Origin of the sequence: Psychrobacter sp. UBA3962 (assembly GCF_002385225.1) — a bacterium.
In the GTDB taxonomy this organism is placed as follows: domain Bacteria; phylum Pseudomonadota; class Gammaproteobacteria; order Pseudomonadales; family Moraxellaceae; genus Psychrobacter.
Genome location: NZ_DGDC01000022.1, coordinates 1 through 57,671, shown reverse-complemented (window position 1 = coordinate 57,671; position 57,671 = coordinate 1). Strand labels below are relative to the sequence as shown.

Sequence of the window (57,671 nt, the reverse complement as noted above, 5' to 3'; positions counted from 1 at the left end):
GCACCGAGTCATAAAAAAGAAATATGGCTTTAAAAATGTATTAGAGCTGTCTACCAAATCAGGCAATAAATTAAGCTTTCCACTAAGTCCATATAGCTTACAAATTACCAATGATAATGGACAAAAGAGCAGTGTTGAGAACGCATTTCAAGCCAGCAAGGTGTTTGAACAAGGCGGACCTTATTTGGATTTACTGACTGAGAAACCTAGGCAGGCGAGAAAAGATGAGCGTTTAATCTCATCTGGTGAGTTAACTGGTTATGATTATTTTGGTATGGAGTGGGGTGTTGAACCATTAACCACTTTTTATGACTGGCTTTATATCAACGCTCTAAAACAACATCCAGAATTACATGAAGAAGTGGTTCAATATCAGGCTTTTACTGATATCTCATTTAACCCAAAGAAGTCTGTTCATTGCGCAGCTTATTCACTAGCTATGTTTGTGGCTCTACATAAGCGAGATTTGCTTAAAGGCATTGAAGATCCTGGCACCTTTTATGATTTGGTTACTAGCTTTGAGCTCAGTAATACTGAGGATCTTTTGGAAGAGGGTTGGTTTTAATTACCGACCAGTTACTTGGCCCGTATTTGATTGTAGTTAGCCTGACAAACCGCATATAAACATATAGTATTAAAAAAGCTTAGTGGTACTCAGCTCTTTTTTTATAAACTCAATGAATGAGCTGACCCGCTGTGATAGCTTTCTATTCCTATAGTAGACTAGGTTAATGGGCTGCTGCATTTTTATTGTGCTATCAGCAAATAATTCAATCAGTCGCCCTTCTTTGAGGTCTTGTTGAGTCATAAAATCAGATAAGCAGACAATGCCAGTACCGCATAAGGCTAATTGTCTTAAAGTTTCCCCGCTATCGGCTTTTATATTGGTCTGAGCATGAAATAAATTATTAAAAGTATCATATATTGGCCAATCATTTAGCTTGGGTAGAGAATTAAAACCCAATAACTGATGGTGAGCCAAATCTTCTACACTTTGCGGTGTACCATGTTTTTGTAGATATTCTGGGCTGGCTAGAATTCGAATCTGACTTAAGCCTAGTGGTGTCGCACTTAAGGTAGAGTCCTTTAGCTCTCCAATGCGCACTGCCACATCGGTTCGCTCCTCTAATAAATCTACCAAATTTTCATTGCTTACCAGTTCAATATCGATTTGTGGATAGGCTTGGCTATATTTTGTCATCAGTGGAGTAATGACATGTAGCATAAAAGGGGTAGCCGCGTCGATTCTCAGCTTGCCTGAGGGCACCTCTTTGTTTTTTATCAACATATTCTCAGCAGCTTCTAGATCATTTAATACACCCCGTATCCGTGCTAAATACATCTCACCCTCTTGGGTCAGCTCCAGACGTCTTGTTGTGCGTCTAAATAATGCCGTATCTAACTTTTTCTCCAACCTCGCTAAAGATCTACTTACTGCTGATACCGTAACATCTAGGTATTCAGCCGCCTGACTTATACTGCCAGTGTCAACAATACTTATAAAAGTATCAAGCTCATTAAGGGTGACTTTCATTGTTGACTCTTATGCAAAAGAATTTTGATTTACTGTGCCTTCTTATCAATTAACTGTCTATATATACTGTCTCTCAACAAGTAATATTGCTTATAACCTTAACGTTTACCATAAAAGACAGGTGAATTATATGACACTTCCAGAATTCGGTTTAGGTACATTTAGACTGCAAGGAGAGACCGTTATCAACTCTGTAGAAAATGCACTAGATTTAGGCTATAGAGCCATAGATACCGCACAAATATATGGCAACGAGGCAGACATTGGTACCGCGATAAAAAATAGCGGTATTGCTACCGAGTCTATATATCTTACCACCAAAATCTGGGTAGATAATTTATCCAAAGACACTCTTGTCCCCAGTCTCAAAGAAAGCTTAAATAACCTGGGCGTTGATAGCGTAGACTTAACCCTGATCCATTGGCCAGCACCTTCAGGTCCTGTGCCACTTGAAGAATACATGATCGCCTTACTTGAGGCAAAAAACTTAGGTTTAACCAAGAAGATCGGAGTGTCTAATTTCAATATTGAATTACTACAACAAGCCATCGATGTGGTAGGGGCTGAAAATATCGAAACCAATCAAATAGAGCTTAGTCCTTATCTACAAAATCGTAAATTGGTTAGTTTTATGCATCAACAACGCATAAAGGTCACTTCATATATGACTTTGGCCTATGGTAGAGCACTAAAAGATGCGGTAATCCAAAAAATAGCTGAGCAAAATGGACAAACTCCTGCCCAAGTTATTTTAGCGTGGGCACTGGCCAAAGACTATGCGGTTATTCCTTCATCCACGAAGCGTGAGAATCTTGCCAGCAATCTACAAGCCCAAAACATAACTTTAAGTGATGAGCAAATGGCACAAATTGATCAGTTAGAAGCCAACAGCCGCGAAGTGAATCCTGAAGGTCTGGCACCAATTTGGGATTAATATTAAAAACATTGGATAGATACAGAGCAGTTAACATGAAAAACATATTGATATTAAATGGCGGTAAAAACTTTGCCCATTCGCACGGCAAACTTAATGACACCATGACACAGACTGCCGAAGCACACTTGCTAAACTTGGGTCATCAGGTAAAAGTGACTCATATTGATGCCGGCTATGATATAGAGGAGGAGATACAAAAGTGGCTTTGGGCAGATGTGGTCATTCAACAGGCCCCAGCTTGGTGGATGGGTGTGCCTTGGATCGTTAAAAAGTATATCGATGAGGTGTTTACCCTAGGTCACGGCCGCTTATATCAAAGCGATGGACGCACGCGTCAAGATCCTGCGAAGAAATATGGCTCTGGCGGTTTGTTACAAGGCAAGCAATACATGCTTTCAGTCACTTGGAATGCGCCCGCTATTGCCTTTACCGATCCTAAGCAGTTCTTTGAAGCGGCTGGCGTGGACGGGGTCTATATTGCTACTCATAAAGCCTATCAGTTTTTAGGTATGACTCCATTGCCCACCTTTATGAGTAATGATGTCATCAAAAATCCGACTATTGATAGTGATATACAAAATTATCAAGCGCATTTGACCGCCGTTTTTGCTTATTAGTGGCTAGGAATTAGCTTTTATCAGATTATTATTAATCCACTTACTCATTTACGAGACAATTAAAGAAGGCCCAAAAAACATGTTTTTTGGGCCTTCTTTAATTCAACTGTGTATGCCACACGATATTTATAGCTTGTTTTGTAAGGTCTGCTGGCGTGCTTGATAACGACTATAGTAAAAAATCATTAAACCCGGTATATAGAGCAATAATGACAGTAATAAGTTATCGATACCTGCCGCATAAATCAGCCAGATACCATACACACTTGCACCAAGCCCCACTGCCTTGATAGACCATCGCTCTGATTGTGCAAAAGATATCTTGACCAAATAGGCACCGACCAAGAAGTAGGGTATCAGAATCATGGAGGTTGAGATAACCACTAACAGGTTATAGCCTTCGCCTGTCAAAAATATCATTAATAGACACAGTTGCACGGTTAAGCTAGTCAGTGTTAGGGAAGCTGTTGGTGTGCCTTGTTCATTTTGTTTGGTAAAAAGACGCGGGAAAGCATGGTACTTAGCTGCGGTATAGGGCACTTCAGCAGAGTACAAAATCCAACTTAAATAAGAGGCCAACACAGAAATAATAAGACCAATACTAATCACCCATTTACCGACACTCCCTGTCATGTGTGCCATGATGCCAGCCATAGAGGGGTTACTCAATGCTGCAACATCGACCCGGCTCATCACTCCCAATGAAAGAAGTGTGATGGCAATATATAACACCAAAGCCAGAATTACGCCAATATAGGTAGCATGTCCGATATCAGAGCGACGCTTGGCCCGCTGCGAGAGGACAGTGGCCCCTTCAATACCGGTAAACACCCATAAAGTAATGAGCATTGTGTTTTTAACTTGATCCATAAAAGGTACGTTTAAAGTCGTGCCAGCGCGATCGGTATTAAAAGTCTCAATATCAAACGCATAAAATGCAAATACAATAAAAGCGATAAGGGGTAAGCTTTTTGCCAAAGTTGCTAGCAAGTTGATAAAGGCTGCCTGTTTGACACCCCGCAGCACCAGATAGTGTACCAGCCACAAGATGAAAGACTCACCCAATAGGGCCCACAAGGTATTGCCCTCGCCAAAGATAGTCTGACTTGGTGTGTCGACAAAACTGCCCAAGGCAGCAAACGCTACCACCAAGTAGCCCACCACACCAATGGTGGCACACAACCAGTATCCCCAAGCCGAAAAGAAGCCTGCTAAATCGCCAAAGCCCTCTTTGGCATAAGTATAAATACCACCGTCCAGCTCAGGCTTAAGACGTGATAAATGCAAAAAACAGCCGGCGAGAAATAAGATACCCACACCGGTGATGAGCCAAGCGGTAATAATGGCATTTGCACCTGCAACTTCGGCCATGTTTTGCGGTAAGCTAAAGATGCCCGCCCCAACCATTGAGCTAAACACGATGGCGGTGAGCATAGCTAACCCGATTTTTTGTCCGTTTTGCATGGTGCTATCTCAGTGTTGTTGCTGCCTCTGTGAAGTACTGGCTCAGCTCATTAATATGTTCAGGGCCAATACCACAGCAGCCGCCAATCAATGAAGCACCTTGTGTCTGCCATTTTTTTGCCCATACTAGATAGGCAGGCGGGGTGAGGTCATCACGTACTTCATCTAGCCCATCATTGGCTGTGGCATCTTTTGGTTGAGGCGGAAAAGCATTGGCATAGGCACCGAGCTTAATTTGTTTGGTGTCTTTTTGTTCTAGGACACTTCGTGCAACTTCCAATGCCTGCTCAATGACTTCAGGTTGGCAACAGTTGAACAATATGGACTCGATATTAAGCTCTGCTAGCGTGGCTACCGCTTCTTCTACCGTCTCTCCAGAGCGCAGGCGAGGCACATCAAGATGTTCACTGTCTTCTAAAGTAAAGGATACCCATACCGGTTTGTTGTCTGTGTCTAGTTTAGTAAGTAACTCACGAACAGCCACCGATTCTGCGATTAGGCTTTGAGTTTCTACTAGCCAATGGTCCACATACGGACGTAGACCTGTGATTAAGGGACTGGCAATATCCTCTACATGCTCAGCCTCAAATAAATCTGCACGGTACGAGCCAAACAATGGTGGAATAGAACCCGCTACTTTAGTGGTTGTGCCTTCCAATGCGACTGCATCGCGTGCCATTTCTCCAGCTGATGCGGCCAAGTCCTGAGCTTGTTCAGCAAATCGTTCTGCACCAATATGAAAGGGCACAAGCGCATAGCTGTTAGTTGTAATAACCGCAGCACCGCTTCGGATAAAGTCACGATGCACATCACGAACGATTTCTGGAGCTTCTATCATTGCCAATGCTGACCATTCAGGCTGACGAAATGGTGCGCCACGCTTGGCAAGTTCTCGCCCCATTCCACCATCAATAATTGTAATTGCGTCATATGACATAATAAGCTCCTTTTTATTATAAATACCTGCCCCTGATTGGGTTCGGCCGTTAATTTGAGAGAAAAGAAATAGACCCAATAGGGTCTTTTTAAATAAAGTCGATTAAGTTTAAAAAATAAAATAGTAGTTGGGCGGAAACAATAAACGCAATAGCATACAGAGGTAAACAAAAGTTTGCTAAATTCTTAAACTGAATATTTACTTTCTTCATTTGCTGTTTTGGCGTTTAATAGAGCATAAATAGACCAGACAAGTCACTTTAATGGCTGTTTTTAATTAAATTACTTTGGTATTACATAGGGTTAATACCCAGCGGGAAATACATTATGAACGAAGCACGTATCGCCATAATAGGTGCAGGATTGAGTGGCCTTTATGCCGCTTATTTACTGGAAAAGCAGGGCATAGACTATGTGCTTTTAGAAGCCCGAGATAGAATTGGCGGTCGTATTCATTCGGTTGCAGCTGATGGTCAGAGTGTAATGGATATGAAAGCTACCTCTGAGCGTTTTGACCTTGGGCCTTCTTGGTTTTGGCCTGGTTATCAGCCCCAATTAGGGCAATTAGTAGAAGAGTTGGGTCTTGAATGCTTTGCTCAATTCGAAGATGGTGACATGGTGATAGAAAGATCGCCCAATACAGCACCGATACGTATGCAAGGCTACGTAAGTTCGCCAACGTCCATGCGATTAATCGGTGGTATGGCTGCGTTAACTGAGGCGCTTTATCAACGTTTGGATAGCGATCGAGTCTTAACGGGGCATAAGGTTTACCAATTACGAAAAACAGCGACGTCTATCGAGGTGGAGGTTGAATTAAACACTACGGCAGATGATCAAAGCCATAATGAAAAAATAACATGGCAAGTATCACAAGTATTATTGGCGCTACCACCACGTTTGGTGCAACAAAACATAGAGTTTACGCCGGCACTACCTGATGATTTGGCAGAACAATGGCATTCGACTGCAACCTGGATGGCGCCTCATGCTAAATACTTTGCTATATACGATACACCATTTTGGCGTGAGCAAGGTCTTTCTGGATCAGCCAATAGTGCTGTAGGCCCCTTAACTGAAATCCATGATGCTTCTGCAGTTAATGGTCATGCTGCATTATTTGGCTTCTTTGGGGTTGCTCCTGAAGTGCGTCAAAGTGTTTCTGCAGAAGAGTTAAAACTTCATTGCCGAGCACAGTTGGCTCGATTATTTGGCACTCAAGCACAGATGCCTGTGACTGATTTTTTCAAAGATTGGTCACAAGATGAATTCACGGCGACAAGTGTTGACGTTCAAAGTGGCGGTCAACATCCGCATCCACCAGCATCTAAAGCCACGACAGGAGTATGGCAAGATAGTCTAATAGGTATTGGCAGTGAATGGTCTCGTCAGTTTCCAGGCTATGTGGCTGGCGCGGTTGAAGCAGCAAGTCTTGGAGTTCAAGGCTTGTTGCAATAGATAAGTTAACGCTTGGGTAAATAATGGTAGTAAATCAGGGTGGGTCTACAACAGTTAGGTAAGGTTGGTATTAAGAGAAATATAGCGATAAAAGTTAGAACAACGGCCCAGTATCACACTAACCATCCAAATTTATAACCCAATGCACCAACAGATACTGCCACCGTACCGGTAATGATACCGCCCCAAGCAAAGTCTACTAAAGCTGCAGAGGTGCTATAGTTTTTAAACAAGGCTAGGGCAGTGAAGTCAAAGGTACCGTAAGCCATAAGACCAATTAAGGCTCCCATGGCAAAAAACTGCCAAAGAGGAGCATGTGCTTTAAGCTGAGGATAAATAACCAATACGCATAGAGCAAAAAGATAAAATAGATAGAACACAGCTGCGGCTAACATATTAGGCGTATCAGAAAGCAAATGACCAATACGTGGCTGATAAAAGACCTGCGTCATAGACTTTAGCCATACGCTATCGACCAATACGAAGACAATGACCGAGCTAAGATAGATCCAAACATAAGCTAAATTCATGATCCTTTTTTCCTTAAAAAATTAAACTTCCTTTATTAAAGCCTTTAACGATTATCAGGCTTGACGGCTTTAACTTGAACTACGCCAATAGTGCGCTCTAAAAACCCTGCTTCACAATAGCAAAAATAAAACTGCCAAAGTCTGATAAACGCCTCATCATAGCCCATAGCTCGGATATCCTCTAAATGAGCCATAAAGGCATGACGCCAATCTCTTAAGGTTTGGGCATAATCATAGCCATAATCGATAAGTGATTTCACTACCATATCGGTTTGCTGAGTAAATTGCTGAGTAATCTCTTGGTTAGACAGTAGACAGCCGCCAGGGAAGATATGCGACTGAATAAAATCAGCAGAGTTTAGGTACTTCTCATACCCTTGGTCATTAAAAGTAATGGCTTGGAGGGCCATAATGCCATTAGGCTTTAATAGCGAATTACATTTTGCAAAGAAGGTAGGTAGGTATTCATGACCCACAGCCTCTACCATCTCAATGCTGATGAGCTTGTCATATTGACCCTCTAGATTGCGGTAATCCTGCTTTAATAGGGTAATTTTACCGCTCAGTCCTGCCTGCTCAACGCGGCGTTTTGCCTCTTCATACTGAGCATCAGATATGGTCGTGGTTGTGACCTGGCAGCCATAGTGCGTAGCTGCATAAATGGCAAATCCACCCCAGCCTGTGCCGATTTCAATCACATGATCATCAGACTTTAACTCTAATAATTCGCATAATATTTTTAATTTATTTTGCTGAGCTTCATAAAGCGTCGCATCAGGTGTCGGATAAATAGCAGAGGAATACATCATAGTATCGTCCAAAAACGACTGATACATGTCATTACCAAGGTCATAATGCGCTAGGATATTCGATTTTGAATTGCTAACTGTATTTGATCGAGATTTATGCTTTTTAAACTCAAAGGTTTTGGTGAGCTTACAAAGCTTACCGTCAAGTTTATGACTTACCCCTTTATTGCGGGCGCCAAGGCGAATCAAAGCGGTTAGGTCATCAACCTCCCATTCACCGTTAATATAGCTGTCTGCAAGGGCTATATCGCCGCCAGTAATCAGCTTACGATAGAAGTCTTTGTTATGCACCTCTAGCGTTGCATGAAGCGCATGATTGCCTGCCAACTCGCCACTAAAATTAGGATTTAGTTTTTGAGGCTTGCTGCCAAAAGTAAAAGTTTTTTGGTTTTTACTGGTTTTATTAGAGCCTTGGTTTTCAATAACCGTAATGCTGCCAAATTGTAAGTAAGATAAGGCTTTAAATAAGACACGGCGAGATACCACATCAATACTAAGTTTAACAGGGGTCAGAGCAGGGCTGCCTGCTACGCGATTGACCAGTGATTGAGTTTTTCTATCCGTAGGGTGGTTTGACTGAGTTGGCATTTTAGGCTCTTTAATTTGATCATTGTTTTGCAGGCTAGCAAAGCTGCTACTACCATGTTTACTGTTGCCTTGCTTACTGTCCTTTAATAGCTGGTTATAACCAACATAAGGTACTTTTTTTAGGGCGTATATTAAAAATGCATGCCAGTAAATACGGCCCATTGAGCTGTAATTCATAACAGGATTGTTGGTAAGGGTTTTGGTAATATTTGCAGCGGTCATGGCTTGGGGCTTCATGTTTATGCCGGCCTCAAACACTTTGCCTCTGCTGTCTGACACTTGAATGCTTAAGGTTATATGCTTTAATCCCTTCGGATTATCTACTACCTTAACCTTCCAAGTGTATTTTTGGTCCAGTGGATTAAACGGTGAGACATGAAAGCCTTTATTATGGCTGAATTCGCTGGTATTACCGCCTAGTTTGAATCCATAAAAATGACGTTTGTCCCATGGCGTATTACTAATCTCAGCCAACAAATGACTAACATCACCCTTATCATCAAAACCAATATAAAAATTAACAGGACTAAAATAAAACCCTAAGTTTTTGCTCACTACCAGGGCCAATACGTCTCCAGTAGGTTCGCTATCGGTCAATCGCTTAAACTGTTGTAAAACTTTATGTTGCCATAGCTGTGCTTGTAGCTGCTTGTCAGTTGCAACGTTTTGGGATAAGCGTTGATTAGAAGCTGACTTTAACTGCGCTTTAATCCCGTTTTTTAAGGATTGTGCATTCTCACAATGGGTCTCATCTAACTTTCCCAATTGAAAATAGTCAGCAAAATCAAAACGATGTAGATTATGCCAAGCTTTACCAAGCTTATCGGGAAAATCACCTGCTACCAATCTGTTTAAACTTAGCCCCCAATATCGGTAGGGATAGCTAAACTTATGTTTAGAGGGCAGGTGACGTATATGCCATGTTGTTCCAGTTAAGATCTGATGGGGCAGGGCTTGATACAGTAAGTTCTGATAACTGTCTTTATCACCTACCTTTTGCAGATTTATATCTCTATTTATAGCCGTGTCTAAAGTATCATGTCTTATCGTGGTAGGCATGGTTATAACCCTCCGTGGTATTATTTTTTATATCTATTACCTATAGCCGCTATATTTTGTTTATTGTTCATTATTTATTGCTTACTTAAACACCTTGTTTAATACAGTATTGGTGGAGGCTGATACCAGCTGACGCTGATCTAATCTGGCGTGGTTTTTATCGGCCTTAATCGGCAATTTGTTGTAATCAAATATGGGATTAGGCTCAATCACATTATCCAAATGAACGGGGTTGACTGTATCAAGGCTTTCAATATTAACTCCTAAATGTTGGCATACCCTTAAGCCACTTCTCACGCCGTCTTCATGAAAGCCGCTAAACCAGTAAGCGCCGCAAAAGTGGGTGTGATTCTCTTGGCTGGCAAGACTGTGCCACTGCTTTTGCGCAAGGGTCATCTTAATATCATAAACAGGGTGACGGTAATTGATACGTTTTATCACCTGGGCATTATCTATCTGCTCGTTTAGGGTCACAAGATAATTGTGATTCTTAACCAAGCGTTGAAGGATATTCATGTTGTAAGTTAGGACCGGCTTTAGCTCATTGCCTAATGATTGATTGGCTTGTGGTTGAGAGCGGCGCTGTAGTTGCTGATTCGTATTTGGTAATAAATAATTCCAGCTTGCCCACGCCAATGGCTTTTTGGGCAGTACGCTTGTGTCCGTATGCAAAACAGCCTCATTATCGGTAAAACCAAATGCCCCCAATATTTGAGATTCTTGCTCATTAATATCGGCCAATTGACGCTTTGCCACATCCGCATGGCAGGCGAGAATCACCTCATCAAAGTTCGCTGACTTACTTGAGCCATTAGCATCTTTATAGTGGATGGTGACACTGTTTTTATGGCTATCCTTTTTATTACCATTCGTTTGACGGGTAATGGACTGCACAGGGCTATTAACCAGCGCGTTACCGCCCATTTTGGCATAGCGTTCAATCAACTTATTCACATATTGCTTTGAGCCGCCTTTTATAGTGAACCACTGTGGGCGGTTGATAATATCGAGCAAACCATGATTATCAAAAAATTGAGCAAAGAATATCAACGGAAATGATTTAGAACGTTCAATCTGCATGGACCAAATGGCAGATACCATAGGCAATAGATAGTTCTCTTGAAATAACTGGCTGTATTTTTGTCCCTCTAAGTAATCACTCAAGGTCTCTTGACTGATCTTTTCAAGCATCTCGATTTTATTGGCCAATTGATATTGAATCTTTTGAGCTTTGCGCTTGGTCAGTTTATTTTGTGACTTAAACCCCTCAGCAGCCAAGCTCAATGTCTTAATAGCTTGATTGAGATCTTTATACTGTTGATGTCGCTGTTTTATGTGTTTATTAAAAGTAATAATGTCTTTTGCAAAACGCCAAAAATTCGGGCTAACTATATTCTTACGCTGCGATACCAAACTATTTAAGGTATGGCCATTGTACTCAAAGTTAATTGCAGGGTTTTTCACCGAAAAGCTCATGTCTGTCTTTTGAAATGGTACTTCTAACTCAGCTAACAGCCTAAAAAAATTAGGATAAGTACGCTCATTAAACACGATAAAGCCTGTATCAATCGCAGCGGTTTCAAACTCATCTTTTTTTAGCTTGCGTGGCGTTTTTAGAGTGACGTCAATAGTGTTCACATGCCCGCCAAGATACTCATTGGCTTCAAAAATAGTTACCTCATGGCTTGCTACCAAATAATGAGCACAGGTTAAGCCTGATACGCCAGAGCCAATAATGGCAACGGTTTTAGGAGTGGAATTGGCAGTTTTTAAAGCGGTCATAAAGTATCTCTTGTTATATTTAAGCTTTAGATCTTTGTCTAAATTTATTTTTGATATTTTTTCTAACACTTATCACTTGGCATATAGCTTGCTAGACACAAATTGCCAAACACTATTAGGCAGTACACCTAAAGTTTTTAGTGGTACAGTTAGCTGTTTTGGGAAAGCAATAATTTCTTGATCATTTGCAATCCCTTTACGTATGGCAAGGCTGGCCTGCTTAGGAGTTTGCAAAAAAGGCATAGAAAAGTTGTTTTGATCTGTCATTGGAGTCTCAACGAAGCCAGGAATTGCTAGGCTGACATTAACACCCAGTGGCTTTAAGCTGATTTGCAGGGTCTGCATCAGATAATGTATCGCCGCTTTTGAGCTGCCGTAGCCTTCAGCACGAGCAAAGGGGACGTGAGCGGAAGCAGAACCAAGCGCAACCACTCGGCCTTGCGCCTTTTTAAGCGCAGGCAATACCGCCTCTAGGGTATAAACCAAAGTACCCAAGTTGGTATTGATGTTTTGCATTATTTTTTGGGCATCAAATCCAAAATTGCTGCTGCTATGCTCAGATAATCTATTATCAGGTGTGATATCGATATAATGACAGACACCTGCACAACAAATTACGATATCTAACTCGGCAATATCACTTAAAGCCTGTATTACCTGATTATAATCGGTTAAATCCACACAGATAGAGGTTGCTCCTAAGCTGCTAAGCTCATTAAGCGTCTCTTCGTTGCGTCCTACCGCATACACCACACAACCTGCTCGTAGATAATCAACGGTCAATTGATACCCCATGCCTGATGTGGCGCCCGTAATAAGAATACGTTTTGTCATTGTTGTCTCTTTAATAGGTGAGGGGCAGCTTAAATATGAGCTTTTTGAATATAGAGGCGGGTATTAAATAGGCTAATCTATTTAAGAAGGGGGTAGATTAAAGCTGAGCATTGATTGAGTATTGATAAGGTAAGTATTAATAAAAAAACTAACTGCTTAGAGTGGGTATCAAGCGATACCGCACCCAAAGCAATTGCCTAAAACTTTTATCGATAATCTTATGGCAATAGCACTTTATCAATCACATGAATCACACCATTAGAGGCTTTTACATCTGTTTTAACCAGATTTGCAACTCTACCTTTTGAATCTCTTATTTTGCCATCATTGGTAATCGAGAAGTTGGTACCTTGTACGGTTTTTACCATACCGGGTTTAACTTGTGATGAATAAACAGTGGCTGGCACCACGTGATAGGTAAGCACTTGCTGTAAGAGTGCAGGATTGGCTAGTAGCTGACTTTTAGTCATGCCAAGCTCGTTTAACAAATTAGAAAACGCTTGGTTGGTTGGCGCAAACACCGTTAAATTAGGGGTAGTTGCAAGCGTATCTACCAGACCTGCTGCAGCCACGGCTTCTACTAAAATACTAAAGTCTGGATTGCTTTGAGCCACTTGAACCAAGTTTTTCATGGTCATGGCTTGCCCAGAATGACCCATATTAGTATTTGCATCGTGTGAGCGGTCCATGTGCATAGGGCTACTCATACAGGCTGATAACATTAAGCTTGATACGGTAACCGCTGCTAATGTAGTTAATTTAGTAATTTTCATAATAATCTCTCGGGTTAGTTGTGTAAAAAAGGTATGAACAAAATGTAATCGTTATTTGTAGATGGAAAGCTCAATACTTAGATCAGTTAGTCGATAGTAAAAGAGTACTGTCAGTACTGTTAACATCTAACCCGTCCGTGTATTTTTATACTGTATAGTATAATTAAATGACAAACAAGTAACTTTTAGACTAATTAGTATAAAATAATACGAATTAGTATTATCAGGCTTATTTAGGTATACTAAGACCAGAAATACAACCTGTATTTGAGTAAATAATAGAGAGGGGTAAATGAGCATAAAAGAGAAGACCGAAACTACTGGTAAAGGTGTGTCAAAAAGCTCAAGCTCAAAACTTACTTTCAAGCAAAGAATGATGATTAAGCGAGAACAGCTAATCATAGAGACGGTTAATAGCTTGCTGGCAACCAAGGGCTATGATGCTATGACTGTCGATGAAATTGCCGATACGGTAGGTATTGCTAAAGCCTCCTTATATCGACATTTTCCTAGTAAAGAAGCGCTTGCTGTCGGCGCACTGGTCGACACCATGCAGGCAGGCTTAGATGAAATTGATAAAATTAATTTACAAAACTTGCCAGCTATAGATAAGCTAAAAGCCATAACCCAGTGGGCAATGAGGCTAAAGCTGAATCAAAAAATGCCCAATCTTCCTAGCGAGAACTCACAGCTGCGCGAGCATTTATTGGCTCATGAAAAATACACCGATATGCTTGTGGTTATGTCTGATAATCTAGGCGAGTGGATTGAGCAAGCGCAGCAAGATGGCAGATTGAACACAGAATTATCTCCGCTATGTATTTTGTATACTTTGTATGCAAAGGCCTGTGACCCTGTATTGGGGTTTTTAAAAAGCAGTGGCCTGTATTCAGATGATCAAATCATCGAGATGGTCACCAAGGCATATTTCGATGGGGTTGGAAAATCCAGTGATAAATAATAAAAAAACCATCGAAAATGATAATAAGCTATTAGCGCTAATAGACACAAAAGGCGAATTATAAATGAGTGAATCAGCCCAGACCATATACCCAGACTTGCATATTGAGCGTGAGCACACCCTAGGATTAGATAAGGCCCGTCAAATTACCGACGATTGGATTGCATCGGCTGAACAAGATTACCGGATGACATGCTGCTTACAGCGATTAGATGATAAAGATATCGTAACTTTCAAACGTACAGGAGCAACAGGGCGGTTAGTCAGTGCTCCTGATAAATTTGAATTAGATGCCAGACTTGGGTTTTTGTTCAAAAGTTTTTTGCCGAAGATAAAACAGCAAATTGAGCAAAATTTAGACAAGGCAATATCAGAAAAATCTTAATTCAGAGTTTAAATGGCTAAGTTATCCTTGCCAACTAGCGCAGCCATTTGATTAGTGAAGACGCGAACCGTAGGTGAGAGAAAGTGCTTATAGGGGATAGAGTAGGATAGCTGGTACGGATGCAGGCTGCCAGTAGATTAATACCTTAATTAATCTGCCTTGTACTAAATGATCTGCTATCACTTTCTTAGGAAGCTACTCCAGGCCAAACCCTTTGAAACGCACTTCAAGATAAAGTCCTGCTTGATTTGGCTAAGTAAGGAGCTAGGTATTACTTACAAACATTGCTAAGTGCTACTGAGAGACTCGTGTTTCTAGTAAAGCAGGGTGATAGTCCTGTTCTGTGCAAATCTGGGACTAGGCTTTTGGGCGAATGTTTATATGAAGGCGATTGAGGCAATTAATTAATCTCTACAAATAAACAGTCTAACAGTTATTAATTTTTATAAGATTAAATAATAACTCAATAGTTGGTAGTAACTACTTATATTAAGAAGGCATAGAGCATTGATAGGCATTAGTATTATAGATGCTATTTAACATAATATACATTATGCGAAAACAAACCAACCGGTTTTAGAAGATTTTAAATCTCTATCAATCATCTACCTTAATCCGTTTATTGTTTAAATCTATAAACAATCAATTCTATTTATAAATAATCCGGTTGTGTCCATATCGAGATGATTTATCCGACGCTATGCTAAATAATAATTCTAATCTGCCAACTCAAAACTTTGATGACTTTGATCACAACCATTTGTGGCATCCTTACGCGAGTCTGCCACCATCATATCCCAATTTAGTTATCGACAAAGCTGACGGCGTTTATTTGTATAGTAAATCTGGTGACGCAATCATTGACGGCATGTCATCTTGGTGGGCAGCCACCCACGGCTATAATCATCCCAAATTAAATGCCGCTGTCACAGCTCAGCTGTCTAATATGGCCCATGTTATGTTTGGCGGTTTAACCCACCAGCCTGCTATTGATTTGGGCAAAAAGCTGCTTTCTATTGTTCCCAAAGGCTTGGATGCGATCTTCTATGCTGACAGCGGCAGTATCGCTGTTGAAGTCGCCTTAAAAATGGCGCTACAGTACCAATTGTCAAAAAACAAACCCAATCGCAATCAAATAGCGACTACCCGTTCTGGCTATTATGGCGATACCTGGCATGCCATGAGTATCTGTGATCCTGTGACTGGTATGCACAGTATTTATGGCAAGCAGCTGCCAGTACAGTTATTTGTTGATAAGCCTAATGCTGGCTATGATACCCCGTTAACAGCCAATACCAAGGATGATTTGTGTGCATTTTTTGAACAAAATCAGCATAAAATGGCTGCTTTTATCATTGAGCCTGTGGTACAAGGTGCTGGTGGTATGCGTTTCTATAACCCTGAATACCTCAAGGTTTTACAGCAATTATGTGACAAATATGATGTTTTATTAGTCACCGATGAAATAGCCACAGGGTTTGGTCGTACCGGTAAAATGTTTGCCTGCCAGCATGCCGATATATCACCAGATATTATGACTTTGGGTAAAGCCTTGACTGGAGGTTATATGACCTTCGCTGCCACGTTATGCCAACGCTATGTGGCTGATAGTATTGCTAATAGTGAGTATGCAGCTCTAATGCATGGCCCTACTTTTATGGGTAATCCCCTAGCCTGCTCTGTAGCTTTGGCTTCACTAGAGCTTATTATGGACGATGATTATCCTAAACGTGCCCGTCATATTGAGTCTCAATTAAAGTCGTATTTACAACCGTTAAGTGAGTATAAACAGATAGCTGAAGTACGAATTCTAGGTGCTATCGGGGTGATTGAGCTAAATGAAGCCGTTGATATGCCGCGTTTTCAGCAATTATTGATAAAACATAAAGTATGGATTAGACCCTTTGGCAAGCTGGTGTATATGATGCCGCCTATTATTATGGAGGATGATGAATTAGCGCTACTGTGTGAGCGATTTACCGCAGTTTTAAAGGAATATTGGGCATGAGTATATTTTTTGTCAGTGGCATAGATACTGATATCGGTAAAACTTATGCTACCGCTACTTTAGCTCAATCCTTGTTACAACAAGCCAGCTCTAATAATGCAGCGAATAGCGATTTTAAATCAGTAATCACCCAAAAACTGGTACAGACAGGCTGCGAAGATATTGCCGAAGATATCATTACTCACAGAGCTATGATGGGAATACCACTCCAAGAGGTGGATTATCAAGGCCTAACCTGTCCTTATGTGTTCAAAAAACCCGCCTCACCCCATCTATCTTCAGCATTAGAGGATCGATTAATTGAGCCAGAAGTGATTACCCAGGCTACGAAACAGCTGAGCGATAGCTATGATATTGTGCTACTTGAGGGTGCTGGTGGACTGATGGTGCCACTCACTGAGTCTCTGCTTACTATTGATTATGTTGCTAGCCAAGGCTACCCAGTGATATTGGTGACCTCTGGACGTTTGGGTAGTATCAGCCACACTTTATTAAGCCTTGAAGCACTGGCTAAGCGTCAGATACCTTTACATGCCGTCATCTATAATCAGTGGCAGCCTAACAAGTATCTTGCGTCAGAATATGAACCTGACAGTGATATTATTGATGATACTCAAACTTACTTACAGACTTATCTAAAGCAACACCATCCCCAAACTTATTGGGTAAACTTAGCGTATGTGTCAGACTCTGCAGATGACAGTCTAAACGTATCTTCGTCAATGATTAAGTATGCGGCCAAATTAATCGCTGAGATAGCTGATACTCAAGAGCTAAAGTAATACTTAAATGACCTGCTGTGAATTTATGCACACTCATATACTCGATACAAGTATTTAGGATAATACACCATGACTCAGCTACTAAAGCCTAATAATAACTCCAGTTGCTTGAAAACACCTTACAAGCTGTTCACTATATTGACTGCCTGTCTGCTTGCCAGCGCTTGTGCCGCACCCTCTATTTCTGCGAGTGGCTCAACTGACTCTACAATAAGATCCGATGGCAGCTCAAGCTCCACCAATAGCTCTTCTGCTACCACCCAAAACTCAGCTTCACAAAGCAAAGAAGCTCAAATCCTGCAGCAAGCTGCACAGATCCAGAATTACTTAGCTACGGATAACTATCAAGCGTTGACAACTTTCATTCATCCGACAAAGGGCGTACGCTTTAGCATGTATGCTTATGTGCATAAAGACAGCGATAAGGTGTTTAGTCGAGAGCAGTTCACCACTTATTTACAACAATCTCGAATTAAATTTACTTGGGGTGCCAAAGACGGTAGCGGCGAATTGCACATTACCACCCTACCCGACTTTCTAAACAACTGGGTAGCTGCTGAACAATATGAGGTTAAGAGTGCCACCTTTAATAAATTTCAAGGCTCAGGTAATAGCTTAAATAATCTTAAAGAGGCTTATCCAGGCGCTGATTTTGTTGAATTTTATCATTCTGGCAAAAATCCTGAGTATCAAGGAATGGACTGGCGAGCCATGCGCTTAGTATTTGAAGAGTATCAGGGCAAATACTATTTAGTAGCCATCGTTAATGATCAATGGACCATTTAGAGCAGTACTACCACTTAAACTAAGCCAGTAGCAAACTATAGAAATAAGAAGCAGAACAAAGTATGAGTGTATTTTTTATAACAGGTGTCGATAGCCGCATCGGCAAAACTTATGCGACCGGTTATCTTGCCAAACATTTATTAGAAAATGGGGTTAATGTCATAACCCAAAAGTTAATTGAGACAGGCTGTAAAGGTAACATAGCTGAAGACATCATCACTCACAGACATATCATGCAAATACCCCTGCAGTATGTTGATCATCAATATGTTAGCTGCCCGTTTGTGTTTAGGGCCGCTGCTCCGCCCTATATGGCCGCTTCGTTAGAAAACATACCTTTATATCCCGCTCGGATAACGGTAGCCACTCAGCAGCTAAAATTACAGTATGAAATGGTATTGTTAGAGACGTCAGGTGGGATTATGACCCCTTTGACAGAGTCTTTACTGACCATAGATTATATAGCGGAGCAAGGACACCCAGTGGTACTGGTGACCTCGGCGACATTAGAGAGTATTAACCATACGCTGCTCGCGCTACAAGCCATTGCTCAGCGAGGGTTGACTTTGCACGCTGTGATTTATAACCAATATCAACATTCAGCGGCGACAGTGGATACGGATGAATTAACTCCGGATCAGGTGTTACAGAATGAACAGCTGTATAAAGAGTCGTTTGATACTCATCGCGTAAGGAACACTCTTTTAAAAAACACGCGACTATACCTGCAACAGTACCTAAAACAGCATCACCCTGAGACTTTCTGGGTAGAACTGCCTTATATTTCCTTTAGCAGTCAAATATCTCATTATCTAAAACCTGAGGTGGAGAAGAAAAACGTTATTAGTCATCCTGCCTACAGTATGGAAAAATATGCTCAAGAGATTGCTGATAACACCTTGTATGCAGAGTCTTTATATAAAAAGATTGCCAAAAAATAACAGCTGAAACTGTACACGAGATTTAACTTTAGAAACTAGGTTCTTTGAAGTGGGTTTTGTTTAAAAAAATCAACTAACAGCTGGTAGATATTAGGATAGGCATCATTCAGGTCCTGCGATCTTTCAAAAAACACTTCACTCAACACAGCTAAGAACTCTGCAGGATTTGTGGCGCCATAACGATCAATGCCAGGTTTAGGGTTGTTTTGAAAATCGGCAAACCCCTGCTCCATTATTTGGGTCCACTCTGTAGGATTCATACCCGATTGCATGGGTGGAAAACCGTTGGCACGACCATTTAACATATCAAGCTTATGCACAAACTCATGAATCACCACATTTTGTCCATCTAGGTCGCCTGAATTTTTTACCTCTCGCCAAGACAGAATAACCGGACCTCGTAGCCAAGCCTCACCGCTTCGATGTTGGGTGCCCTCATGTACAATTCCCATCTCATCTGTAGTAGTGCTTTTGGCATGATAGCTGCTCGGATAAACGATAACTGATGACCAGCCTTTATACCACTCAAGACCAAGGTTTAATATTGGCAGGCAGGCTTGTAGCGCAATCGACTGCTTCATGGCATCAGTTACCACAAAGTCCTGCGCGCCTTTAATAGACTTGTCATGCAAAAACAACGTAGCCAGATCAAATAGCCGTTCTAATTCAGATTCAGTCAGTCTATTTAATATGGCAATATCCTCAGCAACCGCTTGCCACTGAGAATGACTATAACCGCTTTTATCTATAATGCGCTGCTCGTTCCAGTCTTTTATTTTATCGAACATACACTAAATCCTTTTATTGCAATGCCCTTTAACCCACAACCAAACGCATAAGCTGAGTACTGACATAACCGCCGATAGTACCCACAGCATAGCCTAAGATACCCAAGAACACCCCAACAGGTGCTAATGAGGGATGGAAAGCAGTGGCCACAATAGGAGCCGAAGAAGCGCCGCCCGTATTGGCGTTAGAGCCCACTGCTAGGAAGAAGAACGGTGCACGAATTAGTCTGGCCACAATAAACACAATCATTACATGGATGCACATCCACAACAAGCCAATTAGCAGTAGTCGCCACTGTGATACCAAGCCGTTTAAGTTAATTTGCATACCAATGGCGGCGATAAGAATAAAGATAAATACCGTCCCCATCTTTGAGGCACCAATATGATCTAAACGGCGCACTTTGGTGAAGGAAAAGCCCACACCAATTAAAGTGATGATAACTACCATCCAGAAGAAGGAGCTGGCAAAGCTATATTGCACTGCCCAAGTATAAGGCGAGAAGAAGTTGGCAATTTCTCCGCCCAAAAAGTGTGCCAAACCCACCATGGCAAAGCACAGTCCAAACATCACCATTAAGTCATTAAGACTTCCAGGACGCGCATTGTCGCGCTCATAGCTCTCTACTGCGGCCACTACTCTTTCAATACTGCCGGTGTCTGCACGCAAAAACTTATCGATTTTATCAGCATGCTTAGCCATAACTAAGATAGCCAATAGCCATAACGACGCATTGGTGGTGTCGACCAAAATCATCATGCCAAATAAGTCATCACTTACTCCAAACAGCTCCTTCATTGCAGCTTGGTTGGCGGCACCGCCGATCCAGCTGCCCGCTACTGCAGAGAAGCCGCGCCATAAGGTGTCGTCAGTAAACATCTCAGGAGATATCCATTTGGCGATACCTAAACTTATAGGGCCACTAATGATAATGGCTATACTGGCTGCAAAAAACATGGCGACAGCTTTCCAGCCCAGTCCTAATATCTTAGGGACATCCATCGATAAAGTCATTAGCAGTAAGCTGGCGGGTAATAAGTAAGTGGCGGTAAAGCCGTAAATTTGAGTGCCGATGCCTTCTGCAAACACTCCTAGACTATTTAAAGTCGCCGGTATAAAACAACACAGCACGATACCCGGTAGCACGGCATAAAACCTACGCCAAAATCTACCTGGTAATCCTTGGGTATAAAATACCAGTCCGATAATGGCCATGATAATGCCAAAAGCTAAAGGAAGGCTATCAATAGCCAAGTTCTGAAAAGATAAGTTCGATAAGTTCGATAAGTCTGGCATCTGCTGACTCCAGCATGGCTATAGAGTGAATAAATAGTAAGCTAAAAAGCGGTCAGTATAATAAAGCGTTATATCACCTGCAACACAATACTATACTTGGTTACTATGAAATGCTTATTTGTAGTCCTGATCAATATCTTGCTGTAAGTGTCAAAATATCATGCATTATGATTAAGGATCCTTAAGGGTGGCAACCTTTATGAACTACCCAGGTTATAAAACTGGTACACACAGTAATGAATGGGTCAGATAATTGGCTTAAAATGAGCAAAAAATTTGCTAACTGCTTTTTTATTCGGAATAATGGCAGGGCAATCCGTAAGGCGGATAATCTCTGTAAATAATGAATTGTTTATCGGTCTAAACAGGATTTAAATTCTAAGATCTTCGACTAGCTAAAGGAAAGTATAATGAAAATAGCCGTCAGCGATGGCATCGACTATGCACTTAACTGTAATTATAGACTAACTGAAGTTGAGGCAACCGATTTTACCAATATCGCCGCCATTGTAGTGACCATGGAAGATCTGCCTAAAGCGCATGCAGAAATTGAAGACTTAGGTTTCTCGATTCCTGTTTTTGTGGCTATTAAATATGGAGACAGTGTTCCTGATGAGTGGCTGCCTCATGTTTATGGCGTATTAGAGTTGGCTGATGATCAAAAATATTATAATGGTCAGTTGGTGAATGCTGCCGCCGCTCATTACATCGAGACTTTAGACCCGCCATTTTTCCAAGCACTGCGTGAATATACCGATTATGGTAATGCTGCATTTGATTGCCCAGGACATCAGGGCGGTCAGTTCTTCCGTCGCCACCCTTCGGGTCGTCGTTTTTTCTTATATTTCGGCGAGAACTTATTTCGCTCTGATTCGTGTAATGCTGATGTCGGCCTAGGCGACCTTTTAATTCATGAAGGCCCTGCTTATCAGGCTCAGGCGCACGCTGCCAAAGTTTTTAATGCTGACAAAACTTATTTTGTGCTAAACGGCACTTCTTCTTCAAACAAGATTGCCATTGGGGCTCTAGTGGCCCATGATGACTTGGTATTATTTGACCGCAACAACCATAAATCAGTGTATCAAGGTGCGCTGTCTATGAGCGGGGGCACAGCGGTTTATTTGGAAACTGAGCGCAATGCCTATGGATTAATTGGCGGGATAGCATCACACTGCTTTGATGAAGCTGAGATACGCGATCGTATCCGTGAGGTGGCTCCGGAGCGTGCTGATGCCAAGCGCCCCTTCCGTCTGGCAGTGATTCAGCTCGGCACTTACGACGGTACTATTTATAACGCGCGCCAAGTGGTCGATAAAATAGGCCACTTATGTGACTATATTTTATTCGACAGTGCTTGGGTCGGCTATGAGCAGTTTATCCCTATGATGCGTGATTGCTCTCCTCTGCTCCTTGATCTAACGCCAGATGACCCAGGTATCTTAGTAACTCAGTCAGTGCATAAGCAGCAAGCAGGCTTCTCGCAAGCGTCACAAATCCACAAAAAAGACAATCACATTAGTGGGCAGGCTCGTTATGTGAATCACAAGCGCTTTAATAATGCGTTTATGATGCATGTGTCGACCAGTCCATTTTATCCACTGTTTGCCTCACTTGATGTCAACGCTAAGATGCATGAAGGCAAAGCCGGTCAGCGCATGTGGCATGAGTGTATCATCGGAGGTATTGAAGCCCGTAAGATGTTGCTTGATACTTGCACCTTAATTAAGCCTTTTGTGCCGCCAACCATTGATGGTAAGCTTTGGCAGGACTACGATACTGAGCAAATAGCCAATGACATTCGCTTCTTTGAATTCAAAGCAGGCGAGCGCTGGCATGACTTTGAGCAGTATGAAGATAAGCAGTACTTTATTGACCCTTGTAAGCTGTTATTAACCACGCCAGGGATCAATATGGAAACCGGTGAGTATGAGGAAACGGGAGTACCAGCCCCATTACTGGCTCATTATCTGCGTGAAAGTTCAGTGATTCCAGAGAAGGCAGACTTAAACTCTATCCTATTCTTACTGACCCCAGCTGAGACATTGGCCAAGTTCCAACACCTTGTGGCTCGTATTGTGCGCTTTGAGGCTCATATTAAGGCCAATAGCTTGGTCAGTGAAGTACTGCCTTCGTTGGCGAAATCCTATCCTCAGTATCGCAAGCTGGGTATTAATGAGTTGTGTCAGCGCTTACATGACTTTTATGCCAAATATAAATTAAACCAGCTGCAACAACAAATGTTTAAAAGACAGCATCGCCCTAAGTTTGCGATGCGAGCTTTTGATGCCCATAACGCATTTGTCCGTAATGATATCGAACTGGTGCCTTTATCCCATATTAAAGGTCGTATTGCGATGGAGGGAGCGTTACCCTACCCGCCTGGCGTGTACTGTATCGTCCCTGGTGAAGTTTGGGGCGGCGCCGTCCTCGACTACTTCTTAGCGCTAGAAGAAGGCGTTAACTCGCTTCCAGGCTTTGAGCCAGAAGTACAAGGCGTATACTGGGAGTATGACGCTAATGGGCGTAAGCGTGCATGGGCTTATGTGTTAAAAGATGAGTCTATACCCAGTTTAGAGTCACAATTTAAAATCCACGAAGCGCCTAAAGATTTGGACGCTGAGCTGGATACCGACATGTTTTTAAATAAGCAAGAAGCCCTGACCCCTTTTGGTCATATTTAAATTTTCAACTTGTGAGTAATAAATGAAATTAGTATCAAAAATTTCTTGTCTAGGCTTAACAGCAATGGCTTTGTCTTTAACCGGTTGTGCTACACAGCAAGGTCTTGAATCCTCCTCTCAAGGCAAAGTGTCTACAATGAGTGGCAGTCAAAGCAAAAATAAAGCAGACGATAAAAATAAAAAGGACTCTGCGACTATTCAGCAGCAGAAGAAAACTTATTTCTTTTCGTCAAGTGAGATTAAAGACATCAGCTCAGCCTTTAAAGCAGGTAGCTGCGATTTGAGTAATCTGAGCCGCCAAAGCCAAAAGTATGGTTTGGAAGATACTTGGGTTAACTTATATGACAGAACCCCAAAACCATTATCTGAGCTTAACAAGCAAGAAAAGTGCTTTTTGGCACAAAGCAACGAGCTGTATGCTTACAGCGATGAGTTCTATGACGAGTCGTCAGAAAGCCTAAATGAAACTTGGTATAAGGGTAATATCCCCAATAATGCAAAAGTGGCCACTATGCGTTATTTGACTCCCGTTGCCCTTATTCCAAAATGTGACCCTGACCTAGGTCGTCCTGTGATCATTGATTATGAAAAAGATGAACAAGGCAAAGTGGTACGTACCATCTTGATTAATGAAGACTTTGACTTTAGTTGTGTCAACTAACAGTTACAGTCATTTTTAGAATGAACTCGTTTAAAAAAGCAACCTGAGGGTTGCTTTTTTTATGCGTCAAATTAATTAAAAATAGAATTAAATTTATGGTTTACATCAAAGTTCTAGTGTACTAGAATACTGATACAAGCAGAAAGTTATAATAGCTTTTAATGCTTACCACCTTTAATCAATACGCTAACAATGACCCCTAACCCTATGACTAATAATACTAAAGACGCCTATCAAAGCCTAGTCCAGCACCTTACTGAGCTAGCTGGTAGCCAAGAAGTGGATGCCATATTGGCAGCTTTACTAACCGATAAAGAGCTACAAGATATCGCCAACCGAGTGCGAATCTTTGATCTATTACAGCAAGGGGTCACTCAGCGCGCCATCTCTCAGCAGCTTGGAGTGGGCATTGCCACAGTGTCTCGAGGTGCCAAAGCCTTGCAACAACAAGAAGAGGCGATTAATAAGTTATTACAAGTACATCGCAGATAAGGACCTAGCCCTACTTCTTTGAGCCTTTCCCCTTACCTTTTTAACCCCTAATTTATTTTGCCATTGGAATTTATTTATGAGTCAAGAACCTGGTTACCCCTCACCAAAAATGATCGATATTCCCAGTAAGCCCATACGCATTAAGCTAACCGAAGATATTGATTTTTTTGAATTATTTAAGCGCATAGAATCAGAGTTTGAAACCTGTTATTTGCTTGAGTCTTTAGGGGCTGAAGGCCATATGTCACGTCATCATGCCATTGGCTTTTCACCAGTAATGACCATTGCCGCCACCAGCCGTACCACGTTATCAATCACTGATAATTTAACTGGAGAGGCTCAAGATTATCAAACAGACAATCCTTATCAATTATTACGGGAGATAACCCCTCAGCATGTATTGGCACGCGATCAAACAGGCGGGCTGGTTGGCTACTTGGGTTATGACAGTGTCAACTTCTTTGAGCCCAGTTTAAATGCCAAATCTAGTGAGCACTTTGAGGCATTCAAGTTTGGGGTTTATCTAGATGGCCTTACCTTAGATAAGATGACTGGCGAAATCTTCTATTTTTATTATCCTACCGAGCAACAGCAAAACCGCATCGATAAGATTAAATCTCTACTACAAACGGCAGTACCACAGTATACCGACCCGTCAGTAGAGTTTATGGGCGATGGCATGAGTCAGGAGCAGCATGCCCAAGCGGTTATGCGGGTTAAAGAAGACATTATTGCTGGCCGCATATTCCAATGTGAGGTGGGTTTTAAATCCAAATATAAAATTAGCGGCGATCATATCCCTATTTATCAAAAGTTAAGAGAGGTTAATCCTTCTCCGCACATGTACTTTATGAAATTTGGAACCCAGCGCATTATCGGGGCCTCTCCTGAGCTTTTATTCCGCTTGCGCCAAGGAGAGATGGAAACCTATCCGCTGGCAGGCACCGCCAAACGAGGCAAAGATGAGGTGGAAGATCGTCAATTGGCTCGCGCCCTACTTAATGATGCCAAAGAAATTGCTGAGCATAATATGCTCGTTGATTTGCACAGAAATGATATTGGCCGTGTGGCCCGTTTTGGTACCGTAAAAGTAAGAAGTTTAATGGACATCAAACGTTACTCTCATGTACAGCACATTTCCTCAGAAATTGTAGGGGTATTGCACCCTGACGAGGATATGTTTAGTGCTTTGGCGAGTAACTTCCCAGCAGGCACGTTATCTGGTGCGCCAAAGATTGAAGCCATCAAGATTATTAATGAGCTAGAGCCCGACGGCCGCGGCGCTTATGGCGGCGCTTTGGGCTCATTTAACTTTAATGGCGACTGTATTTTTGCGATTCCAATTCGCAGTCTATTTATTAATGGTGAAGAGGCTTATGCCCAAACTTGTGGCGGTAATGTCTATGATTCAAACCCTGAAGATGAATATCTGGAGATTCAGCGCAAACTGTCGGCCATGAAAGTGGTGTTAGACAGCTTTATTAACGCCTAATCACAGCAAGCTCCTCCCTATCACAATATTATTCAAGGTCTGTCATGAACGTTTTAATTATAGATAACTACGACTCTTTTACTTTTAACTTATATCAATACGTGGGAGAAATCCTTCAAACCGAGCTTAGTCAAGAGCACAGTAACAGCAAGGTCACTGTTAAACGTAATAATGAAATCAGTTTAGAGCAAATTAAGCAGCAAGGTTATGACCGTATTATCATCTCCCCTGGTCCAGGCTCTCCTGATGATCCAGCTTATTTTGGAGTATGTGCGGAGGTAATAAAGGAGTTGGGTCCAACAACACCTCTATTAGGCGTATGCTTAGGTATGCAAGGCATCGCTCATGTATTTGGCGGCGATGTGGTGCGTGCTGGCTTGCCGATGCATGGCAAGACCTCCCCCATTCGTCATGATGAGCAAGGCGTATATCAAGGCTTGCCTCAAGATATTGAAATCATGCGCTATCACTCGTTAATGGTTAAAGCAGACACTTTACCTGAGTGCCTTATGGTAACCTCTGTGGTATCGAATGAAGCATATGCTGGTCAAGATTTAATGGTTGGGGTTAAAAACGGCGAAGAAATTATGGGTATTCGCCACACTCAGTATCCCATTCAAGGGGTGCAGTTCCACCCTGAATCATTTGCTACCGAAGGCGCTAAGCGCTTACTTTCAAACTTCCTATTACAGGTATAAGTGACTTGCGGTAGTAAAAACGCCTAGGTTTTTGCGATAGATGGCTATCAATAAGACAAGTGTTTACTAAAAATTGTTTTTATAGCAACCAACCTTTAGTTATAATTAGTCAACAAATGTGCATAGTTAAATTAATAGACTAAACTAAGGTATATAACACTAATGATCAGCTTATTTGATATGTTCAAAATCGGCATAGGCCCTTCTAGTTCCCACACCATGGGGCCTATGGTTGCTGCTGGCAAGTTTATCGATGAATTACAGCAGCAATACGCCCTAGCTGATATTGAGCGAATTCAAATTGATCTTTATGGCTCATTGGCTTCTACCGGTAAAGGACATGCCACTGATACCGCTTGTATTCTAGGTCTATTGGGATTTAAAGCAGATAAAATTGATACCAATAAGGTAAATGAATATCTTGCCCCTGTGCTTAATGAGCAGTTATTAGACTTTGCCGGCAAACACATTATCTCTTTTAACTATGAGACAGATATCGTTTGGCATCCTCAGACTACCTTACCGCATCACCCTAACGGGTTAAGCTTTAGCGCTTATAGTAACGGTAGGATCGCCATTGCAAAAACTTACTACTCCATTGGGGGTGGTTTTGTGGCCACTGAAGATGAATTCGAGCAGCCCCTGATGGATGAGTCATCCGACACTCATTCGGCTGACAGCGTGGCCATTACCAGTGATAGCAATGTTCCCTATCCTTTTAGTAATGGTAATGAGCTATTGGCTCAATGCCAAAAACACAGCTTGAGCATCAGTGATGTCATGATGGCTAATGAGCTGTCTTTGCGAGATGAGATAACCATCCATCAGTACTTAGATGAAGTCTGGGAGGTGATGCAGCAATGTGTAAAAAATGGCTGTAAAGGGGAAGGTATCTTACCGGGCGGATTAAAGGTCAAACGCCGCGCCAAAGACCTGTATCGTCAACTACTAGACGAGCTAGAAAGTCCCCAAAAAAGTAGCGATAAGCTGATGGCCATGGACTGGGTGGATTTATTTGCTTTAGCCGTCAATGAAGAAAATGCCAATGGCGGGCGTGTGGTGACTGCCCCGACCAATGGGGCGGCTGGTATTATCCCTGCTGTATTACACTACTACCGTGACTTCGTGCCGAATTATAATCAGCAAGGGGTTCGTGATTTCCTACTAACAGCGGCTGCTATTGGCACTATTATCAAGCAAAATGCTTCTATCTCTGGCGCTGAAGTAGGGTGTCAGGGAGAGGTTGGCTCTGCTTGCTCTATGGCAGCGGCAGGCCTTGCTCACGTCATGGGTCTTAGTCCTGCGCAATGTACCAATGCAGCAGAGATTGGTATTGAGCACAACTTAGGACTAACCTGCGATCCTATCGGCGGGCTGGTACAAGTGCCTTGTATTGAGCGTAATGCTATGGGTGCAGTAAAGGCGATTAATGCCGCTCGATTGGCCAGTCGTGGCGATGGCGAGCATCATGTGTCTCTTGATAAAGCCATCGCTACCATGAAAGCCACTGGCGCGGATATGATGGACAAGTATAAAGAGACGGCCATGGGCGGGCTAGCCGTCCATGCCTATAGTCCCGAACAGTATGCTGATGGTAGCCGTATTGAAGTGGTCGAGATTGGTGTGGGCTATCCGCAGTGCTAGATTAGCGGCTCATTTCATTATAAATTTGCCTGAGCGCATTCTCAAATTCTTCTTGAGACATAGCGCCAGGTATTGCATAAGTATCGTTAATCACAAAGTAAGGGACACCGCGTACCCCTAAGTGCATGGCCTCATTTTGATCGGTAGCCACCTCGTCTTTAAATGTATCGCTATCAAGAAAATCTACCACATCTATATCCAATCCAACGTCTTTAGCAATGGCAGCGAGCACCTCGCGATTTGCCAGCTCTTTTTTATCAATGAAATAGGCTTTGTAAATGGCTTTTTTTAATTTATCAGCATGCTCAGGTGCATTTTGCTGGACAAACTTGGTCAAGCGGTGTGCATCCAGTGTATTGGTAAACAAAGTATCTGCATAATTAAAGCCTATCCCTTCTTCTGTTGCCAGTTGGGAGATTTTTTGTAGTTGTTCGCCGGCCTGCTCATGACTAATGCCGTATTTCTCAGCAAAGCGCTCTACAGTTGGACCACTAGAAGTTAGCGGTGCATTAGGATCTAGTTGAAAGGCTTTTAATTCAATCTCAATGTTATCGGTAAGCTCGTTTTGTGACTGAAGTTTGGCAATAGCTTTGTCTAACCTTACTTCACCAATATAACAATACGGGCAAGCATAATCTGACCAATAGGTAATTTTCATATTTATTCTCTTTATTTTTATAAAAGGTATCGTTAAAGATACTATCAAAGATAGTAGCGTAGAACATAGTGTAAAGACTATCAAATTAGTCTGACATCTGTTTACTCTGAGACCTTTTGCATTAAATTTCAAGGTTAACTAAATATAAAAAAGACCAACCCCAAATAGGGTTGGTCTTTTTGTATTAATTGACTGCTTGAGTCATTAATTAGCCATTATTGCTACGACGGGCTGGGCGTGCTGGACGTCCTTCGCCTGAACGCGCTGGGCCACTACGGCGTTGTCCTGCTGGCTTAGCAGCAGCTGCGCCTGGCTTACCACCACCGCCGAAGCGACGACCCGAAGGCTTACCACTTGGACGACCTGCGCCGTTACCACGTCTTTCGCCACTGGCATTATCAGCAGACTTACCACGGTAGCCACCGCCGCCATTAGCGCCACGACGGTTACCTGCACCTGGGCCACCACGGCGATTGCCGCCACGACCACGTTTAGCACCAGTACCTACGGCCAAATCTTTGGTGTTTTTCTTAGGCTCCATGCCTTCGATTTCTTCCACTGACATAGTACGCTTCAAATAACGGTTGATGGCGTCAAGTTGTGGACGGTCATCGATGCTACAAATGTTGATAGCAATACCGGTACGGCCGGCACGACCACTACGACCGATACGATGCACGTAATCTTCAGTTTGACGGGGAAGATCATAGTTAAATACGTGAGTGATACCACTTACGTCAATCCCACGAGCGGCTACGTCAGTCGCTACTAAGATAGTGATTTTACCCGCTTTCACATCATTGATGATGCGAGTACGTTTGGCTTGTGGTAAGTCACCATGTAGGAAGCTGGCTTTATGACCTTGCTCTTTAAGACTCTTAGCTAGAGTCTCACAGCTACGTTTAGTGGCCGCAAAGATAATCGCTTGGTTCACGTCTTTTTGGGTCAATAAATGATCTAAAATACGGTTTTTGTGATTGAAGTCATCAGCGTAATATACTGACTCATCAATGTGCTTAGTTTCAGCTTTAATCGCAATGCGTTCAGGGTTGTTGGTGAAGCTGGCAGCGATTTTACCGACTGGACCGTCCCAAGTTGCAGAACACATAATGGTTTGACGGCTCTTAGGCGCAGCTTGCATTACTTTTTCGATATCATCAGCAAAGCCCATGTCTAACATACGATCTGCTTCATCAAGAATTAGGATGTCTAATTCAGATAAATCAATGCGACCTGAGTTCATATGGTCAATAAAGCGACCTGGCGTAGCAATAATAACCTGTACACCTTTGTTAAGGGCACGGATCTGACCACCGTAAGGGGCGCCGCCTACTAAAGGTACGCTGAAGATATTGCGAGTTTTTGAGCTATATTGACGAACGCTATCACTTACTTGGTTAGCAAGTTCACGTGTCGGTGTCAAAATTACGGTATGCACAACTTTATTGGTTGCTTTATCACGAATAATTTTATCAAGCATTGGCAATACGAATGCAGCAGTTTTACCACTACCCGTTTGCGCAGACAATAGTAAATCACGACCGGCTAATGCTGGTGGGATTGATTGTGCTTGAATAGGAGTTGGGTGCTCATAGCCACTTGAAGATAACGCAGAAAGAAGTTCTGGTGCTAAATCAAGGTCAACAAAGGTGACTTGATCTTCAACGTCTACATTGGTGTTTGGGTGGGTCTTGTCGTTTAAATCTTGGGTAGTTACGATACCGTCTACTTCGTTTGCGGCATTGTCTAAAAGAGCGTCTAAATTTGACATAAATGTGTGTCCATTAAGTTACTGCCACTATCAAATCGGCCAATGCTGAGGGCCAGTAGTAAACAGTTAAAGTTTTTTAGGTACAACACAGATAAGCGTAATTTAAGAAGTACATCCTATGTACAAGTTAAAAACGTATTTTGATGGTTGTTACCGGTGAATCGTTAGCGTCAATATCTTCTAATAATTTATTAGAGAGGTTATTGGAAAGGCTAACAGCAAAATCATCGGCAACAATTATAAAAGGTGTCTTCTCCAGACGACAATTGCGGGCGATGTTATCAATCAGCAAGCGCGTAGTATAGCACAACCAATTTAAATAGGTAGGTTATTTTAAAATTAATTAAAACACCTACCTATCCAATTGAAAATAAAAGCGTTTAACCTAGTTAATTAGTTTCAGCTCTAATTCTACCGCTCTTTTAACAGCGGGTCTGGCAGCGATTTGTTTTGCCCAGCGTTGTACATTGCTATAGCTTGAAGCATCTAAGAACTCTGCTCCATTTTCATACAACTCATCCAGTACAAGTTGACCATACCAAGCCCAAATAATCATATCAGCAATAGTATAACGCTCTTCCCCATCGCCAATCATATACTCTGAGTTGGCCAAGTGCTTATCTAATACATCTAGCTGACGTTTAGTTTCCATTGTAAATCTGTCGATAGGATACTGCATTGGGTAAGGGGCATAACTAAAGAAATGACCGAAGCCGCCGCCGACATAAGGCGCACTACCCATTTGCCACATTACCCAGCTTAGGCAAGCCGCACGTTTATGAGCATTGTCTGTGGCTAGTGGAATGAACTTAGAAAATTTCTCAGCTAAGTACATCATGATTGCGCCTGACTCAAAGATGTGCACAGGCCCTTCTTTATCAGAGTAATCCACCAAGGCAGGAATTTTAGAGTTGGGGTTAATGGTCACAAATTCTGAGCCAAACTGATCGCCTTCCATAATATCAATCTTGAAAGCATCATATTTCGCGCCTTCAACCCCCAGTTCAGCCAACTCTTCTAACAGAATATTAATCTTCACGCCATTAGGCGTGTTTAATGAGTATAGCTGTAGCGGATTATCACCTTTGGGTAGTTTTTGTTTATGTCGAGCACCCGCGGTAGGTTTATTGGTACCAGCAAACTTGCCACCATTACCCTCTACTGGCTGCCATACTTTGGGTGGAGTGTAATTGTTGTTATTAGAAGCATCGTTGTTATTAGTGCTGTCTTTATTGATAGTATCTTGTGTCATAGTAATTCCATTAGCTAATTATTAGTTAAATCGTTTTTATCTCACGATGTTTATTGGGCTTAGTTATTATTAATATCATTATATAGGCTTTGAGAAGTCAGTTGAGTATTAGTCTATTAACAAAGAGTATGCATGAGTAAGCCTAAGTAAGCCTAGCTATTATTAACGGTCACATCTGGTTATTAGTTGATTATGGATTATCGCTATAAGAGTTGCTATTCTGACAAGTTATCTACCAAAACAGGTTCATATCTCTTTTAGAGGGCACCTCTGCATAACATTATGATTAGGGACAATCTTTTATGAGCAGCTTTGATTTTAAAACTAAAAAACAAACCTTTACTGTCAAAACTCATGTCGATAGACCCAGTGACAGTCAACAAAACAACCTGAATATCACCTTGGTGCTAATGACGGCTATTGGTGTGCCCCTCAGAAAATACCGAACACTCATAGAGCGGTTAACTGCCAAAGGATATACCGTGGTAAGCGCAGATTATCCCTGTTGTGGAGAAAATTTACTGCATATTAAACGCGGTATAGATTATGGTTACAGAGATTTAGTAACTGGTTTTGTGCCGAAACTGATTGAAACCGCAAGACTGGCGACCCCTAATAATAAAATAATTTTATTTGGTCACAGCCTTGGGGCGCATATTGCGACTCTATACTCTGCCACAACTGACTTCCCGATGATTGGGGTTGCAACGGGTAATATTCATTATAAGAACTGGAAAGGTTTAGGGCAATTAAACATATTAACCGCTATTGCAGCATTTGAGCTGCTGATTCGAGTTTATGGTTATTTACCAGGCTATAAGATTGGGTTTGGCCACAAGGAAGCCAAAACCTTGATGATAGACTGGCTACATACCGCTAAAACAGGCCGCTATGACTTTATAAAACAATCGTTAAATACAGGTCTCGGTCATGGCTTATTTATTATGCCCCCTATCAATCGACCAAAGGCTTATCAGATTTGTGCGCCGTATCACGGCTGAATAAAATAAAAATCGATCCCTCTCTTAAAGGCAATCCACACAGTGTGTGGCTAAAGTCGCCGGATGAAGTCATAGATGAGGTGTCTAAAAACCTAGATTTTTTTAGTTAGGGTGTCCGATTTATGTGTTGGGCTTACTAACATTAACACTAAATAGAAAATGCCCTCTTCATGATATTATAGAGGGCTATTTTTTTAGTGAGTTAGTTACTCATTGATTTCTCATTAATTAGTTGCTTATTAATTAAGTACACCTTATTTAGTCACACCTAAGTCTTTAGGTCTATATATGCCCGATAATCAACAAAAATCAAATCATCCCGCTGCGGATACCCCCTCGCCTGTCCTAAATACAGAACCCAAAGTTAAGCTTTCGCCGCTACAATCAAAATTCTTACCTTATGTATTAGCAGTCGCCCTGTTTATGCAGATTTTAGATGCCACCATTCTAAATACTGCCTTACCTGAAATGGCGCTGGCTTTGGGAGAATCTCCGCTAAAAATGCAATGGGCAGTTATTAGCTACGCATTGACCTTGGCTATTTTTATTCCAATAAGTGGGTTTTTAGCCGATAAGTATGGCACTCGAAAAGTCTTCTTAAGTGCGATCGTTTTATTTAGTATTGGTTCAATATTCTGTGCTATGTCACCAAGTCTAGACTTCTTAGTTGCCTCTCGAGTGCTACAGGGTATAGGCGGAGCAATGATGACTCCAGTAGCGCGCTTAATCTTAGTGAAGTCTTATCCGCGCAATCAGCTTTTGACCGTCATGAATTTCGCGGTCATTCCAGCATTAATTGCTCCGCTGGTTGGGCCATTAGTCGGTGGCTATCTGGTGCAATATGCCAGTTGGCATTGGATTTTTCTGATTAATATTCCTATGGGCATTTTGGGTCTTATTATCGGCTATAAATTAGTCCCTGATATCAGAGAGCTGGCTGGCAAGTTGGACTGGCTAGGGTTTGCTCTTTTTGCCATAGCGGCAGGTTTACTGACCTTGGCTGTTGAATTTCTATCTCAGCCAGGTGAAGTTCTCCCTGGTGTTACCATGTCAGCCATCGCGTTAAGTCTACTCTTTATCTATGTGCGCCACGCGCGTAAAGCGAGCAATCCAATATTCCCCTTGAGTCTATTTAATGTGCGCACCTTCAGGATAGGTATCACTGGGAACTTATTTACCCGTCTTGGCATCAGTGCTGTCCCCTATTTATTGCCCTTATTGTTTCAAGTGGCTTTCAAATATACACCTTCGCAGGCAGGCTGGTTATTAACACCTATTGCAGTAGGTGCCATGGGCATTAAACCTTGGGTCAGTAAAATCATTCAGCGCTTTAGCTACCGCAAAGTATTGGTCACCAATACAACTACTTTAGGTATTCTAATTATTTTACTGGCTCAGCTGGATGCCTCAATCCCTTGGTATTATATTGCCCCGCTATTGCTGGTTATGGGCGCCTGTAACTCAATGCAATTTAGCGCCATGAATACCATTACTATTGGTGATCTTGAGGGACCACAAACCAGTAGTGGTAATAGCTTAATGGCCGTCAACCAACAATTGGCGATAAGTTTTGGTATCGCCTTTGGTGCAGCGATATTGACCGTCTTTAGTGATAGACTTAACTTTGAGGTGGTGAGTGCCTTTAATGCCACTTATTACGTGCTGGGTATAATCACTATTATATCTGGATTGTCATTTTTACGGTTGAAACCAGAAGATGGTCGAGGCCTTTATTAAGCTGTGCTTTTGTTATATTAAAAAAAGTTACTCAAAATGTCCTATAATGGGATAAGGGGTACTTCCTAGTGCAGTCTATATCTACGGTAAAAACCATACTCCCATTCATAACCCCCTGCATAATTTATGCATAGCTTTAAGTAATGACTGAACATAAAGGTATAAAAAAATGTTGAATTTATCGCAACATTAGAGTATTTTTTTACTGTAACATCCATGTAACTAATCTGATAAGGACAGGGCCTATGAGCATGCAAGACGTCATTGAACGCATTGAAGAACGCTATCCACATCAACCTGAGTTTATTCAAGCGGTTAAAGAGGTAGCGAGCACTATTGACGTTGTATATGATCGCGATCCGCGCTTCGCAAAGCATAAAGTATTTGAGCGTCTAACCGAGCCCGACCGTATTATTAGCTTTCGAATCAACTGGGAAGATGATGAAGGCAATATTCAAATCAACCGTGGTTGGCGTGTCCAGTTCAGCAATGCCTTAGGTCCCTATAAGGGCGGCATTCGCTTCCATCCGACTGTAAATGAGTCTATCTTAAAATTCTTAGGTTTCGAACAAATCTTCAAAAACGCCTTAACTGGTCTACCCATGGGCGGTGCTAAAGGTGGTTCAGACTTCAATCCTGAGGGCAAATCAGACAGCGAAATTCGTCGTTTTTGTTATGCATTTATGCGTGAGCTTTACCGTTATATTGGCCAAGACATGGATGTTCCAGCCGGTGATATCGGAGTAAGTGGCAGAGAAGTCAGCTACATGTTCGCAATGTATAAAAATTTAACCAATGAATACACTGGAGTGCTAACTGGTAAGGGTGTTGGCTTCGGTGGTAGTTTATGTCGCTCAGAAGCGACAGGTTATGGCGCGGTTTATTTTTTACAAAATATGCTAAAAGCCCATAACGACACAATGGAAGGCAAAACTGTCTTGGTATCTGGTGCAGGCAATGTAGCAGTACATGCAGCAGAAAAAGCCATTGCTTTAGGGGCTAAAGTTATTACTCTATCAGACTCAAAAGGTACTTTGTACGATGAGTTTGGTTTTGATCAAGAAAAACTTGATTGGGTGAAAGAACAAAAAGCCAATCGTCAGCCTTTATTTGAGTATCACAGAAAGTTTGGCGGTAGCGGTGTTTGGTTGCCAGGTCAAAAACCTTGGCAGTTTGACGGCGATATTGCTATTCCATGTGCTACCCAAAATGAAGTAACTGCAGCGGATGCTGAAGCCATGTATGATCATGGAATTCGCTATGTAGTTGAAGGCGCTAACATGCCGCTTGACGCTGGTGCCATTGATTTTGTTCGTGAAAACAAAATGCGTTATGCTCCAGGTAAAGCAGCCAACGCTGGTGGTGTGGCAGTATCTGGTCTTGAGATGTCACAAAACTCAGTGCGCCAGTACCGTACTTTTGATGATGTGGATAAACAGTTGCAAATCATCATGAAAAATATCCATGATGACGCTGCACAAGCTTCTGAAGAGTATGGCTTTAATAAAGATGGCTGCATTGACTACATGTCAGGCGCTAACATTGCAGGTTACAAACGTGTCGCTAATGCATTAGTTGCTTACGGTATTTTAAACTAAGTAATTGGCAATTGGCTACGTGCTTTTAAGTACGCAAGCAAAAGGGTGAACTAAAATAGTTCACCCTTTTTTATTGGTTTTTATTGAACTTCATTGGTTTATTACAGGTTATCTATTTGCCTAATGATTACTTGATGATAGATAAAATCTCTAACGGTAACTCTATCGTCTCTAAGATAACCTTAAGCGGGATGACCCCTACTTCAGCCTGATTTTTGACTCTTTTATCATTCACTGAATATATGTTGGCGGCTATGCCTTGATTCAATCTAACTTGGCCGTCAATATTACTCAAAGGCGCATACATACCGCCTAGTAGCTGTAACTGACAGTCATTATATAAGTGATCTATTGATGATCTATCTGAACAGATATGCTCTAACACACTACGTTGTTGCGGATTTAAACTGGGATTTTTGCTCTGAGTTTCTGTATAACTAAAGCTGAAGCTAATATTGACACTATTATCAGGATAGCGATAAATTGAAATGGGTTGTTCAATAGCGAGATTTGCAGTAGGTAGCTGTCGTACCAACTCTAGAGCGTCATTACCTATCGAAATAAGATAGGAGTAATTATCACCTACCAATACAGTTCCCTTTTGCCTGTAACCGTTGTGGGTGGGATAACCGACATGGCGAATTATTTCTGAGGCTGAGGCCGCTACCTGTTCTTGGGTCTGGAAAAATTTTCCGCTGCTTGCCCCGCCAATTTTTGTGTCGCTAGATTGATGAGTGGATTGATAAATATACTCACTGCAGCTCAATAAGTTCAGACTGACTATGGCCACTGTTGCACCAAGCGCTGTTTTGTTAATAGCCTTTGGTACCACATTTTGTATTTGCGACAACATTCGATTCACATTCCTGCTAAGCTTAACGTTTAGTTTGAATTTTAAAAGGTTCAGAGAATTGTAGAATAACGAAGCCTACAATCGATAAAATTATCGCAATTTCATAGCGGCCCGTAGCGACCGAAATGCCTATCGCTGCAGTATTCCATAAACTGGCAGCCGTAGCAGTACCTTTCGCCCCCTCTTCGTTTTTGAAGATAGCCCCACCACCAATAAAACCCATACCAGTAATAATGGCATACATGATCCTAGCTTCAGCGTCACCTTTATATATATCCATACCGACCAGCATAAATGCGCACGAAGCAATAGTCACTAGTGGAAAGGTCCTTAAACCTGCCCCACTTTCCTTCATCTCTCGATTCAAAGCGATAGGCAGTGACAATACAAAGGCTATACATAGCTTTAATAAGTGGTAGCCCATCAATTCAAAGTTAATATCTATATCTACCATACCCTGCTCCTATTATTAGTATTATTAACATCCTTATTGAACGAAATAATAACGAAAATCAGAATATAAAACTGTTTATAGTCAGTTAATTTTTAGCAGGACTGGCATGTATTTTGCTATTTGAGCTTAGTAAATGAGTGATATTGAATTTATTTATTGTGCTCAATAGGTGTTAGTAAATTTTTTTATTTGCTTAGGCTATTTTATATCCTATAGAGCTATGTCGTCCCACAGTATATGGCCCTACATCTGCTTTTGATTCACCCGCTTCATTAATTCTTCTGCGCTCTCAACCCTTTCTGAATATCTGTCTACCAAATAATCTGACTGATCTCGGGTGAGCAAGGTAAAACGTACTAACTCTTCCATCACATCGACAATGCGTAAGTAATACCCTGACGGCTTCATACGCTTGCTGATACTACCATCAGCATTCTCTACATCATCAAACTCCAAAAATGCCTTGGGCACTGAAGACTGGTTCGGGATAGTAATCATCCGCATCCAGCGCCCTAATACGCGCAACTGATTTACGGTATTAAATGATTGCGATCCCCCACACACCTGCATCACTGCCAGCGTCTTACCTTGCGTGGGACGCACTGCCCCGAGTGATAATGGTATCCAATCAATTTGCGACTTCATAATTCCGGTCATTGAGCCGTGACGCTCAGGAGAGCACCAAACCATACCTTCACTCCACTGCACCAGTTCACGTAACTCAGTAACCTTTGGATGAGTGGCGTCCTCGCTATCAGGCAAAGGTAACCCTGTTGGATCAAATATTTTAACTTCAGCGCCCATGGCACTCAGAATACGCGCGCACTCCTCCACTACCAGACGACTATACGATACCTCACGTAATGAGCCATATAACAGCACAAACCTTGGCTTATGCGTGGACAGCTGACGTTTAAAGTCTTCAATATGCGGTATTTGAAACTGATTGGGGTCAATATTGGGTAGATCGCTAAGATCGGCTTGTGATGTATTAGTCATAGTGAACTTCTTTTAAATTAGTCAATTAAGTGTGTTATGGAGTTAGAATAGGCTAAATTTATTTGCTTAGGCTATTTTACTAAATCCAATAAGGCCTGCTTGCGTTCTGTTTCCGGCAGCTGTGCTACTTGTAATAATTGCGCTACTCTCTGCTCAATAGTAGTAATGGCTTGCTCGAAGTTAGCTTTGGTATGTTCTTCGTTCTCCGTACTCTTTGAGGGGTCAGCCATACCCCAATGTAGTTTAGTTAAGCCTGGCAGACTACCTAGCCAAACTGGGCAAGTCTCGCCAGCTGCGTTATCGCAAACGGTAATTAATAGGTCTGGTTTAAAGTCGCCCATATACTCACTATCTTCCCAACTGTTGCTGGTTAATCCTTGTATCGAATACCCTGCTTCAGTTAAATACTTAAGGGTTAAGAGGTGTACCTCCCCTGCCGGAGAACTGCCTGCGCTTTTGGCAATGAGCTTAGGTTCATCACCTGTTTCAGTATTATTAGTGATGCCTTGTTTAACTGCATATTGATTGGTAATGGCTTCAGATAACACGCTACGGCAACGGTTATGGGTGCAAATATAGAGGATTTTCAAAGGTTTCATTATTTGGGTTACTTTTATTGGTTAATATTAAAGGGTAATTCCGAGCGTTCTGAGTAGAGTAATTTTATTTGCTTAGGCTATTTCTATAAACAGCTAACCATTAGCTAATAATAGGGAGCCATATTGCCAACGCCGTTAATGTCGCTAGTAGCACAGGCACCGTTAGAATAATACCTACCTTGAAATAATAGCCCCAGGTAATAACTACCTCTTTACTTGCCAGCACATGCAGCCATAGTAGAGTCGCTAGTGAGCCAATCGGAGTAATCTTTGGGCCTAGGTCAGACCCTATCACGTTGGCATACACCATCGCTTGGGTAATAGTATCTGGCTGACTGCTATCGGCGATTGCCAGTGACTGAATCAGTACTGTGGGCATATTATTCATGACTGATGACAAGCCCGCAGACATAAAGCCCGTACCAATGGTAGCGGCCCACAGACCCTGCTCCCCTAAAACATTTAGCGCCGCCGTCAAGTAAGCGGTCAGTCCTTCATTCTTAAGTCCGTATACCACTAGGTACATCCCCAATGAAAACACCACCACTTGCCAAGGGGCTTCTTTAAGCACAGTAGGCACAGACAGCTTACGATTGATTAAGGCAGTAATCAGTAAGGTAGCCGCCCCTACCCCAGCAATAGCACTAATGGGAATCCCCATAGGCTCTAGTACAAAGAATCCTAACAATAAAGCGGCCAGTACTAGCCAGCCCATATAAAAAGTCGATGGATCTTTGATAGCGCTAACTGGTGCAGGCAGACTCGCGACTTCATAATGCTGAGGGATATCGCGTCTATAAAATAGATACAGCACTGCTAAAGAGCTCAAAACAGAGACAATGTTGACTGGCATCATCACTTGAGCATAACGATCAAAGGTGATGTTAAAGAAGTCGGCCGATACGATATTCACCAAGTTTGAGACCACCAAAGGCAGACTGGCGGTATCAGCAATAAATCCAGCGGCCATAATAAAAGCCAAAGTAGTCGCTGGTGACACTCTCATCTTCACTAGCATCGCTATCACAATAGGCGTTAGGATTAAGGCAGCCCCATCATTGGCGAACAAGGCGGCTACCACAGCTCCTAACAATACAATAAGCACAAACAGCTTATGAGCACTGCCACCGCCAAGACGCGCCACATGTAATGCTATCCATTCAAAGAACCCAGCCTGATCTAGCAGTAAACTAATAATGATGATGGCAATAAAGGCAAAGGTAGCGTTCCAAACTATGTCCCAAACCACCGGAATATCATGTAGAGATATAACCCCAGTAATAAGAGCCACTAGCGCACCTAAGCTCGCACTAATGCCAATTCCTAGCCCTTTTGGTTGCCATATAACCAATACTAGGGTAATGATAAATATCAATGCAGCGACAAGCATAGAACCTCTCTAGTTTAGAGTTAGTGTGCTAATATAATTTAGGAATTAGTTCCACTATTGTATTATATTCGGATAAACGAATATAGGCTCTATTACACAAAATTTGAATTTATTTGGTTTAAATCCATTCGCACTTTGCAAAAATTACCGAGATAAAAAATGCAGCCCGTTACTTTCTTCAAGGCTTTATCTGATCCGACGCGACTGAAGTTAATCTTAGAAATAAGCGCTCATGACTCTATTTGCGTTTGTGATTTGATAGAAAAACTGGAACAGCCGCAGCCCACCATATCGCGTCATTTAAGCCACCTACGAAAAGCCGGCTTGGTAACCAGTGAACGCAAAGGAACTTGGATGTGGTATGCCATAGCCCCTGATTTGCCACAATGGTGTGCTGAAACCATTAGCCATATTGAGCTGAAGGATATCTAGGAGCTTCCAATTGAGCAACTAAACGGCTATTGATAAATAAATTTTTAATACTTATATTGGTAGTAAGCTATATACGATTCATCAAAACAAGGGAATGGATATGACTAATACTAACAACAACTACTCCATTGATAATGGCAATATAGATCAAGAGCGCAACACTGAGACATTGGATAAAACCATCTTAGCCTGTATCGATGGCTCTAATGTGACACAGTCGGTTTGTGATTATGCTGCTTGGTATGCCAATGAGTTAAATCTATCTGTCAGCCTATTGCACGTCATTGATGTCCCTAAATCCTACCGTCATGATTTAAGTGGCGCCATAGGCATGGACAGTCGACATAGCCTTATGCAAGAGCTATCTTCACTTGATGAGCAGACAGCGCGGATCGCCAACCAACATGGTGAAGCTTTACTGCAAGATGCCAAATCGCATATCTTAATCTCCTATCCTCAGGCGAATGTGTACAGTCATCTACGCCGTAGTAAACTGTTGCCCGCTATCGAGCATCATGCTGATGAAAGCCGTATTATTGTTTTGGGTCGCCGCGGTAAAGATCATCAAAATGATTACGTTAATATTGGTAGCCAAATTGAAAGCGTTGTGCGGGCTGTTAGTCGCCCCATCTTAGTTTGCTCAGATGGTTTTATTACCCCAGAATCCTTTATGGTGGCCTTTGATGGCAGCGAAACCTCAAAAAAAGCGGTAGGTATCATTTGTGAAAACGAACTCGCCAAAAACTTAGTCGGCCATATTGTCATGGTAGGTCACAAAGATACCATCAATGAGACCGAGCTTTATAAAGCCCAAAAGAAAATGAGTGATGCCGGATTTAATATTACCGCTCATCTTATCGACAGCACCAAGATGGACTATCCTGATGTGGTCACTGCTCTAACCGCTTTTCGTAATGACAATAACATCAGTATGTTTATCATCGGCGCTTATGGTCACTCTAAGTGGCGCCGCTTCTTCGTAGGCAGTACCACTACTAAACTATTGACTAAAACCACTGCCCCTGTAATCCTGCTGCGTTAAGAGCTTTATCTGATGCTTTATATCTAGAACACCGATAAGATAAATACTACTAATAAACCGCACCAATAAAAAAACCTGAGTCAATATCAGGTTTTTTTATTTCAGCACTAATCAATTTTAGCAATTATACCAAATCCAAGAAGTCCGCCACAAACTCACTTGAGGGATTGTTAATCAATTCTTCTGGCGTACCAATCTGCTCAACTGAACCGTGGTTCATGACCACAATCTCATCAGACACATCACGGGCTTCTTCTTGATCATGGGTTACCATAATACTGGTCACTCCAAGCTCATGGTGAATATTCTTCAGCCAAGTACGCAGCTCTTTACGAACTTTGGCATCCAAGGCCCCAAATGGCTCATCCAATAGCAATAGCTTCGGCTCGACGGCCAAAGCACGAGCCAGGGCAATACGCTGACGCTGACCGCCTGAAAGTTGATGAGGATAGGCATTAGCCAAGGTGGGCAACTGTACCAGCTCTAGTAGATAGTCTACTCGCTTCTTGATATCAGTATTGCTTGGACGACGATCCTTCGGTAATAGCTTTAAGCCAAAAGCGATATTCTCAGCAATGGTCTTATGACGAAACAAGGCATAATGCTGAAACATAAAGCCAATCTGACGCTTTTGTACTGGGGTATCCGTCACATCCACCCCGTCAAATAAAATACGGCCGCTATCGGCATACTCAAGACCGGCAATAATACGAAGTAAAGTAGTCTTACCACAGCCAGAGGGGCCCAGTAATGTGGTCAGCTTACCGGTTGGCACAGTCAATGAAATGTCTTCTAAGGCCACAAAGTTACCAAAGCTTTTATGGACGTTTTGAATATCGATGCTCATGTTTATACTCTTTATTTTTAATTGGGCTTAAGGTTCGTTAGACTTAATACGTAGCTTATGAGTTACTATTACTAGAGACGGTGACCGCCTTGGGCTTGGTAGTATCTACCACAAGCTTCGGTGCTGCAATGGCGTCACGATTGATGCCTTTGGCGTATTTGCGCGCCTGCATCTTACTCATGATTTGCTGTACCACCAAGGTCAATAACGCTAGGCCTGCTAATAAGCTCGATAAAGCAAAAGCTGCGGTGAAGTTATATTCGTTATAAGCAATCTCAACCAGTAAAGGCATAGTATTGGTTTCACCGCGAATATGACCAGAAACCACACTCACTGCCCCAAACTCACCCATAGCGCGGGCATTGGTCAGGATAATGCCGTATAACAGTGCCCATTTAATATTAGGTAGGGTCACATGCCAAAATACCTGCCAGCCTGAAGCTCCCAAGGTTAACGCCGCTTGCTCCTCGCTATCTCCCTGAGATTGCATTAAAGGGATTAATTCACGAGCAATAAAGGGAAAGGTAACAAACAAGGTAGCTAGGACAATGCCGGGCACTGCAAAGATAACTTGGATACCCATCGACTCAAGCCAACCGCCCACAGTTGAGTTAAGACCAAATAACAGCACAAACATTAAGCCGGCGACCACAGGAGAAACTGAGAACGGCAGATCCAATAAAGTGGTCACCAGCTGCTTGCCTTTAAACTGATAACGGGTTACCAGCCACGCGATGGCCAAGCCCATGATAATATTGATGGGTAAGACAATAGCTGCCGTCAGTAAAGTTAGCTTGATGGCGGCCACAGCCTCAGGCTCGACTAGAGCTGCAAGGTATAAATCCCAGCCGCCTTTAAACGCTTCATAGAATACCGCCATTAGGGGAATGACCAGCATCACAACCATAAATATCGACGCGACACCAATAAACAAAGCGCGCACCCAAGGCGCATCGCGAGTAGCGGCATTGTCTTGATAGTTGTAATCATTAGAGATTTGCATAATGCGGTCCTAATTTTAATATTCTAATTGTTCAATAGGCTGGGTTTAACGGGGTACTACAACAAACTGGGCCGGCCTATTTGGCCCCAACACGGCGCGATAAACGCCACTGCAATAAGTTGATAGACAGTAAGATCACAAAAGAGATCATCAGCATAAATAACGCCACAGCAGAAGCTCCCTGGATATCAAACTGTTCAAGCTTACTGATAATAATCAGCGGTAGAATCTCTGACTGCATCGGAATATTACCGGCAATAAAGATTACTGAACCATACTCACCAGTGGCGCGAGCGAACATCATGCCCGCCCCCATCAATAGGGCTGGGAACAATTCAGGTAAGATAACCGTACGAAAGGTAGTCAAGCGATTGGCACCCAGTACCGCGGCTGCCTCTTCATATTCTACCGACAGCTCTTCTAATACCGGCTGTACTGCACGAACGATAAAAGGAAAACTTACTACCACCAAAGCCAACCAAATACCAATCGGCGTAAACGCCACCTGAATACCCATCTTGTCAAAGAACTGACCAATCAAACCATTTGGAGCATATAAAGTAGCCAATGAGATACCGGTAACCGCTGTGGGTAAGGCAAACGGCAAATCAACCAAAGCATTAATTATGGATTTACCAAAGAAGTCATAACGTACCAATACCCAAGCCACTAAGGTGCCAAAAACCATGTTGGTCAACATCGCATAAAACGACATCTTCAAGGACAAGATAATGGCCGCTTTAACTTGAGCTTGGCTAATGGCTTCGATAAACCCAGTCCAGCCCATTTGGGTGGTGGTATACGCCATCATCGCAAAAGGTAAGATAACCAACAGCGATAAGCTCAGTACGGTAATCCCCATAGATAAGCCAAAGCCAGGTAGCACATTACGTTGACGCAGCTTGATTAACCAAGAGCGTTGGCGTACGGGAGTCGCTGTCGATGTGGTCTGCTGGGTCATGGATATCTCACTGCTTTTATTTATATTTATGTTTGCTACTACTACAGCCTAATTACGGCGGTTTTATTGATGGTCATCATGCTAACAGGGCTTAGTTAGTAAGTTTAATGATGAATAAGGCTATCGTAGTGAATAAAAGGAATATAGCTCAGCTACTTAGCCCATTTAACCACTCACGATTTAACTTTTAACTGGATTAACTGCCAGCTGGTCAAACACGCCCCCTTCTTTAAAGAACTTAGTCATGATCTCATCCCAGCTGCCAAAGACTTCATTGGCACGGAACGTCTCAAGGGCGGGCAGTTTATCGCCATTGGCTGCCAAAATACTGGGGTTACTTGGACGCAAGTAGTTATTAGCCGCCACTTGCTGAGCCTCATCGCTCCACAAATACTGCAGATATTCGGTGGCCGCCTTAGTGGTGCCTTTTTTGTCAGTCACTTTTTGGACCACAGCCACTGGGTTTTCAGACTGGATGGTGTAACTTGGGTATACAATCTGCACCCGTCCTTTACCAAATTTAGTCGCTGACAAGTTGGCTTCGTTTTCAAAAGTGATTAGCACATCACCGATATTACGCTGTACAAAAGTAGTGGTCGCAGCACGGCCGCCGTTTTCATAAACCTTCACATTGTTAAGCAGCTGCTTTATATAGGCTTGGGTTTTCGCTTCATCGTTATTAAATTGATGCAAGCCATAACCATAAGCGCCTAAGAAGCTATAACGACCACTGCCGGAGGCTTTTGGATTGGCAATCACAACCTCCACTCCCGGCTTAGCCAAATCATCCCAGTCTTTGATCTGCTTAGGATTGCCTTCTCTGACCAAAAACACTGTGGTACTGGTAAAAGGTACCGCATTATTATCAAAGGCTTGACTCCAGTCGTCTGCTACTAATCCCTTGTCTTGCAGCAGCTCAATGTCCGAGCCTTGGTTCATGGTCGCCACGTCAGCTTGAAGCCCATTGGCCACCGATAGTGCCTGCTTACTCGATCCCCCATGTGACTGACTCAGGCTAATGTTGCTGCCAGGATGAGTCTCTTTATAATGCTTCACAAAAATCGGATTATATTCTTTATAAAAATCACGGGAGATGTCATAAGACACGTTGAGTAGCTGCACATTTTTGTTTTCAATGGTGGTAACGCTACCATCTGCATTGGTTACTGTGCTTTGCTGCTTTTGATTGCCACAGGCGCTTAAAGCGAGCGTTAAAGCGGCCATACCGGCTAACGTGCCCCACTGCCTAAAAGAGGCTGGCAGGCGTACAGAAGCCAAGTAAGTTTTATTTGAATAGATGCGGTTGGAGTATTTGATATTAGCCATGAGTTATTTTCCTAAGACACGCTAGATAAGTCTTTATCGACTTAGATGTGCTCATGCTAACAGTCGCCCCTTATTGTATTTAGTGATTAATAAATCTATCTTAATGAAATATAGGAATATAGAAACCGCTTAAGCCTACCTCAAATAAAGGTATTAAAAGCATGAAAGCTAAAACAAAAAAAGCAAAAAAGCAGTGGCCCAAGTTAGGTTATCTTAAGAGGGATAACCGCTTGAGCGCACTGCAGGGTATCAATCAAAGCCCACTGTTAGGTGTTAGATAAAAACGAGCTTTGACTAATTTGGGACATCAAGATTGTTAATGGTTAAAGCTAAGAACTGTGTCTGTCCTTATTTAGGAGCATTAATGGCTAGCTGATCAAACACACCGCCATCGCTAAAGTAGGTATCCATGATCTCATCCCAAGTGCCAAACACATCGTTAGGGCGGAAAGTATCTACTGGTGGCAGCTTATCGCTGTTGGCATCTAATACTGACTGTACGCTTGGACGTAAGTACAGATCAGCGGCCAACTGCTGAGCTTCATCACTCCACAAGTATTTTAAGTATTCAGTGGCAGCTTCAGTAGTGCCTTTTTTATCCGTCACAGCATTAACCACGGCCACAGGGCTTTCTGATTTAATAGAGTAATTAGGATAAACGATATCAACTTGGCCTTTACCAAACTGAGTGGCAGCTAGGTTGGCTTCGTTTTCAAAAGTGATTAGCACATCACCAATGTTACGCTGAACGAAGGTAGTGGTTGCAGCACGGCCACCATTTTCATAAACCTTAACGTTCTTTAATAAGTCTCTGACATACGCTTTGGTCTTATCTTCATCTTTATTAAAAGTATGTAAACCATAACCATAAGCGCCTAAGAACGCATAACGTCCATTACCGGTTACCTTTGGATTGGCCATCACAATCTCAATGCCAGGCTTGGTTAAATCTTCCCAGCCTTTAATGCCTTTTGGATTGTCTTTACGCACTAAGAAAACAATAGTACTGGTAAAAGGTACTGAATAATCAGGGAATGCTTCGGTCCAATTGTCTGCTACCAAGCCTTTTTTCTGCAATAGCTCAATGTCTGAGCCTTGGTTCATCGTTGCCACATCCGCTTGAAGCCCATTAGCTACCGATAGCGCCTGCTTACTAGACCCCCCATGCGATTGGTTGATGCTGATATTAGCGCCTGGATGCAGCTCTTTATAATGCTTAACAAACATTGGGTTATAGTCTTTATAGAAGTCACGCGCCACATCATAAGAGACGTTTAGCAGCTCAATGTTTTGGCCTTCTGCAGTGTTAGACGCAGCACCGTCAGTGCTGTCTGCGGCTGTGTCATTTTTTTGATTGCCACAAGCGGTTAACCCTAAAGCCAAAGTGGCCACGGTAGTGATAGAGGCCAGCTTGGCAGCCTTAGAGAAAGAGTTTTGGCCGAATTTAATGGTTATCGCCATGGGTTGTATCCTTAATAAGCGTTATTTGGTATTTCACATACTTTAATGTTCTTTGATGGGGTCTATGCTAACAGTAGCGACATATTATGTTTAATAGCAAATAAGGCTATCTAAGTGAAAAATTAGAATATGCCCCTTAATAGTGCTAAAAATTATCAAAATGTATTCATTTGTGGCATAATCGGCTTATTTTTCTGTGTTAAATCTTGTAATAATTGTTTTTATCCGCATAATACTGATAAGCACTTGTGTTAATGAACAGTGATTGGTATTAATTTGTGGCAAGGATGCTGCAAGTCGCGATTAAGCTATGTATAGCATTTAAGGCGGTATATTTATGAACTCTATTCTAACCCCGTTGGCGGTTATCAAAGTTTTATTGCTAGGCGCTTTATGCACTGGCTCTTTAACCTCTTGTTATGTGCAGCCCAACTCGCAAGTGGGTATCTCAGGGCAGCCAAAAGCGACCCAACTGCAGTCTTCAGCCCATCAGGCAATGCCCATGGGTAGTTATGCTAAAGTGGACAGCCCTCTGCTAATTGAGGTGACTAAAACGGGTATGGCGATGCCGGCGAAAGAAGTGCAAATCACCCTAAGCTCACAACCCACCAATGCTCAAGCTAATAAAGCTTCCTGCAGCTACCAAGGTGTGGCCACGCTCATGGGTCAAGATGCGCTGCATGGCATGGTTTATACCGCCCCGATTAGCAGCATTAGTATGCATTCCAATGAAGCCAGTATCGGTGTCAAGCAGGACAAAGGGCTGATCTTTTTCCGATTTAAAGACAATGTGTTAAGCATAGACACCAATAACCCTGACGCTCTTAATGAGCTGTGCCAGGGCAATGTCACCCCAAAAGGCGACTACACCAAAGTTAACTAGATCATAACCGCCAAGATTTGCTATACATTAAAGTTCTAACACAGTGAAAATTTAAGATTTTAAAAAACGAAGAAAATCGTATTTGATAGAGGTGTTAGCATGATGCCTTTTGACTTACCAAAATTGAAGTTCCCTACTGTCAACCTGACCCTCGCTTTAGTGACAGCCGCCACACTGATGGTGGCCTGCGAGGTCAATGGTGACACTCCCTCCCCAACCCAATCTTCTGCTTTAACCTACAATGATAGTGCCGGTACCATTTATAAAACAGATGCGATTCATAGCACAGGCACAGTAGATAGCCCAGACAGCACCACAACTTCACCTAACAAACCTGTAAATAATGTAGAAGCCAGAACAGAACTTGCTGATTCTGAATGTCCTATTTCCGGTAATGTAATTATCGCTAAGAGTGTTCGGGTTATTGACGGAGATACTCTGGAGATTATCCCCACTGAAGGCGCATCAGAGCGTATTCGACTGTTGGGTATTGATGCCCCGGAATCCAATCAAGCCCATGGCGCGTATAGCACCCAAACCTTGCAGCAGTGCGTCAATCAGGGGCAAGTCAGCGTAGAATGGTTTGAACAAGATCGCTATCAACGCTTATTGGGTAAGGTGCGAGCCAATGGCGTTGACTGTAACCTAAATCAGATTAAACAAGGCGCTGCTTGGCACTATAAGCAATATCAAAACAGTCAGCCTGAGCGTGACCGCTTCACTTATGCCAATGCTGAGGTGAATGCCCGCCAGCAAGCGATGGGACTTTGGGCCAATGCCTTAGTAACCGCCCCCTGGGATTATCGCCGCGGCAGACAAAACAACTATCAGTTTGATAACACTTTATATCCAGTTGAAGGCACCAAATGTACTCTAAATGGCCGACGTACTGCAGAGCACAGTAGCCTATCTAGTACTCAGGCAAATCCCAATCAAAACTCGAGCCAAAGCTCTAACCAAAGTACTAGCCAGCCCAATGCCTTACTGTCAGCACCGGTTGTAGTACCTAGCAATGGAGCAAATTCTTTAGATTGTGGCTCTATGATTAAAAAGACTTGCTCGCAAATGAGCTCTTGCGAGGAAGCTAAGTGGCAATTGGCTTGTGGCAATACCCGATTAGATGGCGACAAAGACGGCGTACCTTGTGAGAGTATCTGCCCAGGTGGTTAATTAATACCAATCAACCAACCACCTAAGCCATTAAGGCCAGACCATAAAAAAACCCAGTGCGATTTCACACTGGGTTTTTTGTATTTTTGCCGAATAACCGCTTAACTGGAGGCTGGCTTATGTGGCAAACTTATTATCTAGCACACTTGTTATAGTACTGACGGATGAAGTTATCTACTTGCTTGTCTTTGTCCGCTGCTGACTTAGCTTGTGGCACTTTGTACGCTTCAGCAATAATGTTCTTCGCTAAGGATTGGTAAGCTTCATTATCGCTTTTGGTCTTCTTAGTCACTTGAGATTTAGAAACACCATTTTGTCTATCGTCCATGATGTTACCGGCCAAGCTGGCAATATCAACGCAAACTTCATTTAGATCATTGTTTGCAGCTTGTGCGCCCACAGAAGGAAGCATCATGGTCGCTGCCAATGCTACTGCGGCTAAAGTTTTGTGTTTCATATTGGTCATAGTTGACTTGGCCATAATTTATGATCCTTGAATTTTAATATTTAAGTGTTTGGTAAATGGTCTTTTATAAAGCTATTTCTTTATCACAATTATAAGGTTAAATAGCTAGGCCATTCACCCTATTGGCTTTATTGCTCCCAGTATATGGATATTTCATTGCTACAATCATAACTATTCGTATCAATAAGGTTGCTGTAGCAAAAAGAGTTAACCCTAAAAAAGACCCAATATAAAAAAACCTCTTAATCTAAGCTAAGAGGTTTTTTATAGTTCTGCTTGAAACAACTGCTTTATACAGCTACTTTTATCAGCTAGGACAAGCCACTTTTTTAGCCGACTTATTAATACAAACCAACTTGTCATTTACAGTAGCCACTTCTGCAACACCGTCCCAGAATGTAAAGTAATTGGCGCCCATATAGTTTACGCTATAACGCTCAACGTTTTTATCTGAATATTGGAAGGGAATAACGGTCTTATTAGCACCATTGATGAAGCCCCACTTACCATTTTTTAACACGCCAGCGACGCCTTCCCTAAAAGGTCTGATTTCATCATAAATAAAAGGTACGGCGACTTTACCGGTTTTGGTGATATAGCCCCACTTCTTGCCATCGAACATGCCAGCCAATCCCTCTTGGAATCCGTAGTAGCCACCGAAGTGACCGTTAGTACCTGCGTATTTAGGAGCAATTACTTCTTTACCGTTCTTATCGACAAACCCATATTTACCGGATTGTGACCGCACCAGTGCCATGCCTCCCTTTACGCCATCGATAAAGCTGTACTTACTGGTAAACGGCAGAATTACCTTGTTTGAGGTATCAATGATGCCGTATTTACCATTTTTGGCAACGACGATACGGCCTTCAGAAGCGTCATGTGACCAAGTTTCATCATACTTGTCATCAGGGTCAATCAAGTTATCATAGATGGCTGGTACTACTAGCTTGCCTTGGGTGTTGATATAACCCACCTTGTCATTTTTCATGACCGCTAATACCCCATCACTGACAGTCCAGCTCACAGAGTCATAGCCTTTTAAACTAGCAACGGCCTTACCTTGCTTATTTAATAAGGCTTGATAATTATAGTTTTTATCTTTAGCAATGAAGTAATTGCCATCTGTTGTGCAATCAACTTCTGGGTAGCTAGTCTTAGGCGGCTTACAGTCATCTTCATAATTGGCTTGGGCTGGCAGGGCAAAACAAGCTGTACCAATAACGGTAGCAACTGGAACAAGTTTGGTAGTAAATGAAGCTAAGGCAGGTTTGATAGACACGGCAAATTCCTTCTCGGTGTATTTAGCTAAGGTTCAGGGTATTAATTCCCTATTATCAATCCGGATATTACTAATGCTGTATTAAACAAATTTTTGTGATTTTAGTCAATAACAAATTTAAGTTTTGCTTCATTTAATTTTATAGTTTAACTTAAGCTTTATTTAGCATTTTTGACGACATATATTGTCGTATGACGGGTTATTGCCATAGCCGTTATAAGCTGTAATTTAATAGTAAAAGGTATTTGAAATTTAAACCATTTTCTAATCGAAAGCCGGTTATTATAGAAATAACGTTATATTCCCACTTTTTACTTGAACTGGTCGGGTGGTTTGAGAATAATATATAAGTTTAATAGGTCTTCATAATTTCATTTTTTGACCTTAAAGGCAGGTAATTAGCTTATAAACCATAATTAGGAGATTAGCATATGGAAAACTTTGATAAATATGCAGAATATACCCAGTCAGAAAATTGGGGTGAAATCTGTAAGTTAAATGGTGTTGAGCTTGATTCTTTTGGAACAAAAAAAGAGCTTAGGGTTTTATCTGAATACCTAGAGGACGATGAGGTTGTATTTGCACTTACTTCTGGAATTATGGAGCAATCAGAAACTTCTAATGCTCTTGATTTTGGGAGTAATACGTGGCTTGTTGTTTTAACTAGTGATAGGTTTCTATTTCTTGACCACGCCATGTTAACTCGCTCGGTTGATACCCAAAGTATCCGTCATGAGCATGTACAAGCCGTATCTGCCTCTCAGGGATTCATGTTTGGCAAGATAATGATTGATTTAGGTAGTAGAATGCTTGTCATTGATAATGCTCATAAATCAACGGTCAAAGTTATCGCTAACTTAGCCAATAAATGGCTTAAAGAACTTTCTGATAAAAAGTCTCAGGCTACTCAGCCGGTCAGCTCTATCTCACAAACTCCATTATTTGATAAATTAGAGCGTTTAGAAAAACTCTATTCACTAGGTGCGCTCACTGAAGAAGAGTTTCAATACGCCAAACAAAGGCTGCTTACTTCAGAAGAGTTTGAGGCAGAGAAAGCTGAATTTCTTTCCTCTTTACCGTAGTTGATTGTACTACTCGATGAATGGGGTTATCCGCCTATTGATAGAGATGAGGTTTATAAGGAAATCTTCGATCAGGCCCAAGAGTTTAAGAAGAATCGGGTTTGACCGATTAACCCAACCTATTAAGCTCAGTAATGATATTCAGTTATTGAATAAGATACTGCTGAGCCTTTATATACTGTTCTTTTATTTATAATTTAAGATAATCTATAATTAACTTACACTAACATTAAAACCAACTAGCTAAACTGAGTAATGATTTAGTTTGGCTCTATCTAAAAGGAATGAAGATATATCATGAAAACTAAATCATCGCTTTTGAAACTGGCACTATCAGGCTTTTTCATCTTCTCAGCTAGCTCTGCCCTGGCCTATGAAGGTAGCTGTACCAAACCCACTGTCTCTGGTGTGTCTAAGGATGACATGAACTGCCTCAGTAAAAACTTGGTGGCTGTATATGGTGAAGACGGCTCTATGGTATTTGACAGTAAAGGGAAAAAGATCATCCCTAAAAACCGATATACCTATATATTTCAAGAGACAGAAGGATTGATTGCAGTCGCAAATGAGCGCGATGGTAATTTTTCAGGAGGATATGTTGACTCCAAAACTGGTAAAGAAGTCATCCCTTTAAAATATCTCTCTACCGGCCATAATGATGTTGGTCTCAACTCCTTCAGTGAAGGACTGGTAGCATTACAAAATAAAAATCATAAATATGGCTTTGTAAATACCAGTGGTAAGACAGTTATTCCTTTCAATTACGACTCTGCTGAAAGCTTTTCAGAAGGCTTAGCAGTCGTGAGTAAAGGCAAATATGGTTTTATTGATAAAACCGGTAAAACGGTGGTTCCTCTTAACTATGATTACGCCAACAGCTTTTCAGAAGGTTTAGCCACTGTTAAGAAAAATGGCAAATGGGGAGCCCTAAACAAACAAGGTAAAGTGGTTGTACCGCTAAAATTTGAGGGAGTGCTAGGTGATTTTTCTAATGGTCTAGCCTCGGTGGTAAGAAAAGACAATACCCAGGGCTTTATTAACACTAAAGGTGAACTGGTTATTCCTTATAAATATTTTGCTTATGTCGATGAGGGTCTGCCTCAATTTTACAACGGCAAAGCTCATGTTACCGACGCTCAAGGCAATTTTTATTGTATTAACACCAAAGGCAAAAAAGTAGCTTGTGATTAAAATACTCTCAGGGCAAACGCATACTTTTAAAAAACATTAATATTTTCAGGAACTTATAAATTTAGAAAATAAAACCCTAAATTCATAACTATCTGATTTTAAATACAATTCCTAAAAGTGTGCGTTTGCCCTGAAAACACTCTAATTAATAGGTAACCAACAAAAAAAGACGCTAAATAAATTAGCGTCTTTTTTTATTATTCGGTTTTATCATTCAGCCGTCTCAACCACAGGCTGACGCTTGCCCGCCTCTAGTACCGGCAAGTTAGCCTCAGTAGGCACATAAATAATCTGATTAATCTTACCCTCACGCAGTGCCTCACCAAAAGCGCCGATAAACTCTTGCTCGCGGTATTCAGGGTATTCCTTGGCGGTTTTACCAATAATTTTAATCGCCTCAGCTCTTAGTTGTGCTGACTCTAACTCGGCTCGAGCCTGCTCAATTTGAATCATCTTCGACTGAGTAGCCTCAGCCAAGGCTGCTTTACCGCGCATCTCTTGTGACCAGACTTTATAAAAGGGGTAGCCGGCCATTATTACAACTATCAATATCACAGCGGTGATTACACCCGTGATGGTTAACTTAACTACAGATTCTGAATTCATACTTTTATCCTTGTCTTGCGGTGCGTTCCAAGTCTTAGCCTATAAAAGAGGGCCCATGGTAGACACAATATTGATCCAAATACGGTAATAAATCGGCCATTTTCTAACCTCAGAGCGGGTGACCTCGACCGAGTCGGCAATGTAAGATTCTTGACGGGTAATAATCTCTTCGGTCAATGCTTTGTCGTAGAAAATGACGTTGTTTTCATAGTTTAAGTCGAAGCTACGCAAATCTAAATTAGTCGAGCCGACCAAGCTAATCTGATCGTCAATGGTCAGTGTTTTGGCATGCAGTAAACCAGGTTTATACTCATAAATTTTCACCCCCGCCTCAAGCAGTTGCCAATAGTAGCTGTGACTGGTGGCAGCAACGATAAAAGAGTCGTTTTTTTGTGGAAAAATAATGGTCACATCGACACCTCGATAAGCGGTGGCACAGATCATATTAATTAAGGTAAAGTCTGGCACAAAGTACGGGGTGGAGATGACCAACGACCGCTTGGCATGCCCCATTAAAGTACTCAAAAACTGCGGAGTGGTGCCCTGACGCTGGGTGGGGCCATCAGCAAATACTTGTGCAGGACAGCCATCTGGTTGCGACTCTAATATGAAGGGAAAGCTATCAAACGGGGTGTCAGGATTTTCCATAAGCCAGTCACTGGCAAACAGCATTTGGTTTTGGGCCACGATAGGACCTTGCACTCTTAGCATGATATCGACCCAAGGCGCATATTTTGGCTTCACCCGAAATTCAGGGTCGGCACTGTTGCGGCTGCCCACATAGCCAATTTTGCCATCAATAATAGTAATCTTACGGTGATTGCGTAAATCAATGCGGCTAAAAAGCATTACTTTAAGGATATTGTCGATGGGTAGTGCCACACTCACCTCTACCCCTGCCTGCTCCATCCGCTTCCATAAGGGAGAGCGCAGCAGCTTGCGTGAGCCCATACCATCTACCATAGCCCGGCACTGTACCCCGCGTTTGGCAGCGCGCATTAACGCCTCAGCAATAGCAGTTCCCATTCCATCATCCAACCAAATATAGTACATAACGTGGATATGATCGGTAGCAGCATCGAAGTCCGCTATCATTCGCTGTTCAGTGGTCTTAGCGTCTGGTAAAAGCTCTGCTTTGTTGCCCAAAGTGGTGTGAAAACCATTTACTGAAGCCGAATAAGCAAAGGCTGGCTGGTACTCCTGATCAATGACCTCAGTCATGGTGTCTTTTTTGCCCAGTACTGCCGGAAAGTTGCTGTTTAGCTGCTCAATAATCTTGTTATAACGGTGCTCGAAGTTAAAACCTAAATGTACCTCGCCGAACATCCAATACACCACTACCCCGCCATAAGGCAGTATAAATAGCACGACCAGCCACGCCAATCGTGCTTGCGCGGTTAAATCGTGACGGGAAAGCACCCGAAGCGACACCGCAAGCCAAGTAAGTATATGAAGCGTAACGAGCAAATCTAATAGCACTACCTATCATCCTTGATTATTGAACAGGATCATTTTATGAGTATACCTAAGCCTAAATGACATTTTAGTTTCAGAATGTTGCCTTAACCCATAGCCTAGCTTTTAACGGACCATAATTTCACCGCCCATAAAAAAACCAGCCTAAGCTGGTTTTAATACAACAGTATAAAGTCAAAGCAATGTGATTGACTTCCTCCCCTCGCTAAACCTAGGGAATTCCTACAGCTGGACGGTGAAGCCCCACCGCAAATCTTAGATTTGGCTACCGCCTTGCAAGTCACACCTTGCGTCTAAGATTCTCATTTCAAGCTGACTCTACTGTTAAGATTGTCTATCGACACGAGTCAGTTTGAGAGTGTGTTCGTTGAACCATCTACCAGTTAAGACACTGCGTACTCGCAATTTATACTGTCCTAAACTGTTTTTTTGTAGATGGTTTGATTTAACAGATGTTTCATTCTAGCAATTACGTTGCCTTATATCCATCCCCTGAAGTGGGTAGTTTTACGGCAACTGGTGATAAATTTAGTTGGTCACTAATCTTAGAAACTGTGGGTTGGTCACGTTAATTTGTAAGTAGTTCTGGTTCTGTGCCACTTTACCAATGACACAAAAGCGGCTGCCCACATAGTTATCAATTTTACCGTAGCGATTTTCAAACCAGCGGTAGTCTTTATTCCATATTAAAGCGGTTAACGTATGATTGGGGTACTTTTTATCAAAGTTCATATAGTGACGGTTGGGCAAGTGATTGATCTCAACCAACGTGCCACAAGCCATAACCGACTTACCCACATATAAATACGCTTTACTGGCTTCAATCCTAGGGTCAGCTGCAGTCGCTAAACTACTTAATAATAGAGCACTGCTTATGGCTGCTACCTTTTTCCACATACAAAACTCGCTGTCGTTTATTTCAGTACTGACAATTAATCCAGTACTTATTACGCTACTAAATAGCTAAAAACTGTTTAACATTATACTTTTATCTATTATAACACCTACCCATTAGGGAGGGGATAAATATTAGTTTAAGGGCCATACTGTAACAAATTTCTGACACAAAGTGTCATAAAATGAAAAAGCCAGCAATCGCTGACTTTCGTTTTTTACGTTATGTTTTTAGGGCGTGTCCTCAATTTAACTTACAGTGAATAATAGTACAAGCTAAGTAAAGCATAGATTTAAAAT

At 42.1% G+C, this 57,671-nt stretch carries 53 protein-coding genes (1 of these 53 running past the window's edge); 25 read left to right on the top strand and 28 right to left on the bottom strand.

The features are described 5' to 3' along the window. On the top strand, positions 1 to 565 hold the 3' portion of the coding sequence (locus tag B3S92_RS05915; protein WP_296203769.1) for a DarT1-associated NADAR antitoxin family protein. 146 nt of this gene lie to the left of the window's left edge; the window shows 565 of its 711 coding nt (coding positions 147-711); its start codon lies beyond the left edge, outside the window; its stop codon occupies positions 563 to 565. 69 nt (positions 566 to 634) lie between these two features. On the opposite strand, the gene B3S92_RS05910 is transcribed toward B3S92_RS05915, so the two are convergent. Next, complete coding sequence (locus B3S92_RS05910) at positions 635 to 1,534, bottom strand: LysR family transcriptional regulator (protein ID WP_296203767.1); 900 nt, start codon at positions 1,532 to 1,534, stop codon at positions 635 to 637. Between the two features lie 130 nt (positions 1,535 to 1,664). Here B3S92_RS05910 and dkgB point away from each other — a divergent pair, with 130 nt between their 5' ends. Together dkgB and B3S92_RS05900 are read left to right on the top strand one after the other, a co-directional pair. Then, entirely contained in the window at positions 1,665 to 2,468 is an 804-nt protein-coding gene (gene dkgB / locus B3S92_RS05905) for a 2,5-didehydrogluconate reductase DkgB (protein ID WP_296203764.1), read from the top strand. A gap of 35 nt (positions 2,469 to 2,503) precedes the next feature. Then, positions 2,504 to 3,088: an NAD(P)H-dependent oxidoreductase gene (locus B3S92_RS05900; protein WP_296203761.1), complete on the top strand. Its 585-nt coding sequence runs from the start codon at positions 2,504 to 2,506 to the stop codon at positions 3,086 to 3,088. A gap of 126 nt (positions 3,089 to 3,214) precedes the next feature. Here B3S92_RS05900 and B3S92_RS05895 read toward each other — a convergent pair whose 3' ends face one another. After that, on the bottom strand, positions 3,215 to 4,552 hold the full coding sequence (locus B3S92_RS05895; RefSeq protein ID WP_296203759.1) for a basic amino acid/polyamine antiporter: 1,338 nt from the start codon (positions 4,550 to 4,552) through the stop codon (positions 3,215 to 3,217). 4 nt (positions 4,553 to 4,556) lie between these two features. Then, complete coding sequence (locus B3S92_RS05890) at positions 4,557 to 5,474, bottom strand: homocysteine S-methyltransferase family protein (RefSeq protein WP_296203854.1); 918 nt, start codon at positions 5,472 to 5,474, stop codon at positions 4,557 to 4,559. Positions 5,475 to 5,815: 341 nt separating this feature from the next. Between B3S92_RS05890 and B3S92_RS05885 the strand changes: the two genes are divergently transcribed. Beyond that, a complete protein-coding gene (locus B3S92_RS05885; RefSeq protein WP_296203758.1) occupies positions 5,816 to 6,946 on the top strand; it encodes a flavin monoamine oxidase family protein in 1,131 nt (376 codons plus the stop codon). Positions 6,947 to 7,059: 113 nt separating this feature from the next. Here B3S92_RS05885 and B3S92_RS05880 read toward each other — a convergent pair whose 3' ends face one another. From B3S92_RS05880 to B3S92_RS05860, 5 genes are all read right to left on the bottom strand, one after another. Then, the gene (locus tag B3S92_RS05880; RefSeq protein WP_296203756.1) at positions 7,060 to 7,476 is read right to left on the bottom strand and encodes a DUF2177 family protein; all 417 of its coding nucleotides are present in this window, start codon (positions 7,474 to 7,476) and stop codon (positions 7,060 to 7,062) included. Between the two features lie 44 nt (positions 7,477 to 7,520). Then, entirely contained in the window at positions 7,521 to 9,932 is a 2,412-nt protein-coding gene (locus B3S92_RS05875; RefSeq protein WP_296203754.1) for a DUF1365 family protein, read from the bottom strand. 81 nt (positions 9,933 to 10,013) lie between these two features. After that, a complete protein-coding gene (locus B3S92_RS05870; protein ID WP_296203752.1) occupies positions 10,014 to 11,714 on the bottom strand; it encodes an NAD(P)/FAD-dependent oxidoreductase in 1,701 nt (566 codons plus the stop codon). Between the two features lie 72 nt (positions 11,715 to 11,786). Further along, positions 11,787 to 12,548 carry an SDR family NAD(P)-dependent oxidoreductase gene (locus B3S92_RS05865; protein WP_296203750.1) on the bottom strand — a complete coding sequence of 254 codons (762 nt, stop codon included), beginning with the start codon at positions 12,546 to 12,548 and terminating at the stop codon, positions 11,787 to 11,789. A gap of 218 nt (positions 12,549 to 12,766) precedes the next feature. Continuing rightward, a complete protein-coding gene (locus tag B3S92_RS05860; protein ID WP_296203746.1) occupies positions 12,767 to 13,321 on the bottom strand; it encodes a fasciclin domain-containing protein in 555 nt (184 codons plus the stop codon). Positions 13,322 to 13,613: 292 nt separating this feature from the next. Between B3S92_RS05860 and B3S92_RS05855 the strand changes: the two genes are divergently transcribed. The 6 genes from B3S92_RS05855 (at position 13,614) to bioD (B3S92_RS05830) (ending at position 19,184) form a co-directional block, all read left to right on the top strand. After that, positions 13,614 to 14,282, top strand: coding sequence for a TetR/AcrR family transcriptional regulator (locus B3S92_RS05855; protein ID WP_296203743.1), 669 nt, complete (start codon positions 13,614 to 13,616; stop codon positions 14,280 to 14,282). Between the two features lie 64 nt (positions 14,283 to 14,346). Next, positions 14,347 to 14,667: a polyhydroxyalkanoic acid system family protein gene (locus tag B3S92_RS05850; protein WP_296203741.1), complete on the top strand. Its 321-nt coding sequence runs from the start codon at positions 14,347 to 14,349 to the stop codon at positions 14,665 to 14,667. 700 nt (positions 14,668 to 15,367) lie between these two features. Then, entirely contained in the window at positions 15,368 to 16,675 is a 1,308-nt protein-coding gene (gene bioA / locus B3S92_RS05845; protein ID WP_296203739.1) for an adenosylmethionine--8-amino-7-oxononanoate transaminase, read from the top strand. Then, on the top strand, positions 16,672 to 17,457 hold the full coding sequence (gene bioD, locus B3S92_RS05840; RefSeq protein WP_296203737.1) for a dethiobiotin synthase: 786 nt from the start codon (positions 16,672 to 16,674) through the stop codon (positions 17,455 to 17,457). The genes bioA and bioD (B3S92_RS05840) overlap by 4 nt, the downstream gene beginning before the upstream one ends. Positions 17,458 to 17,526: 69 nt before the next feature. Then, positions 17,527 to 18,243, top strand: a complete 717-nt coding sequence (locus B3S92_RS05835) for a hypothetical protein (RefSeq protein WP_296203735.1) — start codon at positions 17,527 to 17,529, stop codon at positions 18,241 to 18,243. Between the two features lie 62 nt (positions 18,244 to 18,305). Further along, complete coding sequence (gene bioD / locus B3S92_RS05830; protein ID WP_296203734.1) at positions 18,306 to 19,184, top strand: dethiobiotin synthase; 879 nt, start codon at positions 18,306 to 18,308, stop codon at positions 19,182 to 19,184. A 35-nt stretch (positions 19,185 to 19,219) separates the two neighbouring features. Here bioD (B3S92_RS05830) and B3S92_RS05825 read toward each other — a convergent pair whose 3' ends face one another. Together B3S92_RS05825 and B3S92_RS05820 are read right to left on the bottom strand one after the other, a co-directional pair. Continuing rightward, on the bottom strand, positions 19,220 to 19,972 hold the full coding sequence (locus B3S92_RS05825; RefSeq protein WP_296203732.1) for a zinc-dependent peptidase: 753 nt from the start codon (positions 19,970 to 19,972) through the stop codon (positions 19,220 to 19,222). 28 nt (positions 19,973 to 20,000) lie between these two features. Beyond that, positions 20,001 to 21,269 carry a DUF819 domain-containing protein gene (locus B3S92_RS05820; protein WP_296203730.1) on the bottom strand — a complete coding sequence of 423 codons (1,269 nt, stop codon included), beginning with the start codon at positions 21,267 to 21,269 and terminating at the stop codon, positions 20,001 to 20,003. Positions 21,270 to 21,679: 410 nt separating this feature from the next. Between B3S92_RS05820 and B3S92_RS05815 the strand changes: the two genes are divergently transcribed. The 6 genes from B3S92_RS05815 (at position 21,680) to B3S92_RS05790 (ending at position 28,937) form a co-directional block, all read left to right on the top strand. Next, entirely contained in the window at positions 21,680 to 23,950 is a 2,271-nt protein-coding gene (locus B3S92_RS05815; protein ID WP_296203728.1) for an ornithine decarboxylase, read from the top strand. 22 nt (positions 23,951 to 23,972) lie between these two features. Further along, complete coding sequence (locus tag B3S92_RS05810) at positions 23,973 to 24,611, top strand: hypothetical protein (RefSeq protein ID WP_296203727.1); 639 nt, start codon at positions 23,973 to 23,975, stop codon at positions 24,609 to 24,611. Between the two features lie 207 nt (positions 24,612 to 24,818). Next, entirely contained in the window at positions 24,819 to 25,103 is a 285-nt protein-coding gene (locus B3S92_RS05805; protein WP_296203725.1) for a Trp family transcriptional regulator, read from the top strand. 76 nt (positions 25,104 to 25,179) lie between these two features. Next, positions 25,180 to 26,595, top strand: a complete 1,416-nt coding sequence (locus tag B3S92_RS05800) for an anthranilate synthase component I family protein (RefSeq protein WP_296203724.1) — start codon at positions 25,180 to 25,182, stop codon at positions 26,593 to 26,595. A gap of 44 nt (positions 26,596 to 26,639) precedes the next feature. Beyond that, on the top strand, positions 26,640 to 27,293 hold the full coding sequence (locus B3S92_RS05795; RefSeq protein ID WP_296203721.1) for an anthranilate synthase component II: 654 nt from the start codon (positions 26,640 to 26,642) through the stop codon (positions 27,291 to 27,293). 162 nt (positions 27,294 to 27,455) lie between these two features. After that, the gene (locus tag B3S92_RS05790; RefSeq protein WP_296203719.1) at positions 27,456 to 28,937 is read left to right on the top strand and encodes an L-serine ammonia-lyase; all 1,482 of its coding nucleotides are present in this window, start codon (positions 27,456 to 27,458) and stop codon (positions 28,935 to 28,937) included. Between the two features lies 1 nt (position 28,938). Here B3S92_RS05790 and B3S92_RS05785 read toward each other — a convergent pair whose 3' ends face one another. From B3S92_RS05785 to yghU, 3 genes are all read right to left on the bottom strand, one after another. Then, a complete protein-coding gene (locus tag B3S92_RS05785; RefSeq protein WP_296203717.1) occupies positions 28,939 to 29,595 on the bottom strand; it encodes a DsbA family oxidoreductase in 657 nt (218 codons plus the stop codon). 208 nt (positions 29,596 to 29,803) lie between these two features. Beyond that, positions 29,804 to 31,366, bottom strand: coding sequence for a DEAD/DEAH box helicase (locus tag B3S92_RS05780; protein ID WP_296203714.1), 1,563 nt, complete (start codon positions 31,364 to 31,366; stop codon positions 29,804 to 29,806). Positions 31,367 to 31,751: 385 nt separating this feature from the next. Next, complete coding sequence (gene yghU, locus B3S92_RS05775) at positions 31,752 to 32,618, bottom strand: glutathione-dependent disulfide-bond oxidoreductase (RefSeq protein ID WP_296203712.1); 867 nt, start codon at positions 32,616 to 32,618, stop codon at positions 31,752 to 31,754. A 302-nt stretch (positions 32,619 to 32,920) separates the two neighbouring features. Here yghU and B3S92_RS05770 point away from each other — a divergent pair, with 302 nt between their 5' ends. The 3 genes from B3S92_RS05770 (at position 32,921) to gdhA (ending at position 36,954) form a co-directional block, all read left to right on the top strand. Beyond that, positions 32,921 to 33,619 carry an alpha/beta fold hydrolase gene (locus B3S92_RS05770; protein WP_296203709.1) on the top strand — a complete coding sequence of 233 codons (699 nt, stop codon included), beginning with the start codon at positions 32,921 to 32,923 and terminating at the stop codon, positions 33,617 to 33,619. Positions 33,620 to 33,907: 288 nt separating this feature from the next. Continuing rightward, positions 33,908 to 35,356, top strand: coding sequence for a DHA2 family efflux MFS transporter permease subunit (locus tag B3S92_RS05765; protein ID WP_296203706.1), 1,449 nt, complete (start codon positions 33,908 to 33,910; stop codon positions 35,354 to 35,356). Between the two features lie 245 nt (positions 35,357 to 35,601). Next, a complete protein-coding gene (gdhA, locus tag B3S92_RS05760; protein WP_296203702.1) occupies positions 35,602 to 36,954 on the top strand; it encodes an NADP-specific glutamate dehydrogenase in 1,353 nt (450 codons plus the stop codon). Between the two features lie 127 nt (positions 36,955 to 37,081). On the opposite strand, the gene B3S92_RS05755 is transcribed toward gdhA, so the two are convergent. From B3S92_RS05755 to B3S92_RS05735, 5 genes are all read right to left on the bottom strand, one after another. Continuing rightward, positions 37,082 to 37,807 carry a hypothetical protein gene (locus B3S92_RS05755; RefSeq protein WP_296203700.1) on the bottom strand — a complete coding sequence of 242 codons (726 nt, stop codon included), beginning with the start codon at positions 37,805 to 37,807 and terminating at the stop codon, positions 37,082 to 37,084. Between the two features lie 22 nt (positions 37,808 to 37,829). Beyond that, positions 37,830 to 38,261 (bottom strand): MgtC/SapB family protein, encoded by a 432-nt coding sequence (locus B3S92_RS05750; RefSeq protein ID WP_296203698.1) that lies wholly within the window; start codon positions 38,259 to 38,261, stop codon positions 37,830 to 37,832. 243 nt (positions 38,262 to 38,504) lie between these two features. Next, on the bottom strand, positions 38,505 to 39,260 hold the full coding sequence (gene arsH, locus B3S92_RS05745; protein WP_296203696.1) for an arsenical resistance protein ArsH: 756 nt from the start codon (positions 39,258 to 39,260) through the stop codon (positions 38,505 to 38,507). A gap of 71 nt (positions 39,261 to 39,331) precedes the next feature. Beyond that, positions 39,332 to 39,859, bottom strand: a complete 528-nt coding sequence (locus B3S92_RS05740) for an arsenate reductase ArsC (protein WP_296203694.1) — start codon at positions 39,857 to 39,859, stop codon at positions 39,332 to 39,334. Between the two features lie 100 nt (positions 39,860 to 39,959). Next, complete coding sequence (locus tag B3S92_RS05735) at positions 39,960 to 41,249, bottom strand: arsenic transporter (RefSeq protein ID WP_296203692.1); 1,290 nt, start codon at positions 41,247 to 41,249, stop codon at positions 39,960 to 39,962. Between the two features lie 159 nt (positions 41,250 to 41,408). Between B3S92_RS05735 and B3S92_RS05730 the strand changes: the two genes are divergently transcribed. Then, the gene (locus tag B3S92_RS05730; RefSeq protein WP_296203689.1) at positions 41,409 to 41,681 is read left to right on the top strand and encodes an ArsR/SmtB family transcription factor; all 273 of its coding nucleotides are present in this window, start codon (positions 41,409 to 41,411) and stop codon (positions 41,679 to 41,681) included. 100 nt (positions 41,682 to 41,781) lie between these two features. Continuing rightward, positions 41,782 to 42,723, top strand: a complete 942-nt coding sequence (locus B3S92_RS05725) for a universal stress protein (protein ID WP_296203687.1) — start codon at positions 41,782 to 41,784, stop codon at positions 42,721 to 42,723. Between the two features lie 124 nt (positions 42,724 to 42,847). On the opposite strand, the gene B3S92_RS05720 is transcribed toward B3S92_RS05725, so the two are convergent. The 5 genes from B3S92_RS05720 to B3S92_RS05700 all read right to left on the bottom strand — a co-directional run bounded on the left by B3S92_RS05720 (position 42,848) and on the right by B3S92_RS05700 (position 48,321). Next, positions 42,848 to 43,570 carry a sulfate/molybdate ABC transporter ATP-binding protein gene (locus B3S92_RS05720; protein WP_296203685.1) on the bottom strand — a complete coding sequence of 241 codons (723 nt, stop codon included), beginning with the start codon at positions 43,568 to 43,570 and terminating at the stop codon, positions 42,848 to 42,850. Positions 43,571 to 43,625: 55 nt separating this feature from the next. Then, positions 43,626 to 44,573: a sulfate ABC transporter permease subunit CysW gene (gene cysW / locus B3S92_RS05715; RefSeq protein WP_077451256.1), complete on the bottom strand. Its 948-nt coding sequence runs from the start codon at positions 44,571 to 44,573 to the stop codon at positions 43,626 to 43,628. Positions 44,574 to 44,649: 76 nt separating this feature from the next. Continuing rightward, positions 44,650 to 45,534: a sulfate ABC transporter permease subunit CysT gene (cysT, locus tag B3S92_RS05710; RefSeq protein ID WP_296203679.1), complete on the bottom strand. Its 885-nt coding sequence runs from the start codon at positions 45,532 to 45,534 to the stop codon at positions 44,650 to 44,652. Between the two features lie 180 nt (positions 45,535 to 45,714). Beyond that, positions 45,715 to 46,758, bottom strand: coding sequence for a sulfate ABC transporter substrate-binding protein (locus tag B3S92_RS05705; RefSeq protein WP_296203852.1), 1,044 nt, complete (start codon positions 46,756 to 46,758; stop codon positions 45,715 to 45,717). 450 nt (positions 46,759 to 47,208) lie between these two features. Continuing rightward, entirely contained in the window at positions 47,209 to 48,321 is a 1,113-nt protein-coding gene (locus B3S92_RS05700) for a sulfate ABC transporter substrate-binding protein (protein ID WP_296203677.1), read from the bottom strand. Between the two features lie 337 nt (positions 48,322 to 48,658). Here B3S92_RS05700 and B3S92_RS05695 point away from each other — a divergent pair, with 337 nt between their 5' ends. Further along, positions 48,659 to 49,204 carry a hypothetical protein gene (locus B3S92_RS05695; RefSeq protein WP_296203674.1) on the top strand — a complete coding sequence of 182 codons (546 nt, stop codon included), beginning with the start codon at positions 48,659 to 48,661 and terminating at the stop codon, positions 49,202 to 49,204. Between the two features lie 99 nt (positions 49,205 to 49,303). Then, a complete protein-coding gene (locus B3S92_RS05690) occupies positions 49,304 to 50,374 on the top strand; it encodes a thermonuclease family protein (RefSeq protein ID WP_296203672.1) in 1,071 nt (356 codons plus the stop codon). 133 nt (positions 50,375 to 50,507) lie between these two features. Here the strand turns inward: B3S92_RS05690 and B3S92_RS05685 are convergent, their stop codons facing one another. After that, positions 50,508 to 50,855 (bottom strand): hypothetical protein, encoded by a 348-nt coding sequence (locus tag B3S92_RS05685; protein ID WP_296203671.1) that lies wholly within the window; start codon positions 50,853 to 50,855, stop codon positions 50,508 to 50,510. 292 nt (positions 50,856 to 51,147) lie between these two features. Then, entirely contained in the window at positions 51,148 to 52,122 is a 975-nt protein-coding gene (locus tag B3S92_RS05680; protein WP_296203669.1) for a WG repeat-containing protein, read from the bottom strand. A 431-nt stretch (positions 52,123 to 52,553) separates the two neighbouring features. Between B3S92_RS05680 and B3S92_RS05675 the strand changes: the two genes are divergently transcribed. Both B3S92_RS05675 and B3S92_RS05670 read left to right on the top strand, forming a co-directional pair. Then, on the top strand, positions 52,554 to 53,204 hold the full coding sequence (locus tag B3S92_RS05675) for a PH domain-containing protein (RefSeq protein ID WP_296203667.1): 651 nt from the start codon (positions 52,554 to 52,556) through the stop codon (positions 53,202 to 53,204). 297 nt (positions 53,205 to 53,501) lie between these two features. Continuing rightward, positions 53,502 to 54,395, top strand: coding sequence for a WG repeat-containing protein (locus B3S92_RS05670; protein WP_296203665.1), 894 nt, complete (start codon positions 53,502 to 53,504; stop codon positions 54,393 to 54,395). Positions 54,396 to 54,605: 210 nt separating this feature from the next. On the opposite strand, the gene B3S92_RS05665 is transcribed toward B3S92_RS05670, so the two are convergent. From B3S92_RS05665 to B3S92_RS05655, 3 genes are all read right to left on the bottom strand, one after another. Continuing rightward, positions 54,606 to 55,001, bottom strand: coding sequence for a hypothetical protein (locus tag B3S92_RS05665; protein ID WP_077451776.1), 396 nt, complete (start codon positions 54,999 to 55,001; stop codon positions 54,606 to 54,608). A gap of 39 nt (positions 55,002 to 55,040) precedes the next feature. Beyond that, positions 55,041 to 56,480, bottom strand: coding sequence for a cardiolipin synthase (cls, locus tag B3S92_RS05660; protein WP_296203660.1), 1,440 nt, complete (start codon positions 56,478 to 56,480; stop codon positions 55,041 to 55,043). 525 nt (positions 56,481 to 57,005) lie between these two features. Then, positions 57,006 to 57,374, bottom strand: a complete 369-nt coding sequence (locus B3S92_RS05655; protein WP_296203659.1) for a hypothetical protein — start codon at positions 57,372 to 57,374, stop codon at positions 57,006 to 57,008. Positions 57,375 to 57,671 lie beyond the last annotated feature (297 nt).

Excerpts from the sequence above, each read along its gene's own strand:
- B3S92_RS05910 (WP_296203767.1), bottom strand. The coding sequence starts at position 1,534 with ATGAAAGTCACCCTTAATGAGCTTGATACTTTTATAAGTATTGTTGAC.
- dkgB (WP_296203764.1), top strand. The coding sequence starts at position 1,665 with ATGACACTTCCAGAATTCGGTTTAGGTACATTTAGACTGCAAGGAGAG.
- B3S92_RS05900 (WP_296203761.1), top strand. The coding sequence starts at position 2,504 with ATGAAAAACATATTGATATTAAATGGCGGTAAAAACTTTGCCCATTCG.
- B3S92_RS05895 (WP_296203759.1), bottom strand. The coding sequence starts at position 4,552 with ATGCAAAACGGACAAAAAATCGGGTTAGCTATGCTCACCGCCATCGTG.
- B3S92_RS05885 (WP_296203758.1), top strand. The coding sequence starts at position 5,816 with ATGAACGAAGCACGTATCGCCATAATAGGTGCAGGATTGAGTGGCCTT.
- B3S92_RS05880 (WP_296203756.1), bottom strand. The coding sequence starts at position 7,476 with ATGAATTTAGCTTATGTTTGGATCTATCTTAGCTCGGTCATTGTCTTC.
- B3S92_RS05875 (WP_296203754.1), bottom strand. The coding sequence starts at position 9,932 with ATGCCTACCACGATAAGACATGATACTTTAGACACGGCTATAAATAGA.
- B3S92_RS05870 (WP_296203752.1), bottom strand. The coding sequence starts at position 11,714 with ATGACCGCTTTAAAAACTGCCAATTCCACTCCTAAAACCGTTGCCATT.
- B3S92_RS05865 (WP_296203750.1), bottom strand. The coding sequence starts at position 12,548 with ATGACAAAACGTATTCTTATTACGGGCGCCACATCAGGCATGGGGTAT.
- B3S92_RS05860 (WP_296203746.1), bottom strand. The coding sequence starts at position 13,321 with ATGAAAATTACTAAATTAACTACATTAGCAGCGGTTACCGTATCAAGC.
- B3S92_RS05855 (WP_296203743.1), top strand. The coding sequence starts at position 13,614 with ATGAGCATAAAAGAGAAGACCGAAACTACTGGTAAAGGTGTGTCAAAA.
- B3S92_RS05850 (WP_296203741.1), top strand. The coding sequence starts at position 14,347 with ATGAGTGAATCAGCCCAGACCATATACCCAGACTTGCATATTGAGCGT.
- bioA (WP_296203739.1), top strand. The coding sequence starts at position 15,368 with ATGCTAAATAATAATTCTAATCTGCCAACTCAAAACTTTGATGACTTT.
- bioD (WP_296203737.1), top strand. The coding sequence starts at position 16,672 with ATGAGTATATTTTTTGTCAGTGGCATAGATACTGATATCGGTAAAACT.
- B3S92_RS05835 (WP_296203735.1), top strand. The coding sequence starts at position 17,527 with ATGACTCAGCTACTAAAGCCTAATAATAACTCCAGTTGCTTGAAAACA.
- bioD (WP_296203734.1), top strand. The coding sequence starts at position 18,306 with ATGAGTGTATTTTTTATAACAGGTGTCGATAGCCGCATCGGCAAAACT.
- B3S92_RS05825 (WP_296203732.1), bottom strand. The coding sequence starts at position 19,972 with ATGTTCGATAAAATAAAAGACTGGAACGAGCAGCGCATTATAGATAAA.
- B3S92_RS05820 (WP_296203730.1), bottom strand. The coding sequence starts at position 21,269 with ATGCCAGACTTATCGAACTTATCGAACTTATCTTTTCAGAACTTGGCT.
- B3S92_RS05815 (WP_296203728.1), top strand. The coding sequence starts at position 21,680 with ATGAAAATAGCCGTCAGCGATGGCATCGACTATGCACTTAACTGTAAT.
- B3S92_RS05810 (WP_296203727.1), top strand. The coding sequence starts at position 23,973 with ATGAAATTAGTATCAAAAATTTCTTGTCTAGGCTTAACAGCAATGGCT.
- B3S92_RS05805 (WP_296203725.1), top strand. The coding sequence starts at position 24,819 with ATGACTAATAATACTAAAGACGCCTATCAAAGCCTAGTCCAGCACCTT.
- B3S92_RS05800 (WP_296203724.1), top strand. The coding sequence starts at position 25,180 with ATGAGTCAAGAACCTGGTTACCCCTCACCAAAAATGATCGATATTCCC.
- B3S92_RS05795 (WP_296203721.1), top strand. The coding sequence starts at position 26,640 with ATGAACGTTTTAATTATAGATAACTACGACTCTTTTACTTTTAACTTA.
- B3S92_RS05790 (WP_296203719.1), top strand. The coding sequence starts at position 27,456 with ATGATCAGCTTATTTGATATGTTCAAAATCGGCATAGGCCCTTCTAGT.
- B3S92_RS05785 (WP_296203717.1), bottom strand. The coding sequence starts at position 29,595 with ATGAAAATTACCTATTGGTCAGATTATGCTTGCCCGTATTGTTATATT.
- B3S92_RS05780 (WP_296203714.1), bottom strand. The coding sequence starts at position 31,366 with ATGTCAAATTTAGACGCTCTTTTAGACAATGCCGCAAACGAAGTAGAC.
- yghU (WP_296203712.1), bottom strand. The coding sequence starts at position 32,618 with ATGACACAAGATACTATCAATAAAGACAGCACTAATAACAACGATGCT.
- B3S92_RS05770 (WP_296203709.1), top strand. The coding sequence starts at position 32,921 with ATGAGCAGCTTTGATTTTAAAACTAAAAAACAAACCTTTACTGTCAAA.
- B3S92_RS05765 (WP_296203706.1), top strand. The coding sequence starts at position 33,908 with ATGCCCGATAATCAACAAAAATCAAATCATCCCGCTGCGGATACCCCC.
- gdhA (WP_296203702.1), top strand. The coding sequence starts at position 35,602 with ATGAGCATGCAAGACGTCATTGAACGCATTGAAGAACGCTATCCACAT.
- B3S92_RS05755 (WP_296203700.1), bottom strand. The coding sequence starts at position 37,807 with ATGTTGTCGCAAATACAAAATGTGGTACCAAAGGCTATTAACAAAACA.
- B3S92_RS05750 (WP_296203698.1), bottom strand. The coding sequence starts at position 38,261 with ATGGTAGATATAGATATTAACTTTGAATTGATGGGCTACCACTTATTA.
- arsH (WP_296203696.1), bottom strand. The coding sequence starts at position 39,260 with ATGACTAATACATCACAAGCCGATCTTAGCGATCTACCCAATATTGAC.
- B3S92_RS05740 (WP_296203694.1), bottom strand. The coding sequence starts at position 39,859 with ATGAAACCTTTGAAAATCCTCTATATTTGCACCCATAACCGTTGCCGT.
- B3S92_RS05735 (WP_296203692.1), bottom strand. The coding sequence starts at position 41,249 with ATGCTTGTCGCTGCATTGATATTTATCATTACCCTAGTATTGGTTATA.
- B3S92_RS05730 (WP_296203689.1), top strand. The coding sequence starts at position 41,409 with ATGCAGCCCGTTACTTTCTTCAAGGCTTTATCTGATCCGACGCGACTG.
- B3S92_RS05725 (WP_296203687.1), top strand. The coding sequence starts at position 41,782 with ATGACTAATACTAACAACAACTACTCCATTGATAATGGCAATATAGAT.
- B3S92_RS05720 (WP_296203685.1), bottom strand. The coding sequence starts at position 43,570 with ATGAGCATCGATATTCAAAACGTCCATAAAAGCTTTGGTAACTTTGTG.
- cysW (WP_077451256.1), bottom strand. The coding sequence starts at position 44,573 with ATGCAAATCTCTAATGATTACAACTATCAAGACAATGCCGCTACTCGC.
- cysT (WP_296203679.1), bottom strand. The coding sequence starts at position 45,534 with ATGACCCAGCAGACCACATCGACAGCGACTCCCGTACGCCAACGCTCT.
- B3S92_RS05705 (WP_296203852.1), bottom strand. The coding sequence starts at position 46,758 with ATGGCCGCTTTAACGCTCGCTTTAAGCGCCTGTGGCAATCAAAAGCAG.
- B3S92_RS05700 (WP_296203677.1), bottom strand. The coding sequence starts at position 48,321 with ATGGCGATAACCATTAAATTCGGCCAAAACTCTTTCTCTAAGGCTGCC.
- B3S92_RS05695 (WP_296203674.1), top strand. The coding sequence starts at position 48,659 with ATGAACTCTATTCTAACCCCGTTGGCGGTTATCAAAGTTTTATTGCTA.
- B3S92_RS05690 (WP_296203672.1), top strand. The coding sequence starts at position 49,304 with ATGATGCCTTTTGACTTACCAAAATTGAAGTTCCCTACTGTCAACCTG.
- B3S92_RS05685 (WP_296203671.1), bottom strand. The coding sequence starts at position 50,855 with ATGGCCAAGTCAACTATGACCAATATGAAACACAAAACTTTAGCCGCA.
- B3S92_RS05675 (WP_296203667.1), top strand. The coding sequence starts at position 52,554 with ATGGAAAACTTTGATAAATATGCAGAATATACCCAGTCAGAAAATTGG.
- B3S92_RS05670 (WP_296203665.1), top strand. The coding sequence starts at position 53,502 with ATGAAAACTAAATCATCGCTTTTGAAACTGGCACTATCAGGCTTTTTC.
- B3S92_RS05665 (WP_077451776.1), bottom strand. The coding sequence starts at position 55,001 with ATGAATTCAGAATCTGTAGTTAAGTTAACCATCACGGGTGTAATCACC.
- B3S92_RS05655 (WP_296203659.1), bottom strand. The coding sequence starts at position 57,374 with ATGTGGAAAAAGGTAGCAGCCATAAGCAGTGCTCTATTATTAAGTAGT.